Here is a 57,671-nt window from a genome sequence, read left to right on the forward strand (position 1 = left end):
CATTTTGCATAGACTGAGTTATCTCTTCTATAGCAGTAGCAGATTGTTCTAAAGAAGAAGCTTGTGCATTAGAGCTAGTTGATAGATTAGTAATTTGTGTATTTAGCTTTTTAGCTTCTTCATTAAGTAAAGAAGCAAAGCTTAAAGAACTTTTTAACATCTTTCTTATTTCTTCTCCTAAGGCATTAGTTACTCTTTCTACACTACCTTTATTAGCTATATTACCTTTATCATCTAATACAGAAGTAGAGAAGTCTAATCTAAGATAGCTATCAAATACTCTTTCTATTTCATTCATATTACTTCCTATCTTAGTTTCTAATACATCTAACATATTATTAAGTACATCTTTAAGTTCTAGTAATTGAGGATTAGCAGGGTTTTTAGTTATACGTATACTTAGATTACCTTCTTCTATAGTCTTAGCTACTTCTAGGGCTTGTGATACTGCTGAAGAGTCTTTGGAGAGAGAAGATTGGATATTAGTAATATTAGAGTTTATTACATTAGCCATTATTTTAAATTCATCTTTTAGTTTCTTATCTAGTAGCTTCATATTACTTACTTCATTTTTATTTAAAGAAGTAAAGAAGTTAGTTAGAGAATCTTTTATATAAGTTATAGAACCTACTATGTATTTATAAAAGAGTATGCCTGCTATTAGAGAGCATATAACAAGGATGATAAATGTAATTATTAGATTAATCCAAAAGGAGTAGAGCATCTTTTGTTTGATGGGGGTCATCAAAGCGTCTAGATGATGTTGTAAGTCATCTGTGTAGACTCCAGTTGAGATATACATGCCATTGGTATTTGGGATTAAGGTAGCATAAGAAAGTTTTGGAGCAAGTGAACTGCTGCCATCTCTATTATACTTATTCCATACATAAGAGACTGTGCCGCCACCTCCTTGTGCTGCCTCATCTAGTTTACGGAATAAATACACACCATTAGAATCTTTTACATCTTTAACATCTTTTCCTACAAGACTAGCATCTGGGTAAACAAGGATGGTAGTGCCTTTTACAACAAAATAGTAGTTTTCTTCACTGCTATTTTGGAGGTTAGAGTTCCCCCCCCCCCCATTCGTATATCTGAGATGGCTTTAGATATCAAAGCTATTTGATCATTTGTATCCATGCCCTTAACTAATGCACCTAAAGAATCAGCTATAGAGTCTGTAGAAGTCTTTAAAGTCTTAGTAGTGTTTTGGTAGTAAGTCTGCGTAAAACCATTTTCAAAAAGCTTTATTTGATGCTCGCTATTGTAAAAAAACAGTACAAACACAACTATAAAAACTATAAATATAAAAGACATAAACGCCATAAGTTTTATACGCATAGACCTACCACCCCTTTTTGATTGTAAAGATGAAATTAGTTTAACTTAAGTTAACCATTATAAAAAAAGATCATTCTATCTTCAATACAAGGTAAATGTGAGAGGGATTTGAAAAATCATTACTTAAACTATAAAAATATAGCAAGATAAGTTACTTTTATATACAAAAAATGTGGATTATAAGGAAGGGATGATATAAAAACAGTAAGACCAAGACTATCAAGCACTAGATTCTTAATCTAAATCTAGTGCTTAAAATCAAAAAGATGCGACTATAAAAACTCTATAAGCTTAATTAAAACTTAAACTTAGTAAAGGCTAAGACGTTAAGTTTATCTGCTGCATTAAAGCCTGTAGCTACTACACCAGCTCCAACACTCCAGTTGATTTTGTCTTGATTGATTACCTGCCAGTTTAACACAGCTGAAGCCTCATGGTAGTTACCACCTGCGTATAATAAGTCAAAGTTTAAAGTCTTACTTAGCATAAAGCCACCAAAGACATACCATGTGCTAACACCTGCATTTAGGTAAGCTCTACTTAAAGTGTTACCACTTAAGCCAACTGGACTAAAGAACTGCCCATAAAATCTTGTCCTATCATTAAGCGATACAACGCCTTTGTTGCCTATGTACATATAACCAGCACCTAGTTTAAACATATCCATGAATGTAAACTCTTGATCTATCCAGTACATCATGCCAAAGTCGTTATCAACACCTATGCTGTTTTGCCAAAGTGTTCTAAAAGTAGTCATCGACATAACACTTGACTTATCACCTAGCTTTAAAGAAGCCCTAACTCCAGCTTGTGCTAAAGGTGCGTTAAAAGCACCTTGTCTCATCCAGTAAGCTCCATAAGGGTTAATACTTACCATATCAGCTATATTAAAATCTAAACCACCAGCAAAGATATTTCTTTGGAAGAAGTTTCCAAAGTTACCAAGTGTAGTGTTATAAGGCGCAAAAGCACTTAAGCCTGAGCCAAACTTACCAAAGTCAGAGTTAAACTCAGGTGAAAGGTTATAGCCTGTGTTTAACCAGTCATTGATATAAGTACCCCAGATACCAAAGTTTTGACTTTGATAGTTAAAAGCTATACCTTGGTTAAAACCGCCTATCCAGTCTGCTGTGTTTAAAACATCATTAACGTTATATCTACCAAGGACTAGTTTGAAGTCTTTAGAATCATACTTAAAGTAAAGATCTGAAAGATCTATAAAAGGCTTATTATAAATATTATCAAAAGAGTAGCCTTTAGTGCCTACTAAAGCATTTCTGTTATATGGTGAGAAAGCTGCTAGTGCACCAACTCCTAAGTGGACATTATCAAAAGCAAAGTCGCCTGCTATATGACCGCTTATACCGGCATAGCTTGACTGACGAGTGCCATCACCATAGTTAACTGCGTTTCCATTTCCAAATCCTAGGTCGCCAAAAGCACCCACATACCCGTTATAGTTAAAGTCCACAGCACTCGCTGCCCCAAGACCTAAAGCACCAACTAAAGCAATAGAAGCCATTATCTTTTTTGTCATATCTATATCCTTCATTCTAAAATTGCCACTTCAAAGTTGCATTCAAGATAATATCGGCATTTAAAGGACAAACTGTAAAGATGGAATCTAAAAAGTTAGCTTAGTAAAAGCCATAAGGGCATTATTATCATCTGAAATATGTTTTAAAGAAAAGCTTAGCTTTGAAAGACTAGCGTAAGAGTAAGCAAGACCTGCATCTAAAGATAGACGTTTTATGCCTTCTACTTTTAAAGTATAAAGCTTATAGCTTAAAGCAAGTGAAAGCTCTTTATAAGTGCCAAAGGCAGCTAGTGCTTGAAGGCTAAGGCGTGAAGTGCTAGCCTTTGCAAAAAGATAGCCTGTTATACTGCCAGTTTTAAAGTAGTCTATGCCGTTTAGATACTTACCATAAAACCTTGTGCTATCACTTAGTGCAAAGATGCTTTGACTTGCACTTTGTGCGCCTTTCCCAAGATTAGGCATAGCTATAGAAGCTAAAAAGCCCCCTCCTAGTTCAAACGCAAAAGCACGGTAGTAAAAGCTAAAAGCTTCATCAAACACTATAAGAGTAGCAAGGCTAGGGCTAAGCATGGAGTAAGATTCTAAGTTGTTAGCTTGAAAAAGCACATCTAGTCTAGTTAAAGAAAAGCTTGTGAGGCTAAAGTCAAACTTATAAGCACTCTTTAGCCCAGCTTGAACTAAAGGCTTAAAGTAGCTAGTCCCAAGGCTACTTAAATCATGTGTATTAAAAAGCACCCATGGGCTTATATAAAAGCCCTTATAAGAGAAGTTACCACCAAGACTAAGTATCTCTCCTCCTATAAAAGTGTCTTTTGAAGTGGGATTAAAAGGCTTTAAAGTTGTCATAAAAGAGCCTATACGACCCGCTAAGATTCCAGTTTGCAGATAAGAGTTTATATAGTTTAAGTAGATATTGGAGTTTTTAAACGCGTAGTTTATACTAGCCCCTTGTAAGGGACCATATATAAAGTCATTATCAAAAGCTAGCTTAGTAGTTTTTATATCTTCTAGGGCGTAGCGACCAGCAACTACTGTGAGATTAGAGTTTATATATCTAAAGTAGGCATTTAGCACATCTTGCCTACTTTGATAGCCAAAGTGAGTATTACTTACATCAAATAAGTATTCATTATAAGGGAAGATATTCCAAGCACCAAGCACTCCAAGTCCTACTTGATAGTTATCATAGATATCTAACTTGCCAGTTACAGAAGTACTAAGTCCTAAAAAAGTATTATTAACCCCAAAGTTAGTGGCAAAAAGGCTACCTAAGTGACCTTGCAAGCTAAGGCTTAAGATCTTATTTTTATACACTGTAGGCTTGTGATTAAAACTAGATTCTTTACTTTGGTTTTTAAGCGTATCTGCTTGTGCGAACAAAAAGCTAAAAACTAGGAGGGTAAGTGCAAGCCTTTTAGTCATCTTGCCCTTTCTGAAGTGCAAAAGTCTTTTTGCTACTAAGTGCTACTATCCTTGCTGGAATCTTATCAAGTGGAAGTATCTCTCTAACCGCACCAGCTTCTATTGCCTTTTTTGGCATACCAAAAACAACGCAGCTTTTTTCATCTTGGGCTATGGTATAAGCACCATTATCAAAAAGCTCCTTCATGCCTATACTGCCATCATCCCCCATGCCTGTAAGTATGATAGCTAGAGTGTTTGCCCCACTTACGTTATTAGCAGATCTAAAAAGTATATCTACGCTTGGCTTATGCCTAGAGATTCGCCTTTCATCAAAGGGCTTTACTATATACTTACCCGCCTCAATGCCTATTAGCACGTGGCAGTCTCCTGAGGCTACATAAACTGAGCTTGGCTGAAGCACCATCTTTTCAGTTACTTCATATACATCCATCTCTGAGTTAGCATTTAGTCTTTGCACCAAAGAGGCTGAGAAAGTTTTAGGTATATGCTGGACTACTACTATAGGAGGGAGGCCACGAGGAAGCTTGGAAAATATACTATTAAGCGCTTCTGTGCCACCAGTTGAAGAGCCTATAACTATTAACTTATCTTTTGGTGCTATGGCTGGTTTACTAGGAAGCACAGTATCTGGATGATGCTTTTCTTCCACTAAGTAAGGAGTTTTGTTTTTCATATATAATCTCTTTTAAAAGGCATACACCCTGCCCTAAGTTTTGTAAAAGCTTGCATTTAAAGATCGCGTTTTATAAAAGTCTTATTGCCAAGTCTTTCTACCTTATACCCTAAGGCTAATACATCTTCAGAGTGCCCAAGATACAAAGTGCCGCCGGGCTTTAAGACGCCAAGCAGTCTTTCTAAGATAGCTTCTTGGTCGTGAATCTTAAAATAGATTAGAACATTGCGACAAAAAACTATATCAAAATCATTTGAAGGAAAAGGATAGTGTTTATTATAAAGATTTAAAGGCTGAAAGGTTATAAGGCTTTTAAGGCTTGACTTTGCATCTAGCTCTAGCGTGCCATCACCTTGCTTTTTAACATCAAAGTACTTATCTAGCTCTACCCAAGAAGGAATCTTATTAAGCCTAGTATCTAGAGTATAGTGCCCTTTTCTAGCAAGCTCAAGCATATTAGTATCTATATCAGTTGCGATTATCCTAATAGAAGAGTTTGACTTATAAAGACTTTTAGCATAAAGACAAGTTGCAGCTATAGAGTAAGGCTCTTCCCCCGAAGAAGAAGCAGAACAAAAGATCTTAACTGGGAGACTTTCTCTCATAAGTATGTTAAGCGACCTATCTATCATGTCATCAAAGTGATAGCTTTCGCGGAAAAAGTCAGTTTTGTTGGTAGTAAAACTATTAATAAAAGCTTGTCTTAGTGCGAGGTTGCTTCTTATACTTTTTAAAAGCTGAGGGATAGAATCTATATCCTTAGCCTCCTTAGTCCTTAAAAGCGCTGTAAGTCTGTTTTTTATCATAGTTTGTTTTGTGTCATTTAGGTAGATACCACAAAACTCATACAAAGCGTTCTGGACCTCTTTTAACTCAGTATTACTAATCTGTAACATTTAGGGGCTCTTTATGTGTTTTTTACTATTCTATCACAAACGATTGCAAAGGAGGCACCATGAGACTAGGCATAAACATAGATCATATAGCAACTTTAAGAGAGGCTAGAAAAACCAACCAGCCTGACCCACTAGAAGCAGTCTTTATCTGCGAAAAAGCCGGGGCTAACCAGATAACTATGCACTTAAGAGAAGATAGACGCCATATGAATGACTTCGACTTAAAACGCATCATAGAATCTTCTTTCTTACCAGTAAATCTAGAATGTGCACTAGATCACGACATACTAGATATGGCTTGTAGCTTAAAGCCTGCACGCGTTACTTTAGTGCCTGAAAAAAGAGAAGAAGTTACAACTGAAGGAGGGCTAAGGTTAGATTCTAAGCTTAAGACTCCTATAAAAAAGCTTCAGGATGCAGGTATAGAAGTAGCCCTTTTTATAGATCCTAGTTTTGATTCTATCTTTCAAGCTTGTGAGTTAGAAAGTAACGCTATAGAGCTTCACACTGGAAGGTATGCAAACTTAAGCTTAGAGCTTTTTACCAACCTTAAAAGAACTCATAACGCACTTAAGCTAAATGCCACAAAGGCTAATCTTGAAGATGAGTTAACTGTGCTAAAACTAGCAAGCAAAAAAGGTCTTGATCTTGGGCTTAAAGTCTATGCAGGGCATGGGCTAAACTACCAAAACACCCAAGCTATAGTTGACATAAAAGAGATAGAAGAGTTAAATATAGGTCATAGCATCATAGCGCGTGCTGTCTTTGTAGGGCTACCTCAGGCTATAAAAGAGATGAAAGAGATATGTGGAAGTGATGGGAGATTTTAGTACTTTTTGTGCTTAAAAGACTTTAGATTCTAAAAGATGAGTGTTTTTAGGGATGAAAGCTTTAGGGCTTTTATAAGTTGTGGAATCTAAGATTCCACAACATAACAAAATATAAAAAAAGCAAAGCTTACATAACAAAGCTTTAAGACCTTAAAAAGACTTAGAAGCTTTTATAAAACTAGAACATATAGCTATAGCCAACTTGGATGATGTAGTTTCTTAAAGTAGCTTGTGCTTTATCACTTCCAAATGCATTTTTATCTGAAGCTTTTATATCTGTGCCAAGTAGAGGGATTTTCGCGCCTAGCTTTACAACTTGGTGCTCTCCTAAGTTCATACTTACACCTACATTTAAAGGTAAAGCAAAGCTATTACCAGCAAACTTAATAGTTTGACTGTCGCTTCCTTCACCAGGAACTAAGATAGTGCTTTTCATATCTATGCTAAAGTTTGAAAACCCTGCTCCTAGACCTACATAAGCTCCAAACATATCAGTTACGTTATAGAAGAAGTCAACATTAGCAGCTACTAGGTGGTTGAAGTTTATTGTTTCAAATGTTTGGGTTGCCTTAGTAGATCCGCTAGTACCTTCTACACCATTACTAAGTGAGATTGCATTAGTTTTGCTTGCAAAGCTTTGAGAGAAGTTATAGCTTAGGTAGTATCTTAGTCCCATTTTAGGAGTAAAGTTTTGTTGATAACCTGCATCTAGACCTAGCACATAGCCAACGCCTGTATCTGGCAGCATACTTTTATTATCTTTAAGTTCATTAAGATAGCTTGGAGTAGTTATAGCAAGACCAGCATTAGCCCCTACAAATACACCACTTTTTGCATAACTTGCAGAACCTAAAGCTAATGCCAAACATACTGCGCTTAATAAGACTTTCTTCTTCATTCATAAATCCCTTATATTTAAAAATTAATAGAGATTAAACCAAAACTAAAAAGTAGGGTTTAAAATCATAAAGTTAATGTATTCAAAAAAAAAAAAAACGCAAGCCCTCACACGTAAAAAAGGAAGTATTTTTATCTTTTTTACTTATCAGTAAATATTTATTAAAGTAATCTTGATATTTATAGCTTTTTATGAAGAAATGTTGATATTTTACTAACTACTTTTAACTAAATGAAGGGCTATTATATTTTGCTTCTATAAGAGTTTAAGGGTTGCACAGTTACTTTTTTATTAGCCTAATTTTATCTTGATGCTAGGAGATAAAAAGTCAACTTGGCAATCTTTAAATTATCATTATAAGACTTATGCAATCAAGTCATAGCAAGCATATATTTAAAAATGCCCAAAACAAAGCTATATTAAACTAATGCTTCTTTTTAATGTTTTTCATAAAGTTTGGTGTTTTGCCTTTGGCTTGTTCAAGCTTTGCTACTTCATGGAAAAGGATGACTACGGCTTCAAACATAGTAGTAGGTATAGTCCTTGAGACATCTACTACCCTATAGAGTTCGCGCGCTAGGGGTGGGTCTTCGATGATTTCTATGTCATGCTCTCTTGCTATGCCTTTTATGCGTATAGCTAGATTATCTATACCTTTTGCTACTACAACTGGGGCTGGGTCTTTGTCCCCATCAAAGCGCAAGGCTACGGCATAGTGGGTTGGGTTAGTAACTACGACGTTTGCAGTAGGGATAGCCGCCATCATCTTACTCATGGCATTTTTCATCATAAGCTGGCGGATTTTAGCTTTTACTTCTTGGTTACCTTCTTGCTGTTTAAACTCATCTTTTACTTCTTGCTTGCTCATCTTTAAAGACTTCATATACTGAAAGCGTTTTACTAAAAAATCTATCGTTGCCATGACTAAAAATATAAAAAGAAGCACGCCTATAAGTATCAAAGCTTTATCATAAAACCAGTGGGTTTGCACATAAAGATTACTCCTTGCAATGCCCGGCAAGTCTTTTAAAAAACCTAAAAATATAAAAAATGCCACTACAAAGGCTATGGATACTTTAAGGGTGATTAAGATTCCATCTAGTAGCTTTTTAAGAGAGAAAACGTTTTTCATACCCTTTATGGGGTCTATCTTTTCTAACTTTGGCGTAAGTACTTTAAAGCTTAGTAAAAAGCCAATCTGTGCTACGTTACCAACTACGCCTGCTACTACTAAGGCTGCAAAAAAAGGCAAAGTTGTGATGGCTAGGACTTTAAAGCCCATCAAAGCTAGACCATAGATATTCATCTCTGTAAAGTCAAGTCCAAAAAGGCTTACAACTTGTGTATAGAGTTTTTTAAACTCAGACACCCAAAAAGGAAAGATGACAAAAAGCACTACAAAACTAACCACTAACCCTATAAAGCCAACTAGCTCAGGGCTTTTAGAAACACTTCCTTCTTCCCTAGCCTTTTGGATCTTTCTAGCACTGGGGGCTTCTGTCTTTTCTGCATCATCTGCCATGAGTGCCGCCTTTAGTTTTTGCGTGTAGTTTTAGGGCTTCTTTATAGCTAGCCTCAGTGTTCATATTAAAAAACTCTGCTTCATCTTTTATATTTATGTATTCAAACTTAAGACTTTTTAAAAGCAAACCTAGCTTATAGTCTCCTTTTATAAGACTTTGTTTTATAGAATCTAAACTACTTAGCTCCCACTTTGAAGGCAAAAAGTGATCTCTTAAGGGCGTTTTTATAAAGGCTTCTTTTTTGGAATCTAAAAGCTTTTGCAAGGTAGCCATACTTAAAAAAGGAGTATCCACACTCATAAACACACAAGGCGTTTGCAAGGCTAGCAAGCTAGCATAGATTCCATAAAGTGGTGAGTGAGTGGATCTTTTGATATGGGTGGTAGTGGCATTTGTATCTGTAGTTATGGAATCTAAAAAGTCTTTTTTTAAAACTTCACTTTCTACTATGAAGTTTATGCTTTTAGATTCTAAGTCTTTAGATTCTAAAAGTGGGTAAGTAGTATCTTTAAGACAAAGATAGACTTTACACCTTATGCCACTAGCTTTAAAACCTTCACTTAGCCTTTCATACTGATAAAGGCTTAAGGGCTTTTTTTCAAACTCACATAGGCTTTTATCAGCACCAAAACGTGAGCTTAGTCCCCCACAAAGTATCACAAGAGTAGACATGTAAGCCTTACTACTTAAAGATGTCTTTTATACTATAAAGCTTAGGAGGCTTATTTGCTATCCAGAGGGCACAGTCTAGGGCGCCATTAGCAAAAGCAAAACGTGAGGTTGCATAGTGGGTTAACTCTAAAAACTCCCCATCTCCATAGAATCCAACAGTATGCTTTCCATAGAGGTCTCCTCCTCTTAAGCTTTGCATACCTATATCGTTTTCTTTTCTTACACATATACCATCTCTACTTTTTACTAAGTGAGACTTATCAAGCTTTCTTGCTTCTAAAGCACTATCTGCTAGGCTTAAAGCTGTGCCAGAAGGCGCATCTTTTTTGTATTTATGATGCATCTCTAAGATCTCTATATCAAAGTTAGGAAGTTTTTTAGCAACCTCGCTTACTAGCTCATTTAAGACTAAAACACCTTTGCTCATATTGGTTGAGTAAAGTATAGGCATCTTAGTGCTAGCTGTGTTTATAAAATCCATAGTCGCAGCATCTAGTCCAGTAGTGCCTATGACTAAAGGCTTAGGCGTTATAAGTGCGTGCTCTACTAAAAGCTTAGTAGAAACTGGAGAAGAAAAATCTATAACTACATCAACAGATTCTAAAAACTCTTTATAGTCTGTAGTATCTATGCTTGAAGGAATCTGCCCTTCAACTAAAGCTTTAGCAAAAACTGCCTTAGTTTTATAGGTATCTTCTAAGCTTTCTCTTACTAAACTGCCAACTCTGCCGTATGCACCAAGTATGCCTATTTTTAACATGTGTTTATCTTTAAAATAATGAGATTAAGGCTAAAAGCCTTAAGAATCCTAACGTAAAAAGTTAGGATTTAAAGTAAGGGTAGGATTATATTTTGTGCTCAGTTTCTAAGTAAGGCGCAGAATGTGTAGTTTCAAGATAGTCTATAGCAGAAAGTGCGGCTGTTGCACCATCACCTGCAGCACAGACAACTTGTTTCTTAGCTTCTACTCTTATATCACCTGCAGCAAAAAGTCCCGGTATGTTTGTGTTCATATCAAGGTCTACTTTTATAGATCCCCACTGGTCACACTCACATAGCATGCTTTTATCTTCTTGAACTAAGATTCCATTATTAACTTCATAGCCTACGAAAACAAAGATTACTCCAGTATTAAGAGTGCTAACTTCATTAGTCTCTAAGTTTTTAAGCTTTAAAGAAGTTACTTCGTTACCATCTCCACATATCTCTTCTACAACATAAGGAATCATGAAGTTAATCTTTTCATTTTTCTCAGCATGCTCTAAAGTTACAGGAGCTGCTCTAAAGCCATTTCTTCTATGTATAAGATGTACTTTTGAAGCAAACTTAGTTAGATAGATAGCTTCTTCTAAAGCAGTGTCACCACCACCTAAAACTGCCACTTCTTTACCTTTGTGGAAGAAAGCATCACAAGTTGCACAAGTACTAACGCCTTTGCCCCAGTACTTATCTTCACCTTTTATACCTGTTCTTTTTGGTCTTCCACCAGTTGTGATGATAACTGCCTTAGCTGTGTAGTCTGTCCCATCGCTACAAAAGATCTTAAAAAACTTTCCATTTTTACTTACGCGGATAACCTCTCTTAGATTGTGAGTTAGACCGAATCTAAAACACTGCTCTTGCCAAGGCTCCATGAAGTCAAGTCCACTTTTTATCTCTTTTATACCTGGATAGTTTTCGATCTCGCTACTACCAGTTATCTGACCACCTGGCATACCTTTTTCAAAAAGAACCACATTCTTTACACCACCACGAGTAGCATAAAGTCCTGCAGTTAGTCCTGCTGGACCACCACCAATGATTGCTAAATCTATCATTATAGAACCTTAATTATTATAGTAAAGAGTTGATTTTATCTTGTATAACTTGTTTAGAAGTTGCACCAACTATAGTATCTTTCAACTCACCATTTACAAAAAATAGCATAGAAGGTATGCTTCTTATACCAAACTTCGCACCTAACTCTTCTTCTTCATCTGTGTTAACTTTGCAGATGTTTGCTTTTCCTGCGTACTCAGCAGCTAACTCATCAATTATTGGAGCTAACATTCTACAAGGTCCACACCAAGGTGCCCAGAAGTCAACCATAGAAACGCCATTTTTTACAACACTGTCAAAGTTATCTTTTTTTAACTCTATATATTTTCCCATTTTCAAATTTCTCCTAAAAAATAAATATGGCGAGGATTATAAAACTATTTAGTTAATGATTCTTTTTTAAAACTCCACTCATTTTTAACTTCCCTTAAAGTTTTAGAATCTAAATCTATGCAAAGCATGCCTTCTTTATCTCCTAACTCATTTATAATCTCACCGCCTAAAGCCGCCAAAGTGTTGCCATAAAACTCCCATATGTGCCCATCGCTATACTTTACACTTCCTACTTTATTAACCCTAAATATATAGCAGCTATTTAAAAAAGACCTTACTTTTATAAGCTCTTTCCATCTAGATTCTGACCCAAAAGTATTAGCACTTGGAAGTAAGATAGCATCAATGTCTGCATTTTTAAGCTTCAAAGTTAACTCATCAAAATGAAGCTCATAGCCAAATAAAAGGGCAAACTTAAAGCCATTAGCCTCAAAGACTAAAGGAGTTTTTAAAGAAGAAGTGCTGTTATCATAAAAGCTTGCTTCATCCCAGTGAGAGAAGTTTATAAGGCACTGCTGGGCGTAAAAGTAGTTCTTATTAGGAGTTATTAGTGCTATCTTTTTATAGATCTTATCTTTATTACCAGTAATAATTGGTGCTACTATATAGATGCTAAACTCTTTTGATATATCACTTAGTAAGGCTATTTTTTTATTACTATCATTAGTTATAACACCTTTTGCTGCGTTGTTTATCTCACTAAAAAAAAGATCTAAGACATACTCTCCTATAACCACTATAGAGTAAGCTGGGATTTGAGAAAAGTAGACTTTTAGTCTCTTCATATCTCCTACTTGGCTTAACTGCAAAAGGGCTACAGTGTTACTAAAACTTTCAAGTACAATCTTTTTCATCTCTCACTCACTTTTATATTTTGATTTTAAAAAGCCTACCTTGACTAATTGGTATTTGAAGATTTATCTAGTACATTTAGTTCAAGTTTTGCATTTTCTAGCAGACTTTGGGCTTTTTGGATGTAGTCTTTAGCACTTTTGTAAAGTTTTAAGCTTTCTTTTAAAGAGGTATCTTTATCACTCATCTTTTGTGCTATCTCATCTATCTTGGCACAATAGGTCTCAAAGTCTAATTTCTGCATAATAAAACTCCTTAATAATGCAAGATTCTAGCCTACAACTAGCTTCAAAAAAGCCAATTTTAAGTAAAACTTAGCAAGAATTGCAAGCTTACAATATGTTTAAGGAACTAAATCATGAAAAAAGACATTCATCCAAAATACGTACCTTGCAAAGTTACTTGCGTAACAAGCGGTAAAGAAATAGAAGTTCTAAGCACTAAACCAGAACTAAGAATAGATATATCTAGCTTTTGTCATCCCTTTTACACTGGAACTGACAAGATAGCTGATACTGCAGGAAGAGTAGAGAAGTTCAAACAACGCTACGCCAAAAAGTAAGTCTTTCTTCCATTGCTTACCTTCATCCCAACTCCTCTTGGGAACTTAAAAGATATCACGCTACGTGCCTTAAACGCCTTTGATGAATCTGAAATCTTACTCTGCGAAGATACAAGGGTCACAAAAAGACTTTTGTATCTTTTAAAAGAAGAGGGGCTTTTAAGATGTGAGCTTTCAAGTAAAAGTTTTTTAAGCTTTCACACTCATAATCAAGAAGAGTTTTTAACCAAACTAGAATCTAATCCTAACTTTTTTGATGCTAATATAGTCTACTCAGTTGATGCTGGCATGCCTTGTATTAGCGATCCGGGTGCTAGGCTTATAAGATATGCTATAGCTAACAAAGTGCCCTTTGAAGTCCTTCCAGGTAGCAGTGCCTTAACCCTCTCTTATGCACTAAGTGGTTTAGAATCTAGTTTTAAGTTCATAGGCTTTTTACCAAGCACGCAAAAAGCTAGGCTTGAAGCTTTGAAGATTCTAAGTGGGATTAATATACTTTATGAAAGCCCAAAGCGTATACTAGAACTAATGCGTGATATAGAATCTACTTTTAGTGATAGTAAAGTTTATGCTTATAAAGAGCTTACTAAACTTCATTTTAAAAGTTTTTGTGGCACTCCTAGCGAGGTTTTAGACTTAATGAAAAAGGCTAACTTAAATGGTGAGTGGTGTGTTGTCTTAGATATAAAACAAGCTACTAAATTTATAACTATAGATGAAAAAGAGCTTTTAGAACTAAGACTTCCCTTAAAAGACAAAGCCAAGCTTCTAGCTAAGCTTAGAGGCACTAGCCCAAAAGAGTGCTATGCATTTTTGGAATCTAAAAAAGAAAGCTAAACTAAAAAGGATATAACTTCCATTTAAGCTTTACTAGATACTAGAAGTATAAGCATGATGAGATGGCTTTAGTTTTAAGGATTTTTAGCAAAGTAGCTTCTTATGCCATTAGCTATACCTATGGCTAAAAGCTCTTGATAGCCGCTATCTATAAGGCGAGGAGCTTCTATGGGGTTAGAGTTATAGCCAGTTTCTATTAAAACTGAAGGCATAAGCGCTCCTGCTAGCACCCAAAAAGGACCTTCCCTAACTCCACCATCTACTACATCTTTATACTTAGTCCTAACTGACTTAAGTGCACCAAATTGTATATCGATTGCTAGTTTATTAGAAGCTACTAGGCGTTGTGAGTTTATAGTGCTTAAAAAGTAAGACTTAGAAAAGTAGTTCATAGTCGCAGTATCACCTTGGTTTTCTATATCAGCTACAGCTAGGGCGCGCTCTGTCCTTGCCGTACTTAAAAAGTAAGTCTCTATGCCTTTTGGAGTATCAGGCTTTCCTTTAGGTATGGAGTTAGCGTGGATTGAGACAAAAAGATCTGCTTTTATCTCATTAGCCATCTCAGTTCTTCTTCTTAGGTCTATAAAAACATCACTATCCCTAGTCATATAAACCACATAGCCTAGTCTATCTAGAATCCTAGCTAGCTTTTTACCTATAGCTAAAACTATAACTTTCTCACAAACCTTATCTATGCCAAAAGTCCCACAGTCCTTACCGCCATGACCCGGGTCTATAACTATGACTTTTTTCTTAAAGCCTTGAGGCAGCTTTTCATTATCTCTCAAAGTTGCTTTTGAGACAAGTATAGGCTTATCATGGGCAAAGGTGTTTAACTCTTTTGCAAACTGTGCACTTAAAGGAGTTATATAAACTGGCTTTCTTGGGACTTCATGGCTATGGCTTTCATGCTTGTGGGTATCTTTAGTGCTAGTGCTTTCTTGCTTTTTGGCTTGCTCTTTTTTTATCTCAGGCTTTTTTATCTCAAGCTTTTTTGGCTCAGCTTTATGAGGCAGGGTTTTATGGGCTTCAGACTTTTTTATCTCAGCTTTTTTTAATTCCTCTTTTTTGGCTTTTTGGGCGCTATCTTGCTCTTTTTTGAGATGTGCTTTTTCTTTTTCTTTTGTTAGATTATTTTGCTTGGCTTTTTCTTTATGAAGTTTTTCTTTATTAATTTTTTCTTTATTAAGTTTTTCTTGCTCGCCTTTTTCTTTTTTATTGGCCTCTATTGTAGCGGCTGCATTTTTAGCCTTCAAAGCAGGACTTGCTAACTCATCTTTTATCTCTATATAAAAGTACTTTCCACTTAGCCTATACTCATAGCTTGTAGTTTTTGTAAGCTTTATGGTAATTCTCAGTGTGTGTTTGTTGTGCTGGGTTAGTGTTATAGAAGAGTGGTTGGCAAACTTATAGTCTTTATTGCTAAAAGTAAGCCTTCCTAATATATCTATATAAATCTCTTTAGGATTTTTCCTATGGATTCTAATATTATTTTTAGTTAGGGTAGTACTAGCCTCAAGTCTTAGTGATGAACTTCCAAAAGGTACTGAGCCTACAAACTTTACATCATTTGCATACAGCCCGCAAAATAGTAAGACTACAAGCAGGATATAGCGCATCTATCATCTCTGAGTTAGTTCGTCTATTAGTTCTTTTACGCTTATAATCTTATCTATCTTATAACCATTAGCACCACTAAAATATAGACCCTCACGGAGATCTCCCATGTGCCCTTTTCCTAAACTATCAGCTATACAGTAACCTACTTTTTTAGCTTCCTCACCTCTATGGCAAGGTGTGACGCAGTTGCTTATACATTTAATCTTTGGCGCATTGCCTTCTTTTAGGCGACTTAAAACACCAGTATTTACAGCCCTTGCTGGATAGCCTACAGGAGACTTTATAAGCTCTATATCTTCTTGCTTTACATTAAGCATCAACTTTTGATAAGCCTTAGCATCACACTCAAAAGTCCCTAAGAATCTTGTCGCCATCTGAACGCCACTAGCACCCAAAGACATCATATTATCTATATCATTTCTATCCCAGATTCCACCGGCTGCAATTAAAGGTATATTACCCCATAGCTTAACCTCTTGGGCTATCTCAGGCACTAAGTGTTCTAACTGAAACTCTGGCTTAAAGCAGTCTTCATACTTAAAGCCTTGATGCCCACCACTTAAAGGTCCTTCAACCACTATAGCATCTGGTAGTCTTTTATATCTATCTCCCCATTTTTTGCATATAACTCTTAAAGCCCTAACTGAAGAAACTATAGGCACTAAAGCAACATCAGGGAAGTTTTTAGTAAACTCTGGCATATTTAAAGGAAGGCCTGCTCCTGTTACGATGATATTAGCCCCTGCCTCGCAAGCATCGCGAACTACCCTTCCATACTCATTAATCGCATATAGTATATTTGCACCAAGAGGCTTATCACCACAAAGCTTTCTAGCATTTTTAAAAATCTCCATCAATGCATGTTTAGAGTAGAAGTTGATAGCTTCAAAAGGCTTACTGTTTATGATCTTTTCAGTAAACTCCATCCTTTTATAGTAGCCAGTGCCAACTGCAGATATGATCCCTAAAGCTCCTTGTTTTGATACATTACCTGCTAGCTCATCCCAGCTTATACCTACTCCCATACCACCTTGAAATATCGGATAGCTAATCGTGTGCTTCCCTATGGTTAATGGTTTTAATACCTTTTTCATGTCACCTACCTTGCCTATATCACCTAATGTCATTATCAGTTATGTCAACTTTAATAAACTTTCTCTTTCCTATTTGCACAGTAAAACTCCCCTTAGTCATCTTAAGATTCTCATCACCTATCTTTTCTCCATCTATCTTTAAAGCACCAGCCTTTATATCGCGTCTGGCTTGGGAGGTAGAAGGCGTTAAACCTGCATCTACTAGGAGTTTACATATCCATATGCCTTCAGTAGATGTAAACACATCTAAGTCAGTTGGAATCTCATTTTTACTAAAAACATTATCAAAATTATTCTTTGCTTCTAAAGCTAAATCCTTATTATAGTAAGAGCTTACTAACTCTAAAGCAAGACTTTCTTTTGCAATCTTAGGGTGAAGTTTACCACCTTGTACATCATTTTTTAAAGCATTTATAGAGTCTAAATCTTTTGCACTTAAAAGTTCATAATATTTCCACATTAACTCATCGCTTATGCTTAGCACTTTGGCATACATATCATTAGGGCTATCTTGTAAAGCTATGTAGTTATTTAGACTTTTAGACATCTTTTGCTTGCCATCTAGCCCTTCTAAAAGCGGCATGGTTAAGATACTTTGTTCTTTTTTAGCCCCATAACTTCTTTGTAAGGTTCTTCCTACTAAAAGGTTAAATTTTTGATCATTTCCTCCAAGCTCAAGGTCACAATCTAGTGCTACAGAATCATAGCCTTGTAAAAGTGGATACATAAACTCAACTATACTTATAGGTTCATTTTCTTTAAAGCGCTTGCTAAAGTCATCTCTTTCTATCATCCTGGCTACAGAAAAGCGTGAGCTTAGCCCTAAAAAGCCAGCAGCATCCATCTTTGAAAGCCAAGTGCTATTAAAACAAACCTCTGTAAGTTTAGGATCTAAGATCTTAAAAACTTGGTCTTCATAAGTTTTAGCGTTTTGCAAAACTTCTTCTTTGCTTAAGGTTTTTCTAGTCTTACTTTTGCCAGTTGGATCACCTATCATGGCAGTAAAGTCGCCTATTAAGAACTGCACAAAACCACCATACTTTTGAAAAGTGGCAAGCTTTCTTAAAAGCACACTATGACCAAGGTGCAAGTCAGGGGCTGTTGGATCAAAGCCTGCTTTTACTTTGTATCTTTGATTTGTCTCATAGTACTTTGCGACTAAAGATTCTATGTAGTCTTCTCCTATGAAGTCTATAGCGCCTCTTTTAATCTCATTTAGTGCAAATCTTACCTTTGTATCCACAATGCCACGTCCTTAGTATTTAATTTTGATATGCGTCTTTTAAGCTACTAAACTCCACAATCTTATATCTTCTGGTTATATTTAACTTAATTTCTCTTATATTTTGACTATCAGCTTCAAATATAACCTCAGCTAAAGTCTGAAACTGCTTTTTATAAGAGTCATAATTGACCTTTAAGACATTAGCTTGAAGCCTTCCAAGGGCTGCTAAGAAGTCCCCTAAAACTCCAACCTTATCTTCAAAAGCTACTAGAATCTTATAAGCCACCTTAGTGTTGGTCGCCCATTTTACAAAAACTTGACTTGCTTTATTATTAATTTCTTCATTTGCTTTATCACACATCTTATGATGCACTATCACTTTTTGTCCAGACTTAATGGCAACTATGGAATCTCCATACTTTGGATGACAACAGTAGTCAAATGTGGTTTGATTTATAGTTCTATTAGTAAAAAGTACTAAGTTGTCAAAGATTAAAGGTTTTAGCTTTATGGAAGTAAACTTCATCTTAGAAAAAAAGCCAGAATCTAACTTATAGGTATCTTTTATCTGATTACGCAGATCTTTGAGATAGGCTATATCAGTAACTGCCCTAATGCTTTTTTCTTCTAATCCATGCTCTTTTATATAGTCTTCAAAAAGAGAGTGCTCTCTATTAAATATAGTTGAAAGCATGTTTATCACACTTTTTTTATCTATATCTTTTATCTTGTTGTTGCACAAGATTCTCATACGGCTTTTTGCTCTAGAAGTCCTTACAGAATCTATCCAAGTACACCTTGGAGTTGCCTCTTTGTCGGTTACTATATTAACTATATCTCCACTTTTTAGCTTTTGTAAAAGAGAAGCTTTTTGATAGTTTACATAGGCTTCTTTTGCAAAATCCCCAACCTTACTATGTATAGCATAAGCATAATCAAGTGCAACTGAGTTAACTGGCAAGGTTACAGTATCGCCTTTAGGAGAAAAAACAACTATATCTTCTCTATAAAGCTCATTAGTTGCTAGCTCGTAAAACTCTTCTATTGAGTTATCGCTATATTGCATATTTTGCAGCCAGTCCATGCTAGGGTTTATACCACCAGTTTTATACTTCCAGTGTGCCGCTACGCCATACTCTGCGCTTTTATGCATGTCAAAAGTACGTATCTGTATCTCATAAACTGATGCCCCTTCAAACACAGTAGTATGTATAGTCTGATAGCCATTTTCTTTAGGCAAGGCTATATAGTCTTTTATGCGTGAAGGTATGGGCTTTAAGTTAAGATGGACTATGCCTAAGACTTTATAGCAATCAAGTGGGGTTTTAACTATGACGCGAACTGCTAGCAAATCTAGCATCTCATCTATGCTTATACCCTTTCTTTGCATCTTAAGATAGATAGAATAAGGTCTTTTAACGCGACTTTGGATCTTAAAGTCATCACTTAAAAAGCCCTCTTTTAAAAGCATCTTGCTTATAGTTTGCGTAAAGCTATTAAGCTTTAACTCTAGGTCTTGTCTTTGCTCTTGTAAGTATGATTCTATCTTTTTATACTCATCAGTATAGATATAATAAAAGCTTCTATCTTCAAGCTCGTTTTTAAGACTAGAGATCCCAAGTCTATGGGCTATAGGTGCGTAAACCACTAGCGTTTCTTCACTTATCCTAATTTGCTTTTTAGTAGATAAGGCATCAAGAGTTAGCATATTATGCATGCGATCGCAGATCTTTATAGCAAGCACTCTTGCATCTTTTATGCTAGCTATTAGCATCTTTCTAAAAGATAAGGCATGTGCTGTCATTTTTTCATTATTTTGTGCTGAAGGTATCTCTTCGTTTCTTATCTCTACTATCTTAGTTAAAGCATCTACTAAGTCACCTACTGCCTCACCAAAGTTAGCATAGATATAGTCTATATCACAAAGCGTATCTTCAACTACATCATGAAGCAAGCTAGCACAAATCATCGCCTCATCACCACCATAAAAAGCAACTAGTGAGGAAACACAGATAGGATGTATGACATAAGGGATACCAGACTTTCTAAGCTGGTGTTCGTGAAACTTAGTAGCCGTGTCTATGGCTAGGGTTATCTTTGGAGTAAACTCATGTAAGGATTGAAGTTGAAGTAAAGAGCCCTCTATGCTTTTTATCTCTTGTAATGTTTTAAAAAACTCAAGCACACTCTTCCTTCGATTAACTTAGTGATTTTTAAATACTATCTATTCTCTCTATACCTATTAGACCATCTGCTATCTCTTGTAAAGCGATATCAGGTAACTTATCTATACTTAAGTCAGCAGGTATTAAAGGAAGGGCTCCTTTTTTTATCTCTTTTACTCTAGCAAAGATTAAGTTTGCAAGCTTATATCTGTCATTGTCTACTTGCTCTAAGGCCCTAGCTGTGATTTCTTCACTTCTTGAAATGTGATCCATATGCAAACCTTTATATAAAGTAAAGCTGATATTCTATCAAAGATTTGTGATTTTATTTTCCATTTCTATGCTTTTGGTGTGATAAATGCTTATAGCATTTATTCTAGTTTATTTAAAACTTTTTACTTATCACTAGGATTTTGCTTTTCTTTAGCCTTACTTGCGTGTTTGCCTTCTTTACTATATTCACTCTTTTTTGACTCACTCTTTCTTGTGCCTACTTTTTCACTTAGAACTTTTGTCCTTGCAAAATTGCTATTTATTTTAGATTCCAAACTAGTATTGCTATCTTTTTGCAATAACTTTTCTTTCTCTTTTAAAAAGCTAGTATTCATACTTATAATGCCTATGCTTTCATTGCTATCACTAAAAGCTATATAAGCATAATCTCCATTAGTCACTATACTAGGGTAGCTAGCATGGCCTTTTGGTCTATAAGCAAGTGTGTCAACTTTTACAAAGTCCTCTCCTTCAAAAAGTGCTAAAGATAGCTTCTCTCTAGTATTTTTTTCTGTGCTTTCATCCATCTTACTAGCATCGCCACTATCAACTTCATTATAAACCATAGCTACTATGTGATTAAGATTAAAAAGCCCTATAGAAGAATCAAAGTTATTAATAGTGCTTTCATAAGGAGTGCCAAAAGTAAGCGTGCCATTAGCAGTTTTACAAGTTTGAAGATAAAGTTTAGGACTAGTAGTATGAGAGCCATTTCTATAAGCAAGCAAGCAGTTATACTTATCAAAAGGCACAAGTGAGGGCTGAAGCAAGAAAGGTATAGTAGTAGGTCTTAAAAGCATAGCTACATTAAACTTAGAATCTAGTACTGCTAAAAGTGGCAGCTTTCTACCCATTTCAAAGTAGAGAGGAAGTAAGGTTCTATTATCATCTAAGCTTATAGGCTCAGTCCTTACTAGATGGCTAAGGTTAAAAAAGCTTGAAAGCAAGAAGTGGTTTACTAGCTTAAAAGGGCTTTTAGTAAGCCTTCCTTCAAAGTAGTCTTTTACCTCTTTTATAGGTGCACTTAAAAGATAGATCCTTGCAGTCGCCCAGCCCCCAAAGCTAGGAGCTACCACACTTAGATAGATAGTATCTCCTTTAGTAAAAAGCACAGGATTCCCAAGCTTAGATATATAGTGCTTAGTCTGATATCTTAAAGTCATCCTATCTAGTATAGGAAGGACTTTAGAGTGCCTATCAGAGTTGGCATCAGTTGAATAAAGACTTTTATCCATGTGATAAGAGTACTGTTTTGGATAAAAGATAGATGCATAGATTTTTACATCCTTTGCCCCCTCCCTACTCCCGCCAAAAAAGCCTACTAGATAAGCGCTACTATCAATCCTAGCTATACTTGGACTATGGACTACATGTGTAGTGCCTTTTATATAAGAGACATTAATATAGCTTTTTGACTTTGCTAGCTTGCTTGAAACTTTTGCAGTCTGCAAGCTAGCTTCCTCAAAGTGCAAACCCTTAGTAACCGCGTAGTAAAGCATCCCTCCAAATGCTATGATGCCTAAAAGCACATAAAAGACTATATGTTTCATGAGATAGCTTTTATCCTATACTCAAGTGTATCTCCACCAAAAAGCACTTTTATATCACCTAGGCTTGAAGTTATGAAATCTGGCACTTGATAGTCTTTTTTTTCTAAAGTCACAAACTTATCTTTTGCAAAGCTTAGGTTGTAAATCCTAACTGCATTATCACTTATAAAGCTTTGTAAGTTTTCTAGTTTGTTGTGCTTAGCAAAAAGGCTAGTAAGGAAGGGTAAGATGATAGGGGCGTTAAAGATACCAGCTGCACCTTTTAGTTTAGATTCTATAGTGTGAGGGGCTGAGTCAGACCCAAAGCTTACTTTTGCATTAGCACTTAAGGCTAGTTCTAAAAGTGCATCTTTATCAGCCTTGGTCTTTAGTACAGGCTTACAGAAATGATGTGGATTAAGCATGCCTCCTATAACATCATCTAAAGTCATACTTATATGATGGGGTGTTAAGGTCGCATAGATATTTTTATACTCTTCTAAAAGCTTTATAGATCTTTTATCACTCATGTGTTCTATTATGATTTTTAGATTTGGAAAGCTTTTAGCTAGCTCTTTAAACACACTTGCAAACTCATACTCCCTATCCATACTAAAGCCGCTACTTTCGCCATGTATACTAAGTATAAAGCCCTTAGTTTCTGCATACCCTAAAAGCTCTAAAAGCTTAGAATCTAATACATCACCAACTCCAAGACTAGAGTTAGTAGTAGCCCCTTTTGGATAAAGTTTTAAGATTTTAATGCCCTTTTTTTGCGCACTATCTAAGTCCTCTTTGCTTAACTCGCTACTTATATACAAAGACATCAAAGGAGTAAAGTTTTCTTCCTTGCTTAAAGATAGAATCTCTTTTTCATAGCTTTCAACCAAACTAGTATGAATTAGTGGCTTTTTAAGATTAGGCATGACTAAAGCTAGGCTAAAAGGCTTTGTAGTATAAGGAAGCACAGCTTTTAAAAGCTCGCCTTCTCGCAGGTGAAGGTGCATATCAAGAGGGTTTTTAAGAGTGATACTATCCATGGTTTAATCCTTAAAGTAGATTTAAGATTATATCTTTTAGCTTTCTTCTTTTAGTAAAAAGTTTATCCAGCTAGCACTCCAGCTAACAAAACCAAGTATTAAAAAGCAAAATCTAGCATTATAAAAGTCACTATTTGACATGGCATTAACACTTACTAGTATGACTAAGATTCCAAGTGCAAGCATAGTTATATTTACATAGTCATAAAAGCGAAACAAGGCCTTTTTCATAAAAGCCATAACTAAAAACATAATAGCCCCTATCAAAAATAAAAATGCATCTATATAAAAAAGCTTATCAGAAGCCGCAAAACTTGGTTCTAAGATAGCTGCAAACAAAAAGATAACTATGGTAGTTTTATTAGGCTCTAGTATGCTTAAAAGGCGCCCTGTTCTTGAGCTAAGATTAAGACTAAGTGAGATAAGACGATAAAGCACTGGCAAGAATATAAAAAAGATAAAGCTTAAGAAAAACAAGATTCCATTTAACGAAGCAGCATAGCTTGAAAACTTATAAAACCTTATATCTTCTTCTACACTTATCTCATTAACCACTATACTTTTTGCGTGATCTAGCAAGTGCCAAAACAAAAAAAGTAAAAAAAGTAGCGATAGCACACAGGCTATACTTAGTATCAAGATGGCTTTTTTGGATTCTGAAGTTTTGCGTTTATAAATAAAACTAGCTGTATAAAAAATACTAACTATCCCAGCTATACAAATAATCATAGAAAAGACATCATAAATCCTTCCATTTTTGCTAAGCAAGATAAAGAGTTGAGAAAAAGTTGTCGTAAACTCTGAGGCTAGAAGGGCAAGCATGGTAAAAAGAGCTAGTACAAAAAATGTATAAGAGCTAATTATGATGTTATGCTTCATAGCCTACCTAAGTTTAGATTTTTATTTCCATGCTTTTAAACACCGCATTATATGGGAAATATGCGAACTTAAACTCACAACCACTTAAAAACCACTTTAGCCAGATTCTTAAACCTAAGGATTTTTAGCTTTTTTAAAACTAGAATCTAGTAGCTTTTTTAAGCCCTTAGCCCTTTAAAGCTTGCCCCTTCAAGCCTTAGTAAAAACCTCTTCATATCAAGCCCATAAGCATAGCCCCCAAGTCCTTCATCTGCAGCTATGATGCGGTGGCAAGGCACTATGATGGCTATTTTGTTTTTAGAGTTTGCATTACCTACAGCACGACACGCACGCGGATTATTAATAGCAAAGGCTATATCTTTATAGCTTGCAACTTCGCCATATTTTATATCTAAAAGGGCGTTATAAACTGCTAGTTCAAAAGGGCTTCCTTTCAAAGTTAAAGGCACACTAAAGCTTTTTAGTTTCCCTTTAAAGTAGGCATCTAGCTCATTTTTAGCTTCTAGTAAAAGGGGAGTTTTCTTATCTTCTTCTAGCTTATATCTTTCTAACTCATACTCCTCTTTTATAACTAGCAAAGATTCTATGCCTTCTTTTCCTTCTAAAACTATCTTGCCTATAGGACTTTGATAAATCAAACAAGCCACTTTTTATCCTTTTAGGTAGTATAAATTGATTTATGTAGTATATAAAGTTTAAAATTTTATATAAGCTTTAAAGATATTTATATAAGGAGCATAAACCACATGAAACAAACTGAGATAACACCAGAAAATATAAAAATGCTAATGGATGACTTTTACGCACGTATAAGAAAAGATGAGCACTTAGGGGCTATTTTTAACTCAGTCATAGGCACTGATGAAGCTAGCTGGGAAGCCCATAAGATAAAGATAGCTAACTTTTGGCGTCATATGCTTTTAGGCGAAGATACTTATAATGGCCTTCCTTTAAAAGTACACCTTGAGTTAAAGCCTTTCCCAAGGGAGAGATTTAGCGAGTGGCTAGGGCTTTTTGAAAAGTCTTTGGATGATATCTACGAAGAAGCCCCTAAGAAAAAGATCTTAGAGAGGGCACAAATGATAGCTAGTAGATTCCAAAAGATGATGTATGAGTTCCCTCACTAAAATCTAAAAAGGGGTTTATAGCCCCTTAGCCACGATATCTAAAAGGCATATACTATGAAAGAAAACATTATCTTAGTCATTATAGGAATCCTAGCTTTAATAGGAATCTTTAGCATGGTTAATCAAACCCTAAGTATCATCTCATTTATAGTCTTAGTCCTAGTCATCTTTTATAAGATATATAGGATGTTTAAATAGATTTTAAAGTTAGATATTAATAACTTAACACGCTACTTACTGCTTAATGGAATCTAAAAATAAAAAAGAGAAGTGCTAAGCTACTTCGTCATATGTTAAGAAAGATTGGTCTAGCTTTAAGCTTTTTTTCTTAACTTCTTTTCTTGACATTTTTTCTTAGCTTTTTTTGAAATAATGCAGTGTTTTAGCTTTAAAAACAGCACAGCAAAGATAAATCTTACATAGCCAAATTTTAAGAAGGGCTTTACCCCCCCCCCCCCGTATCTTTTATACAAGTTAATCCCACTTTTGGCTTAAAGTCTTGTACCACTGCTCCCCTTAAGTACTCATGCCCGCCAAATCTAGGGTGAGACTTATCAAGCAAAGTGATCTTAGCTTTTAAACTACTTAGCTTTAAAAAAGGTGTGTCTTTATAGAATCCAAACCCTAGCTTTTCTAGACACTCCTCTGGCACTAAGAAGTTAGCCCCTAGTATCTTTGGTGCATGTCCAGCCTTACAAAAGTCTATTAAGTATCTATTAAGATGGCTTTCATCATGCCACACTGCTATGACATCTTTTTGCAAGTCAGATTCCACATTAGCATGCAAAGTGCTTATAAGTTCTAAATACTCTTTAGCCCTGCCTCCATTTAAAGCACCCATAACATAGGCAAAGCCTTCATCTTCTTTTATGCAAGCTAGGGAGTTTAAGTCTTTGTGGTAGCTATCTCTAAAACTATCCCTACTATCCCAAGTTAGATCTTCTTTGATATAAGAAAAAGACGGATGCCTTGCAAAAACCAAGCCTTCTTTCTCTGAAGGAAGCACCTCTTTAGCTTGTATGTCTTCTAAAACTAAAGCATTAGCATTAAAGAAAAAGATGTAGTCAAAGTTAGCAAGCCTATCTTTGATGCTTTCAAACATAGCAAAACGCTTTAATGTATCAAAGGGCCAGCCTAGCTTTTCTTGCTTTATCTTTACTACATTATCATGAGTGCTTATATTTGCAGAATCTGTAAATACAAAGTAGGTCTTTTTAGCACTTGTCACAAAGTGCTTTTCCATACTTTCATAAAAGTCATTAAAAAATATGTCATATCGTCCTAAGGCTATATACAAAATGGCTATCTTTTTATACCTGGGATCTAACTTTTTTAACTCTAGATCAGCTATCTTATAAACCTCATCTACTTTAATGGCATCCATATTAACCATCCTTGGGTCGTTATTATCAAAACTTGGGGGCTTATAAGACTTAGCACCATAAAAAATCCCACTAGGTGTTATATAAACATCATCATCTTCTTTTGTAAAAGCAGCCCACCTAGTTGGGTTAATCTGCAGTCTATCTGGGTAAATGCCAACTATCCTAACACCAAGAGCTGCTGCAATATGTAAGGTACCAGTTGCATTAACTACTATTAAGTCAGCAAGTGAGATAATGCTTATTATCCATCTTAGTGAACCCGGCTTTAAAAAGTTAGATTCTTTTAAGTTACCTCTTTTAAAAGTAAGTAGCTCTTTCATCTCAGAATCTGAGCCAGTAACTAAGACATTATAGTTCTCACTTAAAAGGCTAGCCACTTCTAAAAACTTCTCCCTACCCCACTCTACCGTGCTTTTAAGGCTTCCTGGGTGGACTATAACTAAGGGGCGTTTGTTTGCAAAGCTAGATTCTATATACTTTAGAGCTTCTTCTTTTTCAGCCTCACTTACAAAAAGCTTAGGATAAAAGTTAGTGCTACAACCTAGAGGCTTTAAAAGCTCTAAGTCATAAAGTGCTTCACTTCTATTACAAGCAGAACGGTTTTGGATGACGCGTTTAGTTAAAAGAAGTGAGTAAAGCTTTATAAAGTTTCCAAGTCTTATCTTAACTCTAGCTTTAAAAATAGCTGGAAGTGCAAACTTATCTGGTGCAAAAGATATGGATATATCAATCTTTGCAGCCTTTATACGTGATATAAGTGCTTTTTGATCAAAAACGCCATTAGTATTTAAATCTATAAAGCCATCAACAAAGGCATGATGTTCAAAAAGTGGTGCTGTGTAAGAGTTTACTAGATAAAAAACTTTGGCATTTTTAAATCTAGTCTTTATAGCTTCAGCACATCCTAAAGTTAGCACTACATCTCCTATATGATCAAGCCTAACTATCAAAAAGTTATAGCTTTTATCTAAATCCAACTTCATTGTGCTTTTACCTTTTTAAAATACATTTATACATAATACGTATCTTGACTGTTTAGATTCTATATTTTTTTAAGCTCTAAGCAAACTTCCTTATAAACATCATCTACTTTTATAACACTCATATCAGTTCTTTTTGGATCATCTTGACTGAGATCTGGCTGTTTATAAGTTTGAAAACCGTGATATACCCCACTTGGAGTTATATAAATCCCATTATCATCTTTAGTAAAGCTACCCCATCTAAGGCAGTTCATAGTTAGCTTATCAGGATAAAAGCCTATAGTTTGCACTCCTAAAGCTCCTGCTACGTGCAAGGGGCCAGTGCTATTAGTCATAAATAAAGAGGCTTCATTAATAATGCTAATAAACTCCCTCAAACCAACTGGCTTTAAAAAGTTGTTTTCATCTAAGTTTTTAGCTTCTTTAGTTTTAAGTATGCTTTCTATTTCACTAAGACTACCACTAACTAAGACGTTATAGTCAGACTTTAATTTATTAGCAAGGTTCAAAAAGTTTGCTATACCCCAATCTTTAGAGTTACCATGACTTCCGGGATGCAAAATCACAAGTGGTTTTTTTTGACTGAAATTAGATTCTATAAAAGCTTTAGCTTTTTGACTTTCTTCTTTTGTTATATAGAGTTTTGGAAAAAAAGTATTAGTCTTTCTATCATAGGGTGTACAACCTAGAGGCTTTAATATTTCTAAATTGTACTCAGCTTCATTTTTCAAGCAAAGAGAGCGTTTTTGCCTTACTCTTTTAGTCAAAAGAAGTGAGTAAAGCTTTATAAAACTTCCTATCCTTATAGGAATACCTGCTTTATATATGGCTGGAGTAGTCTCTTTATCAGGCACAAAGGATATAGAGATATCAATATGTGCTTTTTTTAGCCTATCTACTAGTGCATCTTTATCAAACTTACCATTAGTGTTTAAGTTTATCATGCCATCCACAAAGGGGTTGTTTTCAAAAAGTGGCTCTGTGTAGTCTTTAGCTAGGTAGTAGACTTTAGAGTTTTTAAACCTAGTCTTTAGGCTTTCAGCCACTGGCAAGGACAAGATTACATCACCTATGTGATCAGGTCTAACTATCAAAAAATTATAGCTTTTAGAAACATCTAGTTTTATCAAAGTCGCACTCTCCTTATATATTGCAAGAGCTTAGGTTGTTTAAGGCTTAATTATAAAACAACTTAACTTTGTTTGCAGAATCTATTAGGTAGAATCTACTCTTACAATCGACTCTATGGAGGATACATCATGGATACTAAAGCCTTAAGCCTAGAAGACTTTTTTAAAGTAGTAAGCACTTTGCCTAGCTTAAAAAGGACAAAACTTGAGCCACTAGATAACGCACTTAACCAAGTGCTAAGTGAAGATATATATGCACCTTTTGCCCTTCCAAGCTTTACTAACTCTGCTATGGATGGCTACTGCGTGGATGCTAGCTTGTGGCATGATGGGGATACTTTTAAGGTTAAAGCTGAAATTTACACTGGTATGGATGTAAAAGAAGCTATCAAAGAAAATGAATGCTTTCTTATAACAACAGGCGCTAAGATTCCAGAATCTATAAAAAAACCAAGCATCATCTTAAAAGAAGACAGCAAGATAGAAGGTGATAAAGTCACTTTTGACCCTCACGCCTTAGAGCACAGCCTAAGATATCAATCACACGTAAGACTAAAAGGTGAAAATGTAAAAGAAGGCGCGCTAGTTTTAAAAAAAGGTACAAGATTAGGCTTTGGCGAGCTAGCAGTTTTAGCAGGCTTTGGCTACAAAGAAGTAAGCATCTATGAAGCCCCACGTATCGCTATCTTTAGTAGTGGTGATGAAGTAGTAGAATCTGATAACAGCCCAAGTAAGCTTGAAGAAGCTAAAGTTTATGACATCAACTCTCACTCTGTATTTTTATGTCTAAAAACTTATGGTTACAGGGCAAAAAGCAAGGGGCACTTAAAAGATAACCTTGATGAGTATATAAAGGGTTTAAGTGATGCTTTAAAAGAATCTGATGTAGTTATAACAAGTGCAGGAGCAAGTGTAGGAGGCAAAGACTACACAAAGCAAGCCCTAGAAAAGCTTGATGCAAAAGTACACTCTACTAAGCTTTTAATAAAGCCGGGTAAGCCTTTTTTGCTTTCAACTATAACTCAAGGTGAAGCCACTAAGTTCATCCTCTCTCTTCCGGGGAATCCAAACGCAGCCATTATGAATACTATGCTTTTAATTATCCCTATCTTAAAACATATAAATAATACGCATATGTGCTACACAAAAGTCCTAGCTACTAATAAGCTAGAGTTTAAGGCTAATTCTAAGCTAACCATTAATGTCTTAGGTGTGTATGAAAATGGCGAGTTTAGTATCTATAAAAACGGCGAGATAAACTCAAGTGATATCTACGCTTGGAGTGCAAATAACGCAATAGCTACGCTTCATTACAAAGAAGTCGTTCAGAAAGATGATAAAATAGAAGTCATACTTTATAAAATATAAAAGGAGGATAGTCATGGTAAAGATTCTATTTGGTGTGAGTGACACAGAGGAATGTAAAAAGGCCATACCTGCTATCATAAAAATATTTGGTCACAGAGATGATGTAGTCATCCACCTAATACACGTCGTGGCAAACACTGTCGTCTTTGCAGAAAGTGGGATAGTTGACTATTCAGCCCTAGAAGAGCCTCAAGAAGAAGAAAGCAATGAAGTCTTAAACTACTTTGCAGACACTTTCACAAAAGAAGGTATACACTGCAAAAGATACCTAAGGCATGGCGACCCAATAGACATAGTCTTAGAAGAATCTCATAGACACGACTTACTAGTCATAGGAGACTCTGAACACTCTTTCTTACATAAAGTCTTTAGCTCTCACGGTAGCAGTTTCATACACAACTCTCCAATACCAGTGCTTATCGCTAAGTAGTTTTAATCACACAACACACAAAGCCTAGATAATCTAGGCTTTTATTAGATTCTACAAATAACTTCAAAAAACAAATATAATCAAAATAGTGTTTTGCCAAATCTTGATTTGCTTTTAATAGCCCGCCATCTAAGCATAAAGGCTGCTTAGCGTTTTTGTATCTTGTGTATCTTTTGGGCTAGTTTGTAGCGCGCTTCCCTTCTTTTAGTCCTATTCACAATAAAAAAAGTACCATACTTTGCTAGCCTTGGTATGCCTAGGTAGCCACCATTAACATCGCGTCCAAAGTTTTTATCTTTATGATAGATATCTCCTTCTTCTATAGCGTGGGCTAAAAACTGTGAGAGTTTTTCTATATTAAAGTTTTCACAAAACTCATCATTATTCAGTGGATTTGCACGTAGCATCTTTAAGTAAAGGGCATCATCACTATCAAGCTTTTTTATATACTCTAAAGCAGATTCTAAGTTAGCAAAGTCATTTAGGTTAATAAAGCTTTCTTTATTAAAGTCTAAGTTTACATCGCTTGCTCCCCAGTAGATTGGCACACTGCCTGCTAAAAATGCATCCATAATCTTTTCAGTCACATAGCCTTTATGAGAAGAGTTTTCTATAGCAAGGGAGAACTTATAACCACTTTGAAAAGCTATCTTGTCCTTAACTGGCCCACCTATATTATTAGCAGCACGCCCACCGCTGTCTACTTGTTTATACTTACTAAAGCTATGCAAAGTATCCATACGCATAGATTCTATATTAAAGTCATTAGAGTAGATGATGTTGCAAAACTTACGATCTAACATAGCCCTATCATCACGCAAACGCAAGCTTTTATATTCATCTTTTTGAAGATCAAAAAACCCCTTCCAGATATAGTGAGGCACTCTTAAGTGTCTATCCATATAGCTTAGGCGTTCAAAGCTTAAGGCGTAGTCATAGGCGTTAAAGTTAGGGCAGATATTTTCCCCTATATAAATGATACGTTTGCACTTATATTCTAGTGCACTAGAGCCAAAGACTGAGCAAAAGACTACTTCGGGATTTTTACTATCATGTACTAGGTCGTAGTTATAGCTTAGGGCATTATGTAGTAGGTTAAAGTCTTCTTTAAAGTCATCCCAAAAGTCTATAAACATAACTCTAAGCTTTTTTTTACTTTTGCTTTTTAGGCTAGTATCTCTTTTATCTCTAAGTCCTAGTTTAATTTGAAATATCTCATAAAAGTTCACAGTCTTCCTTTTCTAACTTGGCTTAGTGTAGTTTAAAAATCTTAAGCCATTTATACTGGCGTAATTATATCTACTTCATTTTGTGTGCTAAAACTTAGATACAAAAGGCTTTAACGCACGCTACATAAATGAAAGTAAAACATAAAGTAACTTTATGTTACATATATAAGCATATTTATCAGACCATGCTTTAAATCCATACCTATGCTGTTTAGAACTGATGCTTTTACCTCTTTTTACTCAAAAAAGTATCTTAAAGTAACACTAATAACAAATATTTTATATTTTCCATACTATATGGAACAAAAAACTTAAAAACCATCTTGTATTATATTTACATAACCCAAAACAACAGAGGCGATAATGGAACAAAAGTTACAAGAAGAACCACCCAGTCGTTCTAAACTAAAAGAGGCAGGTAAGATTTTTAAAGTTTCAAGTGGAAACTTTATGGAGATGTATGACTTTGCAGTCTATGGCTTTTATGCAGCTTTCATAGCCCAGACTTTTTTCCCTTCTCATAGTGATGCTATAGCTATACTTAAAAGCTTTGTGGCTTATGGTGTTGGCTTTTTGATGCGTCCTTTAGGAGCTATATTCCTAGGGGCTTTTATGGATAAGTATGGTAGAAAAAAAGGTCTTTTGCTAACCCTTAGCATCATGGCATTAGGCACCCTTTCAATCGCCATAACCCCAAGCTATGAACACATAGGCATTTTAGCACCTATCATAGTAGTCATAGGACGCTTGTTGCAGGGCTTTTCTGCTGGGGCTGAGATAGGTGGGGCTAGTGTCTATCTATCAGAAGCAGCCCCTAAAGGACTTAAAGGCTTTTATGTAAGCTGGCAAAGTGGTAGTCAGCAAGTAGCTACCATCTTTGCAGGGCTTATAGGGCTTTTACTTTTCTACTTACTGGGAGATAAGCTTACTAGTCAGTGGGGCTGGAGGATACCTTTTTTCATCGGCTTTTTAACAGTCCCTTTTATACTTTACATACGTAAGTCACTTGAAGAGACTTCTACATTTAAAGCAATGGAGCATAAAACGCCTAAAACTTTAGGGGCTATGTTAGTAAACTTAGCTTTAAACTGGAGGATTATCATCCTAGCTATCATGTTTGTGATGATGACTACAGTTACTTTTTACTTTATCACAGCTTATACACCTCGCTTTGCTACAAGTGCTTTAGGACTTAGCAAGCTTGATGCTTTTACGCTTACTGCCATCATTGGCGTAAGCAATTTTATCTGGCTGCCAATTTCAGGCTATGTGAGTGATAAGATAGGAAGAAAGCCTATAGTCTTAGTTATGACTTTTTTAGGGCTTATAACAGCTTATCCAGCCCTTCATTTTTTAACAAGTGGACATATTAGCTTTGGCAAAGTTATAGCAGTAGAGCTTTGGTTAAGCTTCATATTTGGTGCATATAATGGCGCCATGGTAGTAGCTTTATCAGAGTTTGTGCCAAAAGAGATTAAAGCCTTAGGCTTTAGCTTTGCTTACTCTATAGCAGTTGCTATATTTGGAGGCTTTACTCCTGTAGTAAGTGAACTTTTAATAGATTCAACCAAAGATCCAGTAAGTCCTGCTTACTGGCTTACTTTTGCAGCATTATGTTCTTTTATAGCAGCCATTATAGTTTTTAGAAAAGGAGGGATTTATGACAAGGCAAGTAGATAGTATGGAAGAAGTAGATTGTGATGTTTTAATAGTAGGTGGGGGTAATGCCGCCTTAAGTGCTGCTATTAGTGCTAGGGAAAATGGTGCTGATGTCATAGTACTAGAAAGCTCCCCAAAAGCATGGCGTGGAGGTAACTCACAGCATACTAGGAACTTACGCTCCATGCACTATGGTCCAACAGATGTTTTAACTGATACTTATAGTGAAGATGAGTTTTTTGAAGATATCTATAAAGTGACAAAAGGACAGACTAATGAGGACTATGCACGTTTTGTTATAAGAAATACACCAGAAGCAGTCAAGTGGGCTAAAAGCCATGGTGTACGTTTTCAAAGCTCTTTTAGTGGTACTTTGCAGCTTGGCAGGACTAATGCTTTCTTTTTAGGAGGAGGTAAGTCACTACTTAACTCTTACTATAAAGAAGCTAAAAAGATGGGTATAAAGATACTTTATGATCACGAGGCTATAAACTTAACTATAAAAGATTCTAAGATCAAAAGCTTAGAGGTAAGAGATACTCTTAATGATAGAATCTTAGTCTTTAAGCCAAAGGCTTGTGTTATAGCAAGTGGAGGCTTTGAATCTAATCTTAACAAGCTTCGTGAGGCTTGGGGCGATGCTGCTAAAAACTTTTTAGTTAGAGGGACTAAGTTTAACCAAGGCAAGATGCTTTTTGCACTTAAAGATGCAGGGGCTAAGATCATAGGAGATCCAACCCAAGGTCACATGGTAGCAATAGATGCTAGGGCGCCTAAATATGATGGCGGCATAGCATCTAGGGTTGATTGCGTAAGTCTTGGAATCGTCGTAAATAAAGATGCTAAAAGATTTTATGATGAAGGTGAAGACTTTTGGCCTAAACGCTATGCTTTATGGGGGCGACTAGTAGCAACCCAACCAGACCAGATAGGCTACTCTATCACTGATGTAAAGGTCTTAAAGCTTTATATGCCACCACTTTTTGAGCCTATAGTTGCAGATTCTTTAGATGAGTTAGCAGAAAAAATTGGGCTTGATAAAGATGCTTTAAAAGCAACAGTAGATGAGTTTAACGCCCATGTCATAAAAGGTAGCTTTAATCACACAGTGCTTGATGACTGCCATACAGAAGGGCTAGAGGTTGAAAAAACTCACTGGGCACAGACTATAGATAAACCTCCATTTTACTGCTATCCACTCCGCCCGGGCATAACTTTTACCTATCTTGGAGTAAAAGTCACAAAGGATGCAAATGTAGTTATGGAAGATGGAAGCATCTGCTCTAACCTTTTTGCAGCAGGAGAAGTTATGGCGGGTAATATCTTAACTCAAGGCTACTGTGCTGGCTTTGGTATGAGTATAGGCTCTGTATTTGGACGTATAGCAGGACGCGAGGCTGCTAAATCAAGAAAGGTTATTAAAGATAAAGAATTAGTTGGGGATGCAAAATGAGTGAGAATAAAGAGTTATATAGTAAAGCTATAAGGCTAAGTCAGATTTGTAATGCGTGTAGATACTGTGAAGGATTTTGTGCAGTTTTTCCAGCGATGGAAAAAAGACGTGAGTTTGATATAAAAGATATGGACTATCTTGCAAACTTATGCCATCAGTGCGGAGAGTGCTTGTATGCTTGTCAGTACGCCCCACCACATGAGTTTGATATAGTAGTATCACGCGACTTTTCTAGCGTTAGAAAAGAAAGCTATAAAAAGTTTGCTACGCCTAACTTTTTAAGCCTAGCCTTTCAAAAAGCAGGACTTCTTACAACTATACTTTTACTTATCATCATAGCTATATTTTTAGCTGTGGCTAGTGGGAGTTTTAGCAAGGATGTAGGTGGTAACTTTTATGAGATCACAAGCTATGTGACTATGGTTAGTGTTTTTAGCATCTTTGCAGTTATAGCTATCATCATGATAGTTATAAGTTGTGTTAAGTTTGCAAGACATATAGGCTTTAGTGGTGTTAGTTTTATAGACTGGATGAATGCTTTAAAAGATGCCCTTACTTTAAAAAATCTAGGTGGGCATAAGTCTGAAGGCTGTACTTTTCCAAATGGGGAGAATAGATCAAATATCCGTCGCTACTTCCATCACTGTGTATTTTATGGCTTTGTGCTTTGTTTTATAGCTACGGTCATAGCAGCGATATATGATCACTTTTTAAACTATCACGCACCTTATCCCTTCCTCTCTGCGCCAAAGCTTTTTGGAACCATAGGCGGTGTGCTTTTAGTTATAGGCTGTATAGGACTTTTTAGCATCAAGCTAAAAGCAGACCCTGAGTTAGTTGACGCAAAAAGCTTAAATATAGACTATGCTTTAATTTTCATGCTATTTTTAGCGGCTTTAAGTGGCTTACTACTAATGCTACTTAGAGAAACTTCTGTGCTTCCTTATATACTAGTCTTGCACTTAAGTACTATCTTAAGCTTTTTTATAATCGCTCCTTACTCAAAGATGATGCATCTTTTTTACCGTTTTCTTGCTCTTGTAAAAAACGCTAAAGAGTGCAGACTAGAGAAGTAAAAGCTTAATCTATCAATAAAGGCCGAGTGTATATCTTTATATTTAAGAAGATAAAAAAAGAAGCTATCTTTTATATCATTTGCAAGACTACTTTAGCAGTCATGGCAATTAGATATTTCTTCCATTTATTAAAGAAGGATTCTTTAGCCCTTCCTCTCTTATAGAAGGGCTTGGGGAAAAAGGGCTAAGGGGTAAATAAGAAATAGCACGACTACATCTATATATTTGTCTTGGTGCTATTAGGCACTTAGTGTCGATTAAAAACTCATAAAAAGAATCCATAAAAAGTAAAAAATTGATTTATTATAATTGAAGTAGAGGTTGCCCTAAGAGGGTTGCAGCCTCTTAGGTGTATATCTCGTTCCAAAAAGGAAGGAGGTGATGCCTAATGAAAAAGATTCTCAAAATCTTAGTTTTCATTATACTAGTTATTTTATTAAGCTTAGCACTAAATTAAACTAAGAAAAAAACTAAAAACTAGAAAAGGCGCTTCTCAAAAAGCCTTTTAGCAAGTCTAGTTTTTAGTTAGTCTTTTTCAAAGAAACTTGCGCTATCGCTTGTTTTTTCACCCTCTTGAAGTTGCTTGCTTATTCTTACTTACTATAACTTAATCACTAAACATGCTTTTTAAAAAGCTAAGTCTTTCTTAATCTCTATCTCCATCTAACTCCACAAACCACCAACCTAAACTTATTAAGCCTTCTCTTTTGTTCTTTTGTTTTTTAAAGATTTGATTGCTTTATTACATTACATACTAGTTAAACACTAAGTGAGACTCTAAGATAGATGGGATTAGATTCAGAAGGCATATCAAAAGACCTTCTTAGCGGCAAGGAGTAAGTAAAGCTAAGCGAAAAGTACTTAATGTTGTAGTAAATCCCAGCAGACCCTCCTATGATAAAGTCGCTATGACTTAACTCATAGTCCCTTCCATAAGCCATATCAAAGCCTATAAAAGGCTCAAGACCAGCAAGATACCAAGGAAGTCCTAAGGGCTTAAAAGATATGGTGTTGTTAAGATAGATTCCATAATCTAGTGCTAGAGAGCTTTCTTTAAAACCCCTCACACTATACTCATCCCCCACAAAAAACTTATCAGTAAAAAGGAGGGGGTTTTTAGAGTAGCTGCCTACAAGATTGCCTCTATATAAGATCCCTGCTTCCTTGCTTGCATAAAGATACTTTTGATAAGCGGCGTTTAGATAGACTTTTTGATAGTTTATATCATAGATAGAGCCATCATTTTTTTTAGCACCGGGCAGTGGCAAGCCCTTTTGATACTCTAAGCTTCCATAAAAGTTACCATCAAAAAGCCTAGTTGAAAACTCTACTCCTAGATTTAAGGCAGTATAGATTCCACTAGATTCATTAAGCCTTACGTTTGCTATAGTATTTAGGCTATCTCTTAGATTAAGCGTTGTATAAAGTGAAAGCTTTGAAAACTGATTTCTAAACATCACTCTTTTTATGACTAAAGAGTGCCTTGAGACTACATTTTTATTTATAAAACTTCCAGCATTTCCACTTAGTGTAGCACTAGTGCCACTATACTGAAAGGAGTAGTAAAACGACCATCTAGATATAGGAAAACCATAGTTTATAAAAAATGTATCCTCTTTATACCTATCTCTATCACTCACAAGACGGTAGATATAATAAGCACTAAATCTATCATTTATATGCAAAAAGTTATTTTGCGTGTAGCTAAGGCCTAGTCTATTTTGACCATGGTTTTTTAAGGCATTATTATTAAAATCAATTGCAGCATTAAAGTACTTTGGCTTGCCAGTAAAGATGATATCTGAGTAGCCTTCTTTAGTGCTTGCAACTATATTTGAAGTGATATCTGGAAAGGCAGTAGAGAGGTTTTCTATGCTTTGGTCTAAGTCATAGAGGTTTAAAACTTTGCCTTTTCTTAAAGGCACACCAAGGACTGTTTCAAGGTCATTTCTCACACCATTTAATATCACCTTATCTACATAGCCATACTTTACTTCTAAGACTAAGATGGCATTTTTTTCATCTATGCTTTTTATAGTTATAAGAGTGGTGCTATAGCCTTTGGCAAGGTAGGCGTTGCTAAGCTCGATGATTATTTGATAGATATCATTTAGAGTTAGATTCTTATTAGTGTATTTTTTATTTATCTCTTTAATCTTGTAGTTTTTATGCTTACTATCAAGTAGCTTTATAGTTTTAAAAACATAGAGTTTTTGAGGCGTTACACCCTCTTTGCTAGATTCTAACTTTGGAGGGGCTGCTTTTTTTTCTACGCTATCTAACTCATTAGTTATATAGTTATCTCTTTGTTGTTTTTGGAGTAAGTCTAGGTTTCTAACTGGGTTACTTTCAGGATTAGTGCTGCTTAAAGCTTGCACATAAGTGCTAAAAGCTAGGAGGATAAAAAGAATCCAGGCTAGCTTTTTTTGCCACAAAGAGTTAGTTTTAGTCATCAAAAGAAAAAGAAGTCCCACTTGAAGTGCTTAGGTTTGACTTAGTGCTTTTATCGCTTAAAGTGCTTGGGGTTTTGTTAGCTGTGCTTTTAAGCACAGGCTTAATATTTCTATTAACACTTAGAGGAGTTAGAGGTTTTTCATCTTCAGATTCTAGGCTTGAAGTATCACTTGAAGCACTGCCTTTTAAGTCATCCATACTAGCTACACCAAAGTCAGTATCCATCACATCTTTATAGTAGTTTAAAGTCTTAGTTGCATTGTGATAGGCCTCTTGCTCTAAGGCTTGGCTTTCATATCTTTTAATGTTTGCATCCCTATCTCCACCTTCATGCCCGCCATCAAAGTAGTACTCGCCATTTGCCTTAAGTATCCTTCCGACATTTGCCACTTCTGGTGCTAGCTTATTTCTATTTTCTATAACACCAGCTTGGAACTTGTGGGTTAATTCATGAAAGCCTGATTCTAAAGCGTTATCTTTTGCTTTTTGTTCATTTGGCTCAAAAGTAAAGTCTGTGCTATAAGTTTTTGGGATATTTAGTGTATTAGCCACGTGGTTAAAAGAGATGGTATCTGCTGTTATGCTATTTTTAACTAAAGGCGTTGTAGTCTCTATGCCATTACCCCTCATAGCATCACTCCACGCTCCTGCCATATGAGTTAAAAGAGGCTTATAGTTATCTAGCAGTCTAAAGTCTTTTGAAGTTACAGAATCTATATCTTTGTGCAAGACTAGGTTTTCTACAGCATCAGCTGAGACGTTATGAAGCAAGTTTTTATACTCTGCTACTTGCCCATCCCCACTAGTTAGCATGTCACCAAATGGTGTAAATATATGCTTATTAGCCGCTAGTTTTACCATGTCTCCAAAAAGGGACTTTTTAGAGTTTAAGCTAGCTTGTGAGTTTAGCAAGCCTCCTTCTACTAAGTCTGCTTTTTGCTCTAAGCTTAAGCTATCAAAGCCATTCCCAGTTCGCTTTATAAAATCAAGCGTATCAAGAGAGTCACTAACACTAGAAGTTTTATAAGTGCTTGTAAGAGGGGCTTTTATAGGGATGCTAGGAGGATTAGAAACATCAAGTATAGGCTTAGTAGCTCTATCAACACTAGGTTTAGAATCTTTTGGGTCATTAGGTGCGTAGTTTGGCGTTTGTGGCTTTTCACTATACTTTAAGACTAGTGTTTCTTTAAAATCATCATCTGGGTTTACTACCCTTATCGTTTTAGAAGCGGGACTTTTAGGGGCAGGATTTTTAAGTGCGTCCATGACCATATTAGCTATCTTTCCACCAACTTTATGGGCTTCATCTTCAACTGGTTGTCTTTTATAAAGCCTATCGTCATAAGTGTACATGCTAAGGTTAGAGTAAAGCACATTTATCCAGCCTCTAGCCTCGCTTTTAAATTTATCTTGATTTTCCCCTAAGTCATGTTGGAGTTTATGAGTCATCTCATGGAAGGCGCTATCAAGTAAGGTTTTTTGTCTGCCATCACGTTTATTTTCTGTGGCATATCTAGTATCAAAGTCTTTTGGCATGTTGATATATTCATCATCACCATCTTTTATAAAAGCAAAGTCTTCATCGCCACCACTTTTTATACTTGGCTCTTTGGAATCTTTTATACCATTAGCCTTTATAGCCTCTGTATAAGCCTTAGCTACATCACTTACTACAGACTTAGCATTATTATAGTTTGAAAGGTCTTTATCTAGCTTGGCTAGATTGCCCTCTCCTTTTATGTAGTTGTTATAAGCGTCATTATGTATCTTATCAGTTAGGGCATCATAGTCTTTTGCATTTTTACTTTTATCCTTCCATAGGTTTAGATAGACTTGTCTTACTGCGTGATTGATTAAGTTTTCATCTTCTAGTTGTATCTCACCTGATTTAGTATTAACTATACCTTTCATGATCTCGCCAACTTGTTCTACATCTAAGTCTTTAGTTTTTATAGCCCCTTCAACCCTTTTAAACACATCTTTAATATCAGCCTTATCACTATTTGACTGTCTTTCTTCATTATCTATTTTTATATCTTTTGGTAAAGGTTTTGGGGGATTGGCTATATCTATAACTGGCTTAGTAGTTCTATCAACACTAGGCTTAGAATCTTTTGGGTCATTAGGCGCATAATTTGGCGTTTGTGGCGTTTCGCTATAGCTTATATGCAGTGTTTCTACTAGTGGATTAGATTCTAAAGAGGCACTAGAGTTAGCTTCTTTAGAATCAACCAAACCTTTTGGGTCATAAAACTTAACTACGCCTTTATCATCTTGCTTTTTATTTTTAAGGGCATTGGTTAGTTTTTGAAGGGCATTTTTACTTTTTGGAGTAGTAGCAAGGTCATCTTTTAAGTTTTTACTTAGTTTGGGATATTTATCTTTTAAGATCCTTTCAAAGTTATCCCCAGTTACAAAGGCTTCTTTTTCAACAGGCTGATTTATATATATATCCTTGCCATAGTTTGAAGAAAAGTAGTTGTTGTTTTCAGAGTTTAGCTCATAGATGCTATGGGCTGCTAGCACGTTTTCTGGTAGCTTGTCTTTTTCTTTATTAAATACTTCTTGTCTTCCATGTGTTAGCTCATGTAAAGCTACATTAGCTAGCCTTATAGGGTTTACATCTTTATTAGATATAGCTAAGACATTAGTCTCACCAGAAGATGAGTAAGCCCCAAGTTGTTTCATATCATCTTTGATCACAACTTGCGCTTTGATACCGCTTAAACCCTTATCTTGTAAGACTTTTGAGTACTCACTCTCTATAACTTTTACTAGCTCCCTTTTGTTGTCTTTTTTACTTAAGTCTGCTTTTAGCTTAGCTTCAAAGTTAGGATTTGATAGAATCTTATCTGTAACTTCTTTTGCTATATCTCCTGTAAAGTTTTTATAGCCTTCATAGCCTTCATAGTTTTCTAAGTTTTTACCCACACTTGCTACCACTTTGCCAAACTCTTTTCTAGTTTCGCTTTCATTGGTGTTAAGATTCTTATAGATTTGATTATTAGCTATGCCTTTTAAAAGACTGCTTACATCTTCTATCTTTTCTATGCTGCTTGCCCCAGTATTTGCCCTTTTTAAAAGATCACTTATATCTTTTTTATCACCTTCACTTGGTGCTTTTGTGCTATCTTGTATAGCAGCACTAAGCACGCTATCTCTTGGAGGAAGACTAGGAGGCAAGGTAGTAACTACTGGCTTAGTAGTCCTATCAATACTTGGAGTATTATCTTGGTATTCACTGCTTGCTATAAAGCTTGGAGTAACTTCTTTATAAGTATCAGCCTTTGAAGTTAGTCTATCTGCTAAATCTTGTGCTAAAACATGAGGCTCTTTAAGTAAGTCTTTATACTTAGTGTCTAATAAGCGACTAAGCTTTGCTTCATCTGTAAAAGCTTCAGCTTCCATAGGCTGATTAGCATAGAATCTATAGCCTATAAGTTTTGGGTCTACATAGTTTATTTGATTGATACTTAGTATTTTTACTATATCTTTCATATCATCATTAAATCTATTCATATTAGGGTGCAAGTTTAGATTATCTTGCCTTGCGTGAGTTAGCTCATGAAATATCGTAATAGTTAGCTCTCTTGGATGGCGGATATGATTTTCTTGTAAGTAGACTACATTTTCATTTGGCTCAAAGTGGTTTAAGTTCCCACTAACTTTGATTTTAGGTGGATAGAAGGTTATATTATGTTTAGCACAAGTTTCAGCATATGAACATAATATAGCCTCACCTAGTTTTTCTACATTTTTGTTATCTTTTAAGTCACTTTGAAGGTAGTGCTTCCAGTCTTTATTATTAACTAAAGATTCTTGTGCGTCATCAAAAAAAGTATTTGAAAACTCATCATAAGCCTTTACTCCTTTTAAATCTTCCCTACTAGTTAATATCCTAGGAGTGATCTTATCCCACATCTCACCCATAGTTGTGCCAGTTAACAAGTAGTCTTCTCTAAATGCCTCTTTATAGCTTTTATTAGAAGTTGTTGCCTCTAATAGCTCTCTTAAGTCTTTTAGTTTTTCTAAGTCATATAAGTTATCACTTATGTGCTGGATAGAATCAATTACATCTTCTTTATCCCCTTGTGTTAAGGCTACTTCTTGCACATCTAAAGGCTTTCTTTCTAGTGGCTCTGGGATATAGTTTATGCTAGTTTCATCTTTAGTAAGATAGCTTCCATAACTAGTTGTTGCACTATCATCAAAACTAGCTGTGCTATAAGTGTTTTTCTTAGTAAGCTTATTTTTTAGCTTGCCAAAGGCTGATTTTAAAGCATTAGGCTTTTTACTTGTGCTTGTATCTGAAGCTAAAGTTGCTAAAGACGCTAAAGATGCACTAGATTCTAAACCTTCTTCTTTAGGGGCTTTTGGATTTTTAGGTGCGCCTAATAAAACCTCATCTTTTTTGATAGCATCTTTATAAGTGTCATGTTTAGCTGCTAGATTATTAGCTAAAGTGCTAGCTAAGGCTATAGAATCTATCTCATTACTTGCATTAGGTTTAGGTTTAAACTTATCTTTTAAGCCTTTTAGCATATCAGTGCTTAAGCTTGCATTCATACTACCACCAGCAAAGGAGCTATCTTTTATTGTAGTTGTATTTATCACATCGTGATTTATATCTGCGTCTTTGCCATCTATCTTAACATTAGCCGCACTTAAGACTTTGCCATCTTTTGCTATATGGTCATTTATATTTATATCAGCACCGAAGTTATGAGAGTTACCACTGCCTACAGTGCCACCTGATAGATTGACTAAAGCACCATCACTATGATCATATATATCTAAGTCTTTATGCTTTAAGATTCCACCTAAGTTTATATTGCCATTTTTAGCACTAAGGGTAGCTCCACTTAGATTTATATCATTACTAACCTTTCCATTAAGAGTATTAGTAGCGACAAGGGAGCTTTGTTTGTTAACTAAGGAAGCATCTTTTTGGTTATAGCCAACTCCGACATTACCAGATGCAGCAGCTATAACTATAGTGTTAGTAGAAAGACCAAGTGAGGCATCTCCTCCTAGGTTTAGATTAAAACCTGTGCTATTAGTCTTATCAAGTAAGGAGCTAACTTTTAAGTCTTTTCCTATGTTTAAGCTTACATCCTTTGCCTTTGTATTTGTGCCTTCTAAGGTTGTATCTTTTCCAGATTCTAGACTTAGGGCATTTTTAGCACTAAGGTTTGAATTAGTATACTTAGTGCTATCTTCTTTGTTATAAGAGCCATTTACACTGCCTCCAACTCCGACATTAACGTGCCCTCCATCAAGCATGCCATAGCCTGCATTTTCACTTAGCCTCGCTTCTGCACCAAAGGAATAACCTACAGTATGACTTTGAGACTTTAAGGCTTTTATATTTATGTCATCTTTTGCTTTTAAGGCTATGTTGTTAGCTTCTAGATTGATTCCATTTAAGTTAAGATCACCCTTTGTTGCTTGAAGGCTTAAGCTATTATTAGCTTTTAAGCTTCCTCCTACTTCTTTTTGAGTGTTGCTATCTTGCTTGTTATATGTAAAGCCTAGACTTTGTATACTGTCTTGATTAGCCAAGTCTCCCATCACCATATTAGCAGCGTTACTTGCCACTTGAGCAGCTACTATGCCAGCGTTTAGCTGCTTGCCACTTTCTGTATTTTGCACAGCAGTGCTTAGTTGGTTAGCCGCACTTGCTAGGTTGCTAGTTGTATGAAAGCTTTGTTTAGCATAGATGGAAAAGCCTTCAGTGTGAGTACTACTTTCATCAACTGCCTTTGTGGAATCTAACTTGCCAGCTACTACACTAAGGTTGTTTTTAGATTCTATATTAACCCCACCTATATCAGCTTTATCTTTTGCGTTTATGGCTATGTTGTTGCCTTTTATGCTTGAAAGGGTGTTTTTGGTCTCGCTTATAGTAGTTTTTTGTTTAGCTAGCTCTAGACCTACTTCTGCAGTAGCTAGGGCATCAGAGTTCATAGTGCCATTAACATTAGCTGTGTTTGGTGCTTCATTGGAAGTATTAACACTTGCACTAGTGATATTTTCATTAGTAGCAGTGTTAAATGCAGCATTAGCACTAGCATTAGCAATGCCAGCTTTTACACTACCTACTAGCCCAAAGTTAGTGCTTTGTACTTCTTGCTTAGTCTTACTAACTCCTGCTTTAAAGTCTATATTTTTAGCATTTAAACTAGTCTCATCTGCACTTAGTTTAGAGCCTGTGACATTTAAATCTTTTGAAGCTAGTACGTTTAGATGTTTAGCACTTAAGCTAGACCCTATGCTTTGAGTGCTTTCTAGCTTAGTTACTTCTTGGCTATAGCCCAGGATTTGGGCATTTTCATCTATAGAGTTTTGGTTGATTAAGTTTTTAGAATCTGCTATGTTTATATCTTTAGCTACTAAGTTTAGATCTTTTTTAGCCTCTATATTGCTAGCGTTTATATCTAGCTTATCATTTGCTTTTAGGTTGATACTTCCAAGTCCTGCTATGTTGCTAGCTTCACTTAGGCTTGCTACTGTGTGCGTGCTAGTGTTGTGAGAGACTTCAAGCATATGAGTAGCATCATTAATACCAGCAAAGTATGAAGCTGTAAACTCATCTACTTTTTTCTTAGCATCACTTACTGTTAGTTTATCAGCCTCTAAAGAGATAGCGCCATGTTCGCTAGTGCCTATTAGATTAGTTCCTTTTATATTAAGACTATCTTTTGCTATCACATCTATATTGCCAGCACTTATATTAGAACTTAAAACATTGCTAGTAAGGGTGTTAGTTGTAAGCTTAGTGCCTGCTAAGTCTTTTGTGTTAAAGCTAGATTCCAAAGAGTTATCATTTGTGATATTGATATCTCCAGCTTTTGAAGCTAAAAGGATCTTAGAGTTAGAATCTTTACCAGTTATGTTGCTATTAGTTATATCTAAGTTTTTATCTGTGATGATGCTAATATCTTTTCCTTTGATATTAGACTGATTTGAACTAGTAAGCTTGCCACTTCCATCTATGCCAAGTTTAGTGCCTATAGTAGCTTTTTTGGCAACTACATCTACTAAGTTAGATTCTATATTAGCACTTATATTTTTAAACTCACTATCTGCTTTTAGTGCTACTTCATCTTTTGCTTTTAAGTTACCATAGTAGTTATCTATGCCATCACTTTCTACTTTTAGACTTTTGTTAGCCACTATGCTTGAAAGGTTGCTAGAAAGATTTGTGCTATTAGCTAAAGTATCTTTTGTTAGATAAAGCTTTGGTGTTAAAACATCTACTCCATTTATCTTAGTAGTCACGTACCAAACTAGGTTGTTTTTAAGACTACTTACTTGAGCATTAGTTAAAGGAGTGCCTACTTTTAGCCCTAAGGTTTTACTAGCTTTTACTCCATTATCTATAAGTGATTTTACTTCTGGTGCACTTAGGGTCATGTTGTTTTTAAGCTGTGCGTTTAAAGAAGCATCAAGAAGGGCGTGTTCATAGTAGGCATCACCTATAACAGTTACAGGTCTTTTACTATCAAAGCCTATCTGAGTAAAAAAGTACTGTGAGCCATAAAACTTAGACATGTCTATATAGTCTAAATTAGTCTCTATATAGTAGGTTACTTTTTGATTAAAAAGACTATTAGCACTAGCTTTATCTATCACTTTAGCGACTAATGCAAGCGTGTTTTCTGAGTTAGAATCACCAGCTTTTAAAGCAGGGTTAGCTAAATCTTTTGAAGTATCAGTAAGGCTAGGCTTATTTAGCAAAGCCTTCATCTCACTAGATTCTATCCCTCCTAAAGAGCTAAGATCTTGGTTTGCTTTGTCTTTACTTGGAGTTAAAAAGGCCTTATTAACACTAAAGATTTTAGAATCTAGTGAAGGCCTTAAAGGGTTAGTGCTATAGTTTAGATCTAAACTTTTTACACTGCTAGAAGAGATGGCATAGGCTACATTACTATCTATGCCTGAGATATCAGTGTGGTTTTTTAAGTTATTACCAACTAAGTTTATATTACCCCTGCTTGCAGTTAGTGCCCCTTGTGTTGGAGTAAAAACTAGCTTTGCGTTATAGTTCCACGTACTAGGGTCTGGCACGAATTTAGAGCTTGCATAGTCTGTGCCTAAGAAAAGTGATAAGTACTCATTTAACGTAGGGTTTTTAGAAGCTGCGTCTTTTATAGCAGTCCAAGCAGTTTGTTTTTGGTGAGCTTTTATACCTGAAGTAGCAAAGAACTTTAAAATAGTCAGCATATCAGCACCACTACGGAAATAGTGTGAAGAGCCTGTTTTTAAGCTACCTAGATGCTCGGTAAGATCAAAGCCTCCATCTGTCCTTACAGAACTTAAAATGCTTTGTATACCAATGCTAGTAGTTTTAGTTTCATTATTAAGATTCCCAACTGAGTTTAGATTTCCTCCAGCTACTATGGCTGAAAGGATGTTGTTAATAGTTGCATTTTTATCTTGACTAGCTAGATTTATGTTTATATCCTTGCTGGCTTTTATAACTGATTGCTTGATGTTGCTTTCATAAGAGTAAGTTGGGAGATTTAGTATAACGCTTCCAGTCCAAGTTTTATAAGCAGTATCACCATAGTTGGCCTCTCCACTACCTGTTACAAAACTATTTAGGGCTGAAGTGACTATCTTGCCATTTTGAGTTGAGATATTAGTTATGTTAGGAGATTCTAGGCTTAGATTTTGATGGGCATAGACTAGGTTTTTATTAACTATACTTTTAGCACTTAAACTCATATCTCCTAGGCTTTCTAAAGTGTCGTTATTAGCTAGGGCTTGTGCTGCTTTTATACTTAAGCCATCTTGTGCCCATATATAGCCACTATTAGTTATATTTTTAGCACTTAGCGAGATAGACTTACCACTTGCTAAAAGGGCATTAGCATTAGTTATATCACCAGTTGTGTTTAGGTTGATACTACCTTCATTTTGATAGTTGCCTAAGCTTATGTCGCTTTTACTAGTTATATTAAGACTATCCCCACTATAAAACTTACCTAATGAGCTATCTAGGCTTATCTTAGGGCTAGCAGTTAAGCTTAGGTCTTTTTTAGCTACTATCTTGCCATTAGCATTAGTAAAGATGCTAGTTAAAGTGTCACCCTTACCACTTAGCTTGAGACTTAAGTTTTTATCACTTAAAAGATTCCCAGAGTTATTTAAAGTGCTAGCATTTAGGTTTAAAAGACTAGAAGATTCTATATCTCCAGTATTAGTTATAGCGTTTGTAGAAGCTAGTAAGATGCTATTAGCCTTAATAGTTTTAGAGTTAGTTATAGAATCTGCTTTAATTCCTAAAGTATCTGCTTTCATATCACCACTATTAGTAAGGCTACTAGCTTGTACTCTAAGATCACTTGCTTCTATGTCTTTAGTATTAGCTATATCCTTGCTTGCACTTATATCTAGCTTGCTTGCTTTTAAAGCCCCATCTTGAGTAAGGCTATCTGTAGTTAGCCTTAAAGCACTGCCTGCTAGTATATTTTTAGTATTAGTAGTGCTAGTGCCTTTTGCAGTTATATCTTTTTGTGAGGCTATATCTCCACTGTTACTAAGGCTGTTATAGTTTAGATTCAAAGTATTTGTTGCTTGAAGGGTGCCACTATTAGCTAGGCTAGTAGAATCTAAGTCTAAGCTAGTAGTATCTATAGTGCCTTTGTTATTAAAAGTATCAGTTTTAAACTTAGCACTTCCTCCTTTTATATAAGCCCTGTCTATATCTTTTAGTCCCAAGCTAGGATCAAAGCTAGCTTCATTAAGAAAACTTTTAGCATTTATATCTAGCGTGCCTCCTTGTATAAGGCCTTTGTTAGTAAGGCTGTTAGCTACTTTCAAGCTAGCACTATTTGCTTCTAGGTAAGAAGAGCTTATATCACTTGCAGTTATATTTAAGTTTTTAGCAGCCTTTGCCAGTAAGAGGTTTGCTTTGCCTTTTGTGTCTAGTGCTACATCGCCTCCTGTGCTAACTATAGATCTAGCATCTAGTGCATCAAGCACACTAAGGCTTACATCTTTAGTGGCTTTTAAAAGATTAGTGCTTTTTAAGTAGTTAGCTTTTAAGTTTAGGTTGCCTTCTTGACTAAGGATGTTAACGCCTGTGATAGTGCCTGTAGAATCTAAAGTTATATCGTTTTTTGCTTGGGTATTAGTTAGGCTTAAGTCCTTGCCTTTTAGGCTTACATTACCTTCTTGGCTTAGCAAAATCTTAGCACTAAGATTACTAGTTGTATTAAGACTTATATTTTTAGCTGCTTTTATAGTATCTATGTTTACATCGCTTTTAGTGTTTACACTTACATTGCCTTTTTGACTAAGGATGTCTTGTGCGTCAAAGCTTTTAGATTCTAAGTCTATATCTTTACTTCCATATACTTCACTAGCTTTTAGTAAACCACTAGCTACTTTTGCGTTTATACTTCCTTCAGTGCTAATTAGAGTTTTAGTGCTTAAATCACTAGTAGCTATAAGCGTTATATCTTTGCTAGCTTGAAGTAAATCATCATTACTTAAAGAGTTAGCTTTTATGTTTAAGCCACCAGTTTGGCTAAGGAGATTTTGACTTTTGATAGTGCCTGTAGAATCTAAAGTTATATCGTTTTTTGCTTGGGTATTAGTTAGATTTAAATCCTTGCCTTTTAGGCTTACATTACCTTCTTGGCTTAGCAAAATCTTAGCACTTAAGTTACCTTTAGATTCTAAGCTTATATCTTTGGCCGCTTGTACTGTATTAAGTGTGGCAGTGTTAGAGCTTGTGCTTATGCTTCCATCTTGTGAGTAAAGACTAGAGTTAAGTAGGTTGCTAGCTTTTAAGTTTATATCACGACTTGCAGCTACACTCTTAGCATCTACTTTGATTCCAGCTAAGGTTATACTCCCACTATTAGCTTTTATGGAATCTAAACTTAGATCACCTTGTGAGGCGATATTAGCATTACCACCACTTACTTCTACTGTCTTAAAGTTTGCATTTTTGGAAGCTTTGGCGTTTAGATTCCCAGCAGCTACTAAAGTGTCATCTATGACTGCATCACTACCATTTAAGCTAAAGTCATCACTTGCAACTATGGCTTTTTTTATAGTGGCATTATCTGAAGTTACATTTAGTCCCTTGCCAGCGTATAAAAGCTCATCACTACTTAGACTCTTACTCTTTATAGCCACCTTCCCAGCGACTGCAGCAGCTACGCCAAGGCTGGCATCCCCTTTAGTATCTACTTTAAGATTACCCTCTGTGCTTACTGCATCTTTTAGATTAATATTTCCTGCTGCTAGCACCTCTAAGTCATGCAAGCTTTTTATACTACCTTCATGCCTTACGCCAACTCCATCTTCAGTGCTTATAAACCTTATCCTATCAGCATACATCGAGCCAAGGGAGCTTCCATCTATGGCATAAGTTGGCTTAGTCTTATCATCACTTCTAGATTCTATAACTTTAGGGTTTGCTTTATCTTCTAAAGAGACTATATTTTGCCCTGCTACTAGGTTTATAACTGGTCGTTTAGCTGGATTTAGCGGGACTATACTTCCAGCTAAACTCATCCCTCTAGCTATGATATTAAAGTAGTCTCCACTTACGCCTATGCCTTTTTCTAGTATCTTTACTTGTCCACTCCCTTTTATATCTAGTCTGTTTGCTTCTATAAGCCCAGTTGTAAGTGTTAGCCCATTAGCATTTATAAAGCTAGCACCATTTACTACTATGCCATTTTCATTAGCAAAGATTAAATCAGCACTTTTACCAAAGACTTCAACAGAGCCATTTAAGCTTGTTGGATTAGCGCTATGTACTTCTGTGATGATAAGTCTTGCATTAGTAGTAAGGTTTGGGTTCTTAGTGACAAAGCCTCCAGTTTGAGAGACGCCATTAGCTTGGCTGTTGTTTAAGATAACAGCACTATTAATATCAAAGGAGTTAAAGTTATTATGAGAGATTCCATCTTTTGGATTGGCTATGTTTACTACATCTGTGTCATTGGCTGACTTAGTAAGGTTTACATTTCTTGGAGAGATATTATTTCTCACCCTTAAGTCTGCTCCAACTAGATTGCTAGGTAAGACAGCAGAAAAAGAGACTATGACTGATAGGATTTGCTTAATTTTTTGTGCTTGTAGTGGTTTTTGTTTTTTGTTTTGTTTCATGTTAGGTCACCTAGTCTCTTTGTCTCTTTATGCTTGAAGTCTTTGACTACCTAAGCCCTTTTTAAGCCTTTATACCGCCTAGCTTCTTTTTAAGTTTTAGCTAAGGAAGCTTAAAGCTAAATGATATTAATTATCCTTAAAAGATAAGGTGCGCTATTCTAGCAGTCTGGTCTAATAAGTCTAGTGAGGGTTATCAAGTGCTTTTAAAGTTGGCTTGTTAGAAGAGAGTGTTAATCTCCCCTCTAGCTAGGAGTAGCCTTACTTAAAGCTTACTAGTTTTTAAGCTATCACTTTATGAAGTTTTTAGAAGATATTTTTGCCCAAACACTAGATATATGCCTAATAGTAAAAACTTAGTTTACATAAATGGCTAAGATAATAGGCTTAACACAGCAAAAGCTTGGTTAACTTAAACTTTCTTTATCTAGTTTAGGAAATATACACCTTAAGGTGCTATGGAGAAAAGTTTTATAAATCTATAAAATAAGTAAGATAAAAAGTTAACCTCCTAATGGCTAAGCATTTGCAAACTTCTAACATAATATACGCCCAACTTCACAAAAAAAAGGAGACGCCAATGAGTGATAGAGCTATGAATGGAAAAAATGCAAAAAGCCTAGCAAAGCCAGTTTATATAGATGGTTTTAATCCAAAAGATTATCTAATCATAGATGTAAGAGACAAGGATGAGTATGATAAAGTACATATAAAAGGTGTTACTAACCTAGATGAGATGGATGACATAGAAGCTAAAGTAAAAGCAAATCAAGACAAAAAGATACTTATCCAATGCAGACGTGGCGGAAGGGCTGCAAAAGTAGGTACTCACCTAGTTGAAAAAGGCTATGATGTGTACTACTTTGATGACTTATTTAGCAAGTTTTATGATAAAGACAATATAACTTTAGAAGGAAATGATGTAGATTCTTTAAGGAATCTAAGTTATTAAAAATTAGGGGTAGTTAGGTTTAAGATGCAAGAACAAGAAAATGAAAAAAGTAACGATGAGGTCTTAGAGTACCGTATCAACGTAGAAGGTATGACCTGTGCTGCGTGTCAGGCCTCCATAGAAAAGTCCTTAAAACGCAAAAAATATGTAAAAGATGCAGAGGTGTTTTTACTAACTAACTCTGCAGCCTTAAAGCTTGATGTCACAGAAAATGCAAACGCTTTAGAAGATACGCTAAAAACCATAGAAAAGCTAGGCTATAAAGCCTCTTTAAAAGAAGATAAAAAAACTGAAAGTAAGCAGCAAGCTACTTCTAAAAGCCCTGCTAAGACACAAACACAAAACTTAGAAGACTATGAAAATCTTCCTTTTTGGTATAAGTTCAATCACCTTTTTAACACTAAAGAAAAGCTTATCTTAAGTGTGATACTAACAGTTATAATCGTTTATATCTCCATGCTTCATGAGATGTTTAACTTCTATCTACCAGCCTTTTTAGAGCAGTACACCGTAAACGTAGTTGTACAATTAATAATAGTGTTAATAGTCATGCACCTAGGGCGAAACTTCTTTATAAGAGGTATTCAAGCACTAATTAGACTAGCACCCAATATGGATTCTTTAGTTGCCATAGGTGCTCTAGCTAGCTTTTTTTATAGTATCTATCTAGGGTTTTTTACAGATGGAAGTCATGGCCTTTACTTTGAAAGTGTCTGTGTTATCTTAACTTTTGTCATGTTTGGAAAGTACATAGAAACTAATATTAAAAACTCAGCCATGTCAGGCACTGATGCCCTCCTTTCAAACATGAGTACTACTGCTATCAAACTTGAAGGTTTTAATGGCACTGGGTCTAACTATACTGAAAGAGAGATTCCAAGTGAGGATGTAAAGATTGGCGATTATATAAAAGTTATGCCTTTTGGTTATGTGCCAGTAGATGGAATCTTAGTCTCAGAAAACGCAAGTATAGATGAAAGCATGCTTAGTGGTGAAAGTATGCCAGTAGTAAAGCAAACTAAAGATCTTCTTTACTCAGGCACGCTAAATCTAGAATCTGCCATCATCTTTAAAGCCACCCAAGAGGCTAAAGATTCCACTCTTAATAAAATAAAAGAGTTAGTAGAAAAAGCCAGAGAAAGCAAAGCACAAATCGCACGTATAGCTGATAGAGTATCACTTTACTTTGTGCCAACTGTAATCTTACTAGCACTAATTGGGGGTATTGCTTGGTGGATAGCAGATATGAGTTTTGCTAAAGGACTTGATGTCTTTACTACTACACTTCTTATCTCTTGTCCTTGTGCCCTTGGTCTTGCTACTCCTATGGCGCTTCTTTTTGCTAACTTTAAATCCAGTGCTAATGGAATCTTTTTTACAAAAGCAAGTGTTATAGAAACGCTTTCAAGAGTGGATACTGCAGTTTTTGATAAGACTGGAACGCTAAGTACGGGTAATATCTTAGTTAAAAAAGTAAATATCCTTGATACAAAGCTAAGTGAGTTTGATATCATGCAAATAATTGCAAGTATTGAAGCACAAAGCTCTCACATCATAGCTAAAGCCCTAGTCAAACACGCCCAAAACGCTAATATCCCACTTTTAGAAGTTACTAGCTCTAAAAGCATCTTAGGCAAGGGTATGGAAGCACTTATAAATGGAGTAGATTACAAACTAGGTAATGCCGGCATGTTTGAACATATACCTGAAGCACTAACTAATGAAGCTAGTATGATGGTCTTTTTAAGTAGAGTTGAAAATCCAAATACCCCAGATTCCAAAGAAGAACTACTTAGTGCTGTTATCTTAGAAGATGAGTTAAAAGCTACTTCAAAAGAAGCTATAGCTAGACTTAAAAAGATGAAAGTTAGTGTGCACATGCTAAGTGGAGATAACATCAAAAACGTCGCTATAAGTGCTGAAAATCTTGGCATAACTGACTATAAAGGTGACTGCACACCAGAGACTAAGATACAAAATATCGAAATGCTTAAAAAGCAAAATCACATAGTGATGATGGTAGGCGATGGGATGAATGACGCCGCAGCCCTAGCGAGGTCAGATGTAAGTATGGTCATGGCTGAAGGAAGCGAAGTTAGCTTAAAACAAGCTGATGTTATAGTCTTTAACAACGAACCAAAGGCGGTTTCAAGTGCCATAGCTTTAAGTCGTGCCACTTTAAGAAATATAAAACAAAATCTTGGCTTTGCTTTTGTCTATAATATCATCTGTATACCTATATCTTTAGGTGCTTTGGCTGCCTTAGATATATGGTTAAATCCAATGATAGCAAGTATAGCTATGAGTCTAAGTTCAGTCTCAGTTGTACTTAGCTCATCAAGACTATATTATTTTAAAGGATAAAACGATGAAAAGTGTTTTAAAAGTAGAAGGTATGAGTTGTTCTCACTGTGTTGATAAAGTAGAAAAATTTATAGGTGAACTTGAAGGCGTAAGCTCAATTGATGTGAGTTTAGAAAACAAAACTGTAACAGTAGAGCATGATGATAAAGTAAAGCTAGATACTATCAAAGACGCTATAGAAGATGCTGGATATGATGTAGTAGGCTAGTTTATCTCCAAAGTGCTTTTTAGTTTTTATGGAATCTTAGATTCCATACTTTTATAATTGCTTAATTTTTTTACTACTCCCTCTTAATCTTCATATCATAAAAATCCTAGCCTTTTTTTATACTGTCTTTAAAAATACAAAATATATGTACGGGCAAAAAGTAACTTATAAGATAGATAAGAGTTTAAAGCCCTTTTTGGGCTTTAAAAAGATAAGGACTTATAGCTTAAGCAAAAACTACTTAAGCTATAAAAGCCTTACTTAGAAGCTTTAAGATTCACACCTTCGCTTATAACTTTTATAAGGTTGCTTGAGTTTATAAGCTTAGGATCTCTAAAAACTGGGTGGAAGTTGTTTTTAACTAGTGGCTTAGCATTAGCTTGAGGTACGTGGCAAGTAGTACATACAAACCTTGTCCCATCTAGCTTACCATTGTCATCTTTGTTGCGTCTAAAGTCAAAAAAGTGAGACTTTGGTATAGGCGTAGACCCTACACTACTAGCTACATTTGGCATATGGCAGCCCATACAAGAGTTGTTATCCTTAGTTATAGGTAGTAGTCCTTCAGTGCTGTGTGGTATTTGAGGAGGAGCGTTTTCATAAGCTCTTTTTATCCTTACAGCCTCCCCTGGCCCCTTGGTAGTCCAGCTATACTCTGGCAACACTACATCTGTAGCTATAAGAGGCTCTTTTCTTAAAGACATCTTATCTTGAGTTACCACGTCTGGATTACTTGAGTTATATAGAGGATCTTTTTTACTTATATCCTTAGAACCATTAGCATAGGTTGCTAACACTGATGCGGCAAAAACACAAATAGCAGTAAGTTTTAGTATATTTTTCATCATCTCTCCCTTAAGCTTTATATATGTTTATGGCGCATTTTTTGTAGTCAGTTTGGAAAGATATAGGGTCTGTAGCATCTAAACAAAGTTTATTTACATACACCCTTTCATCAAACCACGGTATAAATACTAGTCCACTTGGAGGCCTATTCCTAGTGCCGCTTAGATCTAGTCTAACCTTTACTTTACCACGTCTGCTTTCTGCCCAAACTATGTCATTATGTGCTACACCTAGCTTTTTAGCATCACTTGGGTGCATATAGCAAAGTGCTTCAGGTACCGCTTTAAAAAGCTCAGGTACTCTCATAGTCATAGTACCACTATGCCAGTGTTCTAGCACACGTCCAGTAGCAAGCCAGAATGGAAACTTAGAATCTGGCATCTCAACAGCTTCCATATAAGGTCTAAAAAAGATCTTAGCTTTATTGTGCATATCTATCTTTTGGGTTCCTGGCTTATGAAGATCTCCTGTCAAGATAGAGGCTTTTTTGTGTCCATAGAAAGCAAAAGCTTTGCCATCTCCAAACTTTCTTGCATAGTAGTCATACTTTGCATTAAAGCGCCACTTAGTCTCTTTACCATCAACTACTGGCCACCTTAAACCTCTTACCTTATAGTATAGATCAAATGGTGCTAAATCGTGCCCATGTCCTACACCAAACTTCCTATACTCTTCCCAAAGATACTTTTGTATAAAAGTGCCATAGCCTTTAAAAGGCTTACCATCACTTCCTATGACATTTCTCTTATCGCCTTTTGCTTCTGTGTTTAAGTGCTTTGCAGTTAGAGGGTCACTTGCTTTATAGCTTTTTGCTTCTTTGTTGTTAAAAAGTACATCAAAGAGTGTGCTATCTTCACTGTAGCCCATGCTTTTAGCTTCAGCTAGTGCGTTTTTAAGCCCAAGCTCTGGAAACTCCTTAGCCCACACTTCTTTTAACTTAAAGCGTTTAGAGAACTCAACCATCTGCCAAACATCTGGCATAGAGTTGCCTATAGGAGTTACGCTTTGCTTCCAGTGCTGTGTTCTTCTTTCAGCATTACCATAAGCACCCCACTTTTCATATATCATAGAACTAGGCAAGATTAAATCAGCCACCCTCGCAGAGATACCCGGATAGCACTCACTTACTACTATAAAGTTATCCATCTCCCTAGCAGCTTTTATCCAGTGGTTGGCATTAGCTGTGTTTTGCCAAGGGTTATTAACTTGAACCCACACAAACTTAATCTTAGCGTCTTCCATATCACGCATGATTTTTACAAAGTGAGACCCCGGCTTAGTGTTTATAACACCAGTTGGTATATGCCAGATTTTCTCAGCAGTTTTTACGTGCTCAGGGTTAGTTACTACCATATCAGCTGGAAGTCTATTCATAAAAGTACCTACTTCTCTTGCAGTACCACAAGCACTAGGTTGACCAGTTAGAGAAAAAGCACAATTACCCGGAGTTCCTTGCTTACCAACTAGGAAGTGAACCATGTAAGATTGCTCATTAACCCATACACCCCTTTGGTGTTGATTAAAGCCCATAGTCCAAAAACTCATAACTTTCCTATCTTTTTCCATATAGTAGTTAGCTAGGGCTTTAAGCTTTTTCTTATAAGATTCTAAGCTTTCGCTAGCATCTCCTTTTGAGATTTTAGCTACGTAGTCTAGAGTATAAGGCTTAAGTGCAGTTTTAAACTCTTCAAAGCTTATAGCCCAGTGTGCACCTGCTTTTTTGACATGCTTCATCTCTAAAGTATCTCCAGCCTTCATACCAAGATAGCTAAGACCGGGTGCTTCATCCTCACTTATCACTTTTGCATGTTGCTTTTTCATGGTTTCGCGTTCTAAGTCTGTATACTTTGGATTATCAGTATCTTCTCTCATGCCATAGCCTATATCTACAAAGCCAGTAGTAAAGACACAGTACTCTTTTACAAAGTCCCAGTCTATAGAGTTAGGGTTGTTATAAACTATCTCATGGGCTATATAGTTCCAGATAGCAAGGTCTGTGCTAGGCTTAAAGATTATCTCTATGTCTGCCATCTCACTAGTTGGGTTAGAAAAAGTACTAAGGTTTATAAGCTTATATCTATCAGGCTTTCTAAACTTAGAATCTATTACACGACTCCAAAGCATAGGATGCATCTCAGCCATGTTAGATCCCCAAGTTATAACTGTATCAGTTATCTCTATATCATCATAGCAACCACTTGGCTCATCTATACCAAACACTTGCATAAAGCCGCCAACTGCAGATGCCATACAGTGGCGTGCGTTTGGATCTATATTATTACTTCTCCAGCCTGCTTTTACTAGCTTAACTGCAGCGTAACCTTCTTGTATAGTGTACTGACCAGATCCAAAAACACCTATGCCTTTAGGACCTAAGTCGTTATAGTACTTTTTAAACTGCTTTTCCATCTCATCAAAAGCGCGCTGCCAACTTACGACTTTAAAAGGTGCTTTTTTATCAAACTCACCTTTATCATTTAGCCTTAAAAGAGGTTCTTTAAGTCTATCTTGTGCGTACATTATCTTAGAAGTAAAATAGCCTTTAATGCAAGTTATGCCCTTATTTACGGGTGCTAGCAAGTCCCCTTTTACAGCGACTATCTTGTCATTTTGTGTGGCTATCATTATCCCACATCCTGTCCCACAAAATCGGCACACACTTTTATCCCAAACCCACTTTTCTTCAGCTTTGGTCGCTTTTGCACTAAGACTAGTGCCAACACTTAGCCCTGCACTAACTGCAGCACTAGCAAGTGCGGCAGTTTTGATGAAGTCTCTTCTGCTTAAACTACTTTCCATGCTCTTCCTTTCATAATAGAATGTAAACATGATAGAACATTTTTCCTAAAAAGC

At 35.8% G+C, this 57,671-nt stretch carries 42 protein-coding genes and 1 pseudogene; 13 read left to right on the plus strand and 30 right to left on the minus strand.

Going from position 1 to position 57,671, the window contains the following annotated elements; genetic code table 11:
- The 6 genes and pseudogenes from BKH40_RS03450 to BKH40_RS03475 all read right to left on the minus strand — a co-directional run.
- Window positions 1-1,036: pseudogene (locus BKH40_RS03450) on the minus strand (cache domain-containing protein); the annotation flags it as partial.
- Window positions 1,024-1,341, minus strand: coding sequence for a hypothetical protein (locus BKH40_RS03455; protein WP_095276995.1), 318 nt, complete (start codon window positions 1,339-1,341; stop codon window positions 1,024-1,026). The pseudogene BKH40_RS03450 and the gene BKH40_RS03455, both read right to left, overlap by 13 nt.
- A gap of 295 nt (window positions 1,342-1,636) precedes the next feature.
- Entirely contained in the window at window positions 1,637-2,878 is a 1,242-nt protein-coding gene (locus BKH40_RS03460; protein ID WP_095276997.1) for a hypothetical protein, read from the minus strand.
- 87 nt (window positions 2,879-2,965) lie between these two features.
- Window positions 2,966-4,300 (minus strand): hypothetical protein, encoded by a 1,335-nt coding sequence (locus BKH40_RS03465; RefSeq protein ID WP_095276999.1) that lies wholly within the window; start codon window positions 4,298-4,300, stop codon window positions 2,966-2,968.
- The gene (locus BKH40_RS03470) at window positions 4,293-4,976 is read right to left on the minus strand and encodes a CheB methylesterase domain-containing protein (RefSeq protein ID WP_095277000.1); all 684 of its coding nucleotides are present in this window, start codon (window positions 4,974-4,976) and stop codon (window positions 4,293-4,295) included. The genes BKH40_RS03465 and BKH40_RS03470 overlap by 8 nt, the downstream gene beginning before the upstream one ends.
- Before the next feature lie 56 nt (window positions 4,977-5,032).
- On the minus strand, window positions 5,033-5,872 hold the full coding sequence (locus BKH40_RS03475; protein ID WP_095277002.1) for a protein-glutamate O-methyltransferase CheR: 840 nt from the start codon (window positions 5,870-5,872) through the stop codon (window positions 5,033-5,035).
- 59 nt (window positions 5,873-5,931) lie between these two features.
- On the opposite strand from BKH40_RS03475, the gene BKH40_RS03480 reads away from it, so the two are divergent.
- A complete protein-coding gene (locus BKH40_RS03480; RefSeq protein ID WP_095277004.1) occupies window positions 5,932-6,702 on the plus strand; it encodes a pyridoxine 5'-phosphate synthase in 771 nt (256 codons plus the stop codon).
- 178 nt (window positions 6,703-6,880) lie between these two features.
- Here BKH40_RS03480 and BKH40_RS03485 read toward each other — a convergent pair whose 3' ends face one another.
- From BKH40_RS03485 to xseB, 8 genes are all read right to left on the minus strand, one after another.
- Entirely contained in the window at window positions 6,881-7,600 is a 720-nt protein-coding gene (locus tag BKH40_RS03485) for an outer membrane beta-barrel protein (protein ID WP_095277006.1), read from the minus strand.
- Between the two features lie 424 nt (window positions 7,601-8,024).
- On the minus strand, window positions 8,025-9,122 hold the full coding sequence (flhB, locus tag BKH40_RS03490; RefSeq protein WP_095277007.1) for a flagellar biosynthesis protein FlhB: 1,098 nt from the start codon (window positions 9,120-9,122) through the stop codon (window positions 8,025-8,027).
- Complete coding sequence (locus tag BKH40_RS03495; protein WP_095277009.1) at window positions 9,112-9,795, minus strand: NTP transferase domain-containing protein; 684 nt, start codon at window positions 9,793-9,795, stop codon at window positions 9,112-9,114. The genes flhB and BKH40_RS03495 overlap by 11 nt, the downstream gene beginning before the upstream one ends.
- Window positions 9,796-9,805: 10 nt before the next feature.
- Window positions 9,806-10,555, minus strand: coding sequence for a 4-hydroxy-tetrahydrodipicolinate reductase (dapB, locus tag BKH40_RS03500; protein WP_095277011.1), 750 nt, complete (start codon window positions 10,553-10,555; stop codon window positions 9,806-9,808).
- Between the two features lie 85 nt (window positions 10,556-10,640).
- The gene (gene trxB / locus BKH40_RS03505) at window positions 10,641-11,612 is read right to left on the minus strand and encodes a thioredoxin-disulfide reductase (RefSeq protein ID WP_095277013.1); all 972 of its coding nucleotides are present in this window, start codon (window positions 11,610-11,612) and stop codon (window positions 10,641-10,643) included.
- Between the two features lie 16 nt (window positions 11,613-11,628).
- Window positions 11,629-11,946 carry a thioredoxin gene (gene trxA / locus BKH40_RS03510; protein WP_095228931.1) on the minus strand — a complete coding sequence of 106 codons (318 nt, stop codon included), beginning with the start codon at window positions 11,944-11,946 and terminating at the stop codon, window positions 11,629-11,631.
- Between the two features lie 44 nt (window positions 11,947-11,990).
- Entirely contained in the window at window positions 11,991-12,800 is an 810-nt protein-coding gene (locus BKH40_RS03515) for a carbon-nitrogen hydrolase family protein (protein WP_095277015.1), read from the minus strand.
- A 44-nt stretch (window positions 12,801-12,844) separates the two neighbouring features.
- Window positions 12,845-13,042 carry an exodeoxyribonuclease VII small subunit gene (xseB, locus tag BKH40_RS03520; protein ID WP_095277016.1) on the minus strand — a complete coding sequence of 66 codons (198 nt, stop codon included), beginning with the start codon at window positions 13,040-13,042 and terminating at the stop codon, window positions 12,845-12,847.
- A 114-nt stretch (window positions 13,043-13,156) separates the two neighbouring features.
- Between xseB and rpmE the strand changes: the two genes are divergently transcribed.
- Entirely contained in the window at window positions 13,157-13,360 is a 204-nt protein-coding gene (gene rpmE / locus BKH40_RS03525; RefSeq protein ID WP_095228926.1) for a 50S ribosomal protein L31, read from the plus strand.
- Window positions 13,361-13,372: 12 nt separating this feature from the next.
- Window positions 13,373-14,197 carry a 16S rRNA (cytidine(1402)-2'-O)-methyltransferase gene (gene rsmI, locus BKH40_RS03530; protein WP_095277018.1) on the plus strand — a complete coding sequence of 275 codons (825 nt, stop codon included), beginning with the start codon at window positions 13,373-13,375 and terminating at the stop codon, window positions 14,195-14,197.
- 74 nt (window positions 14,198-14,271) lie between these two features.
- Here the strand turns inward: rsmI and BKH40_RS03535 are convergent, their stop codons facing one another.
- The 9 genes from BKH40_RS03535 to BKH40_RS03575 all read right to left on the minus strand — a co-directional run bounded on the left by BKH40_RS03535 (window position 14,272) and on the right by BKH40_RS03575 (window position 24,669).
- Window positions 14,272-15,816, minus strand: coding sequence for an N-acetylmuramoyl-L-alanine amidase (locus BKH40_RS03535; protein WP_095277020.1), 1,545 nt, complete (start codon window positions 15,814-15,816; stop codon window positions 14,272-14,274).
- A 3-nt stretch (window positions 15,817-15,819) separates the two neighbouring features.
- The gene (locus tag BKH40_RS03540; RefSeq protein WP_095277199.1) at window positions 15,820-16,911 is read right to left on the minus strand and encodes a nitronate monooxygenase; all 1,092 of its coding nucleotides are present in this window, start codon (window positions 16,909-16,911) and stop codon (window positions 15,820-15,822) included.
- Window positions 16,912-16,930: 19 nt separating this feature from the next.
- Window positions 16,931-18,154: a tyrosine--tRNA ligase gene (gene tyrS, locus BKH40_RS03545; RefSeq protein ID WP_095277021.1), complete on the minus strand. Its 1,224-nt coding sequence runs from the start codon at window positions 18,152-18,154 to the stop codon at window positions 16,931-16,933.
- A gap of 19 nt (window positions 18,155-18,173) precedes the next feature.
- The gene (locus BKH40_RS03550; protein ID WP_095277023.1) at window positions 18,174-20,321 is read right to left on the minus strand and encodes a RelA/SpoT family protein; all 2,148 of its coding nucleotides are present in this window, start codon (window positions 20,319-20,321) and stop codon (window positions 18,174-18,176) included.
- Window positions 20,322-20,349: 28 nt separating this feature from the next.
- Entirely contained in the window at window positions 20,350-20,574 is a 225-nt protein-coding gene (locus BKH40_RS03555) for a DNA-directed RNA polymerase subunit omega (protein WP_095277025.1), read from the minus strand.
- Between the two features lie 122 nt (window positions 20,575-20,696).
- Window positions 20,697-22,124 (minus strand): exo-alpha-sialidase, encoded by a 1,428-nt coding sequence (locus BKH40_RS03560; protein WP_095277026.1) that lies wholly within the window; start codon window positions 22,122-22,124, stop codon window positions 20,697-20,699.
- Window positions 22,121-23,143, minus strand: coding sequence for a dihydroorotase (gene pyrC, locus BKH40_RS03565; RefSeq protein WP_095277028.1), 1,023 nt, complete (start codon window positions 23,141-23,143; stop codon window positions 22,121-22,123). Before pyrC ends, BKH40_RS03560 begins: the two co-directional genes overlap by 4 nt.
- 36 nt (window positions 23,144-23,179) lie before the next feature.
- Complete coding sequence (locus BKH40_RS03570; protein ID WP_095277030.1) at window positions 23,180-24,022, minus strand: hypothetical protein; 843 nt, start codon at window positions 24,020-24,022, stop codon at window positions 23,180-23,182.
- Window positions 24,023-24,180: 158 nt separating this feature from the next.
- Window positions 24,181-24,669: a methylated-DNA--[protein]-cysteine S-methyltransferase gene (locus tag BKH40_RS03575; protein WP_180675097.1), complete on the minus strand. Its 489-nt coding sequence runs from the start codon at window positions 24,667-24,669 to the stop codon at window positions 24,181-24,183.
- 99 nt (window positions 24,670-24,768) lie between these two features.
- On the opposite strand from BKH40_RS03575, the gene BKH40_RS03580 reads away from it, so the two are divergent.
- Together BKH40_RS03580 and BKH40_RS08705 are read left to right on the plus strand one after the other, a co-directional pair.
- The gene (locus BKH40_RS03580) at window positions 24,769-25,149 is read left to right on the plus strand and encodes a group III truncated hemoglobin (protein ID WP_095277031.1); all 381 of its coding nucleotides are present in this window, start codon (window positions 24,769-24,771) and stop codon (window positions 25,147-25,149) included.
- 54 nt (window positions 25,150-25,203) lie between these two features.
- Window positions 25,204-25,347 (plus strand): hypothetical protein, encoded by a 144-nt coding sequence (locus tag BKH40_RS08705; RefSeq protein ID WP_180675099.1) that lies wholly within the window; start codon window positions 25,204-25,206, stop codon window positions 25,345-25,347.
- A gap of 244 nt (window positions 25,348-25,591) precedes the next feature.
- Here the strand turns inward: BKH40_RS08705 and BKH40_RS03585 are convergent, their stop codons facing one another.
- Window positions 25,592-27,517: a glycosyltransferase family 9 protein gene (locus BKH40_RS03585; protein ID WP_095277033.1), complete on the minus strand. Its 1,926-nt coding sequence runs from the start codon at window positions 27,515-27,517 to the stop codon at window positions 25,592-25,594.
- 59 nt (window positions 27,518-27,576) lie between these two features.
- Entirely contained in the window at window positions 27,577-28,647 is a 1,071-nt protein-coding gene (locus tag BKH40_RS03590; RefSeq protein WP_095277034.1) for a glycosyltransferase family 9 protein, read from the minus strand.
- Window positions 28,648-28,776: 129 nt separating this feature from the next.
- On the opposite strand from BKH40_RS03590, the gene BKH40_RS03595 reads away from it, so the two are divergent.
- Together BKH40_RS03595 and BKH40_RS03600 are read left to right on the plus strand one after the other, a co-directional pair.
- Window positions 28,777-30,015 carry a molybdopterin molybdotransferase MoeA gene (locus BKH40_RS03595; protein ID WP_095277036.1) on the plus strand — a complete coding sequence of 413 codons (1,239 nt, stop codon included), beginning with the start codon at window positions 28,777-28,779 and terminating at the stop codon, window positions 30,013-30,015.
- 13 nt (window positions 30,016-30,028) lie between these two features.
- Complete coding sequence (locus BKH40_RS03600; protein ID WP_095277037.1) at window positions 30,029-30,445, plus strand: universal stress protein; 417 nt, start codon at window positions 30,029-30,031, stop codon at window positions 30,443-30,445.
- Window positions 30,446-30,591: 146 nt separating this feature from the next.
- Here the strand turns inward: BKH40_RS03600 and BKH40_RS03605 are convergent, their stop codons facing one another.
- Window positions 30,592-31,674: a glycosyltransferase family 10 gene (locus tag BKH40_RS03605; protein ID WP_095277039.1), complete on the minus strand. Its 1,083-nt coding sequence runs from the start codon at window positions 31,672-31,674 to the stop codon at window positions 30,592-30,594.
- Window positions 31,675-32,037: 363 nt separating this feature from the next.
- Here BKH40_RS03605 and tcuC point away from each other — a divergent pair, with 363 nt between their 5' ends.
- The 3 genes from tcuC to tcuB are packed head-to-tail and all read left to right on the plus strand — an operon-like array spanning window position 32,038 to window position 35,862.
- Window positions 32,038-33,354, plus strand: a complete 1,317-nt coding sequence (gene tcuC / locus BKH40_RS03610) for a tricarballylate/proton symporter TcuC (protein WP_095277041.1) — start codon at window positions 32,038-32,040, stop codon at window positions 33,352-33,354.
- Window positions 33,335-34,786, plus strand: a complete 1,452-nt coding sequence (gene tcuA / locus BKH40_RS03615) for an FAD-dependent tricarballylate dehydrogenase TcuA (RefSeq protein ID WP_275542234.1) — start codon at window positions 33,335-33,337, stop codon at window positions 34,784-34,786. The genes tcuC and tcuA overlap by 20 nt, the downstream gene beginning before the upstream one ends.
- Window positions 34,783-35,862, plus strand: coding sequence for a tricarballylate utilization 4Fe-4S protein TcuB (tcuB, locus tag BKH40_RS03620; protein WP_095277042.1), 1,080 nt, complete (start codon window positions 34,783-34,785; stop codon window positions 35,860-35,862). The genes tcuA and tcuB overlap by 4 nt, the downstream gene beginning before the upstream one ends.
- Before the next feature lie 758 nt (window positions 35,863-36,620).
- On the opposite strand, the gene BKH40_RS03625 is transcribed toward tcuB, so the two are convergent.
- Together BKH40_RS03625 and BKH40_RS03630 are read right to left on the minus strand one after the other, a co-directional pair.
- Entirely contained in the window at window positions 36,621-38,336 is a 1,716-nt protein-coding gene (locus BKH40_RS03625; protein WP_095277044.1) for a ShlB/FhaC/HecB family hemolysin secretion/activation protein, read from the minus strand.
- Window positions 38,308-50,451 carry a hemagglutinin repeat-containing protein gene (locus BKH40_RS03630; protein ID WP_095277045.1) on the minus strand — a complete coding sequence of 4,048 codons (12,144 nt, stop codon included), beginning with the start codon at window positions 50,449-50,451 and terminating at the stop codon, window positions 38,308-38,310. The genes BKH40_RS03625 and BKH40_RS03630 overlap by 29 nt, the downstream gene beginning before the upstream one ends.
- 577 nt (window positions 50,452-51,028) lie before the next feature.
- Here BKH40_RS03630 and BKH40_RS03635 point away from each other — a divergent pair.
- From BKH40_RS03635 to BKH40_RS03645, 3 genes are read left to right on the plus strand one after another with little or no spacing between them, the layout of a single operon-like run.
- Window positions 51,029-51,400 (plus strand): rhodanese-like domain-containing protein, encoded by a 372-nt coding sequence (locus BKH40_RS03635; protein WP_257842498.1) that lies wholly within the window; start codon window positions 51,029-51,031, stop codon window positions 51,398-51,400.
- 24 nt (window positions 51,401-51,424) lie between these two features.
- Window positions 51,425-53,764, plus strand: coding sequence for a heavy metal translocating P-type ATPase (locus BKH40_RS03640; protein WP_095277047.1), 2,340 nt, complete (start codon window positions 51,425-51,427; stop codon window positions 53,762-53,764).
- A gap of 4 nt (window positions 53,765-53,768) precedes the next feature.
- Window positions 53,769-53,972, plus strand: coding sequence for a copper ion binding protein (locus tag BKH40_RS03645; RefSeq protein WP_095277049.1), 204 nt, complete (start codon window positions 53,769-53,771; stop codon window positions 53,970-53,972).
- Window positions 53,973-54,229: 257 nt separating this feature from the next.
- Here BKH40_RS03645 and BKH40_RS03650 read toward each other — a convergent pair whose 3' ends face one another.
- Window positions 54,230-54,817 (minus strand): nitrate reductase cytochrome c-type subunit, encoded by a 588-nt coding sequence (locus BKH40_RS03650; protein ID WP_095277050.1) that lies wholly within the window; start codon window positions 54,815-54,817, stop codon window positions 54,230-54,232.
- A 10-nt stretch (window positions 54,818-54,827) separates the two neighbouring features.
- Window positions 54,828-57,617, minus strand: a complete 2,790-nt coding sequence (gene napA, locus BKH40_RS03655) for a nitrate reductase catalytic subunit NapA (protein WP_095277052.1) — start codon at window positions 57,615-57,617, stop codon at window positions 54,828-54,830.
- Window positions 57,618-57,671 lie beyond the last annotated feature (54 nt).

Origin of the sequence: Helicobacter sp. 11S02629-2 (genome assembly GCF_002272875.1) — a bacterium.
Taxonomy (GTDB): domain Bacteria; phylum Campylobacterota; class Campylobacteria; order Campylobacterales; family Helicobacteraceae; genus Helicobacter_I.

What these genes read in the sequence shown, in the direction of transcription:
- BKH40_RS03455 (WP_095276995.1), bottom strand. Translation starts at nt 1,341, where the DNA reads ATGCGTATAAAACTTATGGCGTTTATGTCTTTTATATTTATAGTTTTT.
- BKH40_RS03460 (WP_095276997.1), bottom strand. Translation starts at nt 2,878, where the DNA reads ATGACAAAAAAGATAATGGCTTCTATTGCTTTAGTTGGTGCTTTAGGT.
- BKH40_RS03465 (WP_095276999.1), bottom strand. Translation starts at nt 4,300, where the DNA reads ATGACTAAAAGGCTTGCACTTACCCTCCTAGTTTTTAGCTTTTTGTTC.
- BKH40_RS03470 (WP_095277000.1), bottom strand. Translation starts at nt 4,976, where the DNA reads ATGAAAAACAAAACTCCTTACTTAGTGGAAGAAAAGCATCATCCAGAT.
- BKH40_RS03475 (WP_095277002.1), bottom strand. Translation starts at nt 5,872, where the DNA reads ATGTTACAGATTAGTAATACTGAGTTAAAAGAGGTCCAGAACGCTTTG.
- BKH40_RS03480 (WP_095277004.1), top strand. Translation starts at nt 5,932, where the DNA reads ATGAGACTAGGCATAAACATAGATCATATAGCAACTTTAAGAGAGGCT.
- BKH40_RS03485 (WP_095277006.1), bottom strand. Translation starts at nt 7,600, where the DNA reads ATGAAGAAGAAAGTCTTATTAAGCGCAGTATGTTTGGCATTAGCTTTA.
- flhB (WP_095277007.1), bottom strand. Translation starts at nt 9,122, where the DNA reads ATGGCAGATGATGCAGAAAAGACAGAAGCCCCCAGTGCTAGAAAGATC.
- BKH40_RS03495 (WP_095277009.1), bottom strand. Translation starts at nt 9,795, where the DNA reads ATGTCTACTCTTGTGATACTTTGTGGGGGACTAAGCTCACGTTTTGGT.
- dapB (WP_095277011.1), bottom strand. Translation starts at nt 10,555, where the DNA reads ATGTTAAAAATAGGCATACTTGGTGCATACGGCAGAGTTGGCAGTTTA.
- trxB (WP_095277013.1), bottom strand. Translation starts at nt 11,612, where the DNA reads ATGATAGATTTAGCAATCATTGGTGGTGGTCCAGCAGGACTAACTGCA.
- trxA (WP_095228931.1), bottom strand. Translation starts at nt 11,946, where the DNA reads ATGGGAAAATATATAGAGTTAAAAAAAGATAACTTTGACAGTGTTGTA.
- BKH40_RS03515 (WP_095277015.1), bottom strand. Translation starts at nt 12,800, where the DNA reads ATGAAAAAGATTGTACTTGAAAGTTTTAGTAACACTGTAGCCCTTTTG.
- xseB (WP_095277016.1), bottom strand. Translation starts at nt 13,042, where the DNA reads ATGCAGAAATTAGACTTTGAGACCTATTGTGCCAAGATAGATGAGATA.
- rpmE (WP_095228926.1), top strand. Translation starts at nt 13,157, where the DNA reads ATGAAAAAAGACATTCATCCAAAATACGTACCTTGCAAAGTTACTTGC.
- BKH40_RS03535 (WP_095277020.1), bottom strand. Translation starts at nt 15,816, where the DNA reads ATGCGCTATATCCTGCTTGTAGTCTTACTATTTTGCGGGCTGTATGCA.
- BKH40_RS03540 (WP_095277199.1), bottom strand. Translation starts at nt 16,911, where the DNA reads ATGAAAAAGGTATTAAAACCATTAACCATAGGGAAGCACACGATTAGC.
- BKH40_RS03555 (WP_095277025.1), bottom strand. Translation starts at nt 20,574, where the DNA reads ATGGATCACATTTCAAGAAGTGAAGAAATCACAGCTAGGGCCTTAGAG.
- BKH40_RS03560 (WP_095277026.1), bottom strand. Translation starts at nt 22,124, where the DNA reads ATGAAACATATAGTCTTTTATGTGCTTTTAGGCATCATAGCATTTGGA.
- pyrC (WP_095277028.1), bottom strand. Translation starts at nt 23,143, where the DNA reads ATGGATAGTATCACTCTTAAAAACCCTCTTGATATGCACCTTCACCTG.
- BKH40_RS03570 (WP_095277030.1), bottom strand. Translation starts at nt 24,022, where the DNA reads ATGAAGCATAACATCATAATTAGCTCTTATACATTTTTTGTACTAGCT.
- BKH40_RS03580 (WP_095277031.1), top strand. Translation starts at nt 24,769, where the DNA reads ATGAAACAAACTGAGATAACACCAGAAAATATAAAAATGCTAATGGAT.
- BKH40_RS08705 (WP_180675099.1), top strand. Translation starts at nt 25,204, where the DNA reads ATGAAAGAAAACATTATCTTAGTCATTATAGGAATCCTAGCTTTAATA.
- BKH40_RS03585 (WP_095277033.1), bottom strand. Translation starts at nt 27,517, where the DNA reads ATGAAGTTGGATTTAGATAAAAGCTATAACTTTTTGATAGTTAGGCTT.
- BKH40_RS03595 (WP_095277036.1), top strand. Translation starts at nt 28,777, where the DNA reads ATGGATACTAAAGCCTTAAGCCTAGAAGACTTTTTTAAAGTAGTAAGC.
- BKH40_RS03600 (WP_095277037.1), top strand. Translation starts at nt 30,029, where the DNA reads ATGGTAAAGATTCTATTTGGTGTGAGTGACACAGAGGAATGTAAAAAG.
- tcuC (WP_095277041.1), top strand. Translation starts at nt 32,038, where the DNA reads ATGGAACAAAAGTTACAAGAAGAACCACCCAGTCGTTCTAAACTAAAA.
- tcuA (WP_275542234.1), top strand. Translation starts at nt 33,335, where the DNA reads ATGACAAGGCAAGTAGATAGTATGGAAGAAGTAGATTGTGATGTTTTA.
- tcuB (WP_095277042.1), top strand. Translation starts at nt 34,783, where the DNA reads ATGAGTGAGAATAAAGAGTTATATAGTAAAGCTATAAGGCTAAGTCAG.
- BKH40_RS03630 (WP_095277045.1), bottom strand. Translation starts at nt 50,451, where the DNA reads ATGAAACAAAACAAAAAACAAAAACCACTACAAGCACAAAAAATTAAG.
- BKH40_RS03635 (WP_257842498.1), top strand. Translation starts at nt 51,029, where the DNA reads ATGAGTGATAGAGCTATGAATGGAAAAAATGCAAAAAGCCTAGCAAAG.
- BKH40_RS03640 (WP_095277047.1), top strand. Translation starts at nt 51,425, where the DNA reads ATGCAAGAACAAGAAAATGAAAAAAGTAACGATGAGGTCTTAGAGTAC.
- BKH40_RS03645 (WP_095277049.1), top strand. Translation starts at nt 53,769, where the DNA reads ATGAAAAGTGTTTTAAAAGTAGAAGGTATGAGTTGTTCTCACTGTGTT.
- BKH40_RS03650 (WP_095277050.1), bottom strand. Translation starts at nt 54,817, where the DNA reads ATGAAAAATATACTAAAACTTACTGCTATTTGTGTTTTTGCCGCATCA.
- napA (WP_095277052.1), bottom strand. Translation starts at nt 57,617, where the DNA reads ATGGAAAGTAGTTTAAGCAGAAGAGACTTCATCAAAACTGCCGCACTT.